The organism is Exiguobacterium sp. SH4S7 (assembly GCF_004336795.1).
Lineage (GTDB): Bacteria > Bacillota > Bacilli > Exiguobacteriales > Exiguobacteriaceae > Exiguobacterium > Exiguobacterium aurantiacum_A.
The window spans coordinates 1-55,449 of record NZ_SJUT01000006.1; the positions used below are offsets into that span (position 1 = coordinate 1).

Annotated in this window: 61 protein-coding genes (1 of these 61 only partly in view); 39 read left to right on the plus strand and 22 right to left on the minus strand. The window is 52.5% G+C overall.

Annotation, left to right across the window (positions count from 1 at the left end):
• The coding region (locus EVJ29_RS15695) for an IS3 family transposase (RefSeq protein ID WP_131440828.1) at positions 1-81 on the plus strand (81 nt) is incomplete at its 5' end.
• Positions 82-146: 65 nt separating this feature from the next.
• Here EVJ29_RS15695 and EVJ29_RS11190 read toward each other — a convergent pair.
• Positions 147-3,653 carry a chitobiase/beta-hexosaminidase C-terminal domain-containing protein gene (locus EVJ29_RS11190; protein ID WP_131465810.1) on the minus strand — a complete coding sequence of 1,169 codons (3,507 nt, stop codon included), beginning with the start codon at positions 3,651-3,653 and terminating at the stop codon, positions 147-149.
• Positions 3,654-4,040: 387 nt separating this feature from the next.
• Here EVJ29_RS11190 and EVJ29_RS11195 point away from each other — a divergent pair, with 387 nt between their 5' ends.
• From EVJ29_RS11195 to EVJ29_RS11215, 6 genes are all read left to right on the plus strand, one after another.
• Positions 4,041-4,796 carry an alpha/beta hydrolase gene (locus tag EVJ29_RS11195; protein ID WP_131465812.1) on the plus strand — a complete coding sequence of 252 codons (756 nt, stop codon included), beginning with the start codon at positions 4,041-4,043 and terminating at the stop codon, positions 4,794-4,796.
• A gap of 168 nt (positions 4,797-4,964) precedes the next feature.
• Complete coding sequence (locus tag EVJ29_RS11200; protein WP_131466020.1) at positions 4,965-6,620, plus strand: glycoside hydrolase family 13 protein; 1,656 nt, start codon at positions 4,965-4,967, stop codon at positions 6,618-6,620.
• 48 nt (positions 6,621-6,668) lie between these two features.
• On the plus strand, positions 6,669-7,001 hold the full coding sequence (locus EVJ29_RS11205) for a hypothetical protein (RefSeq protein ID WP_131465814.1): 333 nt from the start codon (positions 6,669-6,671) through the stop codon (positions 6,999-7,001).
• Between the two features lie 64 nt (positions 7,002-7,065).
• Complete coding sequence (locus EVJ29_RS11210; protein ID WP_016508010.1) at positions 7,066-7,269, plus strand: YwbE family protein; 204 nt, start codon at positions 7,066-7,068, stop codon at positions 7,267-7,269.
• Position 7,270: 1 nt separating this feature from the next.
• Complete coding sequence (locus tag EVJ29_RS15500) at positions 7,271-7,438, plus strand: hypothetical protein (RefSeq protein ID WP_016507944.1); 168 nt, start codon at positions 7,271-7,273, stop codon at positions 7,436-7,438.
• 346 nt (positions 7,439-7,784) lie between these two features.
• Positions 7,785-9,245 (plus strand): alanine/glycine:cation symporter family protein, encoded by a 1,461-nt coding sequence (locus EVJ29_RS11215; protein ID WP_070328047.1) that lies wholly within the window; start codon positions 7,785-7,787, stop codon positions 9,243-9,245.
• Between the two features lie 45 nt (positions 9,246-9,290).
• Here the strand turns inward: EVJ29_RS11215 and EVJ29_RS11220 are convergent, their stop codons facing one another.
• Positions 9,291-10,091 carry a formate/nitrite transporter family protein gene (locus EVJ29_RS11220; RefSeq protein WP_070328048.1) on the minus strand — a complete coding sequence of 267 codons (801 nt, stop codon included), beginning with the start codon at positions 10,089-10,091 and terminating at the stop codon, positions 9,291-9,293.
• Between the two features lie 96 nt (positions 10,092-10,187).
• Positions 10,188-10,574: a VOC family protein gene (locus tag EVJ29_RS11225; protein ID WP_070328049.1), complete on the minus strand. Its 387-nt coding sequence runs from the start codon at positions 10,572-10,574 to the stop codon at positions 10,188-10,190.
• An 80-nt stretch (positions 10,575-10,654) separates the two neighbouring features.
• Between EVJ29_RS11225 and EVJ29_RS11230 the strand changes: the two genes are divergently transcribed.
• Genes EVJ29_RS11230 through EVJ29_RS11240 form a run of 3 tightly spaced genes read left to right on the plus strand, consistent with a single transcriptional unit; the run spans position 10,655 to position 13,932 of the window.
• On the plus strand, positions 10,655-11,773 hold the full coding sequence (locus tag EVJ29_RS11230; protein WP_131465816.1) for a GTPase: 1,119 nt from the start codon (positions 10,655-10,657) through the stop codon (positions 11,771-11,773).
• Positions 11,774-11,785: 12 nt separating this feature from the next.
• The gene (locus EVJ29_RS11235) at positions 11,786-12,928 is read left to right on the plus strand and encodes a YcjF family protein (protein WP_070328051.1); all 1,143 of its coding nucleotides are present in this window, start codon (positions 11,786-11,788) and stop codon (positions 12,926-12,928) included.
• A 41-nt stretch (positions 12,929-12,969) separates the two neighbouring features.
• Complete coding sequence (locus EVJ29_RS11240) at positions 12,970-13,932, plus strand: 2-hydroxyacid dehydrogenase (protein WP_131465818.1); 963 nt, start codon at positions 12,970-12,972, stop codon at positions 13,930-13,932.
• 125 nt (positions 13,933-14,057) lie between these two features.
• Here EVJ29_RS11240 and EVJ29_RS11250 read toward each other — a convergent pair whose 3' ends face one another.
• The 4 genes from EVJ29_RS11250 to EVJ29_RS11265 form a co-directional block, all read right to left on the minus strand.
• Positions 14,058-14,741 (minus strand): general stress protein, encoded by a 684-nt coding sequence (locus tag EVJ29_RS11250; RefSeq protein WP_236633524.1) that lies wholly within the window; start codon positions 14,739-14,741, stop codon positions 14,058-14,060.
• Between the two features lie 13 nt (positions 14,742-14,754).
• Entirely contained in the window at positions 14,755-15,270 is a 516-nt protein-coding gene (locus EVJ29_RS11255; RefSeq protein ID WP_070328054.1) for a general stress protein, read from the minus strand.
• A gap of 114 nt (positions 15,271-15,384) precedes the next feature.
• Positions 15,385-16,206 carry a hypothetical protein gene (locus EVJ29_RS11260; protein WP_070328055.1) on the minus strand — a complete coding sequence of 274 codons (822 nt, stop codon included), beginning with the start codon at positions 16,204-16,206 and terminating at the stop codon, positions 15,385-15,387.
• A 79-nt stretch (positions 16,207-16,285) separates the two neighbouring features.
• Positions 16,286-16,699 carry a methylglyoxal synthase gene (locus tag EVJ29_RS11265; RefSeq protein WP_131465822.1) on the minus strand — a complete coding sequence of 138 codons (414 nt, stop codon included), beginning with the start codon at positions 16,697-16,699 and terminating at the stop codon, positions 16,286-16,288.
• A 224-nt stretch (positions 16,700-16,923) separates the two neighbouring features.
• Between EVJ29_RS11265 and EVJ29_RS11270 the strand changes: the two genes are divergently transcribed.
• Both EVJ29_RS11270 and EVJ29_RS11275 read left to right on the plus strand, forming a co-directional pair.
• The gene (locus EVJ29_RS11270) at positions 16,924-18,696 is read left to right on the plus strand and encodes a mechanosensitive ion channel (protein ID WP_131465824.1); all 1,773 of its coding nucleotides are present in this window, start codon (positions 16,924-16,926) and stop codon (positions 18,694-18,696) included.
• Positions 18,697-18,812: 116 nt separating this feature from the next.
• The gene (locus EVJ29_RS11275) at positions 18,813-20,291 is read left to right on the plus strand and encodes an HD domain-containing phosphohydrolase (RefSeq protein ID WP_131465826.1); all 1,479 of its coding nucleotides are present in this window, start codon (positions 18,813-18,815) and stop codon (positions 20,289-20,291) included.
• Between the two features lie 39 nt (positions 20,292-20,330).
• Here EVJ29_RS11275 and EVJ29_RS11280 read toward each other — a convergent pair whose 3' ends face one another.
• Together EVJ29_RS11280 and EVJ29_RS11285 are read right to left on the minus strand one after the other, a co-directional pair.
• On the minus strand, positions 20,331-20,633 hold the full coding sequence (locus EVJ29_RS11280) for an AzlD domain-containing protein (RefSeq protein WP_070328058.1): 303 nt from the start codon (positions 20,631-20,633) through the stop codon (positions 20,331-20,333).
• Complete coding sequence (locus EVJ29_RS11285; protein ID WP_131457852.1) at positions 20,630-21,361, minus strand: AzlC family ABC transporter permease; 732 nt, start codon at positions 21,359-21,361, stop codon at positions 20,630-20,632. The genes EVJ29_RS11280 and EVJ29_RS11285 overlap by 4 nt, the downstream gene beginning before the upstream one ends.
• Positions 21,362-21,474: 113 nt before the next feature.
• Here EVJ29_RS11285 and EVJ29_RS11290 point away from each other — a divergent pair, with 113 nt between their 5' ends.
• Entirely contained in the window at positions 21,475-22,176 is a 702-nt protein-coding gene (locus EVJ29_RS11290; protein ID WP_131457851.1) for a CBS domain-containing protein, read from the plus strand.
• On the opposite strand, the gene EVJ29_RS11295 is transcribed toward EVJ29_RS11290, so the two are convergent.
• Positions 22,159-22,494, minus strand: coding sequence for an antibiotic biosynthesis monooxygenase (locus tag EVJ29_RS11295; RefSeq protein ID WP_070328061.1), 336 nt, complete (start codon positions 22,492-22,494; stop codon positions 22,159-22,161). The two genes, EVJ29_RS11290 and EVJ29_RS11295, sit on opposite strands and share 18 nt — an antisense overlap.
• Positions 22,495-22,573: 79 nt before the next feature.
• Complete coding sequence (locus EVJ29_RS11300) at positions 22,574-23,413, minus strand: M15 family metallopeptidase (protein ID WP_131465828.1); 840 nt, start codon at positions 23,411-23,413, stop codon at positions 22,574-22,576.
• A 207-nt stretch (positions 23,414-23,620) separates the two neighbouring features.
• On the opposite strand from EVJ29_RS11300, the gene EVJ29_RS11305 reads away from it, so the two are divergent.
• A complete protein-coding gene (locus tag EVJ29_RS11305; RefSeq protein WP_016507949.1) occupies positions 23,621-23,839 on the plus strand; it encodes a hypothetical protein in 219 nt (72 codons plus the stop codon).
• 59 nt (positions 23,840-23,898) lie between these two features.
• Positions 23,899-24,366 (plus strand): hypothetical protein, encoded by a 468-nt coding sequence (locus EVJ29_RS11310; protein WP_131465830.1) that lies wholly within the window; start codon positions 23,899-23,901, stop codon positions 24,364-24,366.
• A gap of 15 nt (positions 24,367-24,381) precedes the next feature.
• On the opposite strand, the gene EVJ29_RS11315 is transcribed toward EVJ29_RS11310, so the two are convergent.
• Positions 24,382-25,488 carry a glycerol dehydrogenase gene (locus tag EVJ29_RS11315; RefSeq protein WP_070328064.1) on the minus strand — a complete coding sequence of 369 codons (1,107 nt, stop codon included), beginning with the start codon at positions 25,486-25,488 and terminating at the stop codon, positions 24,382-24,384.
• A gap of 382 nt (positions 25,489-25,870) precedes the next feature.
• Between EVJ29_RS11315 and EVJ29_RS11320 the strand changes: the two genes are divergently transcribed.
• The 5 genes from EVJ29_RS11320 to EVJ29_RS11340 all read left to right on the plus strand — a co-directional run bounded on the left by EVJ29_RS11320 (position 25,871) and on the right by EVJ29_RS11340 (position 29,653).
• Complete coding sequence (locus EVJ29_RS11320) at positions 25,871-26,530, plus strand: type 1 glutamine amidotransferase domain-containing protein (protein WP_071398770.1); 660 nt, start codon at positions 25,871-25,873, stop codon at positions 26,528-26,530.
• 110 nt (positions 26,531-26,640) lie between these two features.
• Positions 26,641-27,066, plus strand: a complete 426-nt coding sequence (locus tag EVJ29_RS11325; RefSeq protein WP_070328066.1) for a DMT family transporter — start codon at positions 26,641-26,643, stop codon at positions 27,064-27,066.
• 11 nt (positions 27,067-27,077) lie between these two features.
• Positions 27,078-27,749, plus strand: coding sequence for a Crp/Fnr family transcriptional regulator (locus EVJ29_RS11330; RefSeq protein WP_083274036.1), 672 nt, complete (start codon positions 27,078-27,080; stop codon positions 27,747-27,749).
• Between the two features lie 11 nt (positions 27,750-27,760).
• A complete protein-coding gene (locus EVJ29_RS11335) occupies positions 27,761-28,237 on the plus strand; it encodes a DMT family transporter (RefSeq protein ID WP_131465832.1) in 477 nt (158 codons plus the stop codon).
• Positions 28,238-28,363: 126 nt separating this feature from the next.
• Positions 28,364-29,653, plus strand: a complete 1,290-nt coding sequence (locus EVJ29_RS11340; protein WP_236633525.1) for a hemolysin family protein — start codon at positions 28,364-28,366, stop codon at positions 29,651-29,653.
• Positions 29,654-29,665: 12 nt separating this feature from the next.
• Here EVJ29_RS11340 and EVJ29_RS11345 read toward each other — a convergent pair whose 3' ends face one another.
• Both EVJ29_RS11345 and EVJ29_RS11350 read right to left on the minus strand, forming a co-directional pair.
• Entirely contained in the window at positions 29,666-30,850 is a 1,185-nt protein-coding gene (locus EVJ29_RS11345; RefSeq protein ID WP_131505122.1) for an amidohydrolase, read from the minus strand.
• A 14-nt stretch (positions 30,851-30,864) separates the two neighbouring features.
• Complete coding sequence (locus EVJ29_RS11350; RefSeq protein WP_131505123.1) at positions 30,865-31,293, minus strand: NUDIX hydrolase; 429 nt, start codon at positions 31,291-31,293, stop codon at positions 30,865-30,867.
• 138 nt (positions 31,294-31,431) lie between these two features.
• On the opposite strand from EVJ29_RS11350, the gene EVJ29_RS11355 reads away from it, so the two are divergent.
• Entirely contained in the window at positions 31,432-31,980 is a 549-nt protein-coding gene (locus tag EVJ29_RS11355; RefSeq protein WP_131505124.1) for a LemA family protein, read from the plus strand.
• A 21-nt stretch (positions 31,981-32,001) separates the two neighbouring features.
• Positions 32,002-32,883, plus strand: a complete 882-nt coding sequence (gene htpX / locus EVJ29_RS11360) for a zinc metalloprotease HtpX (protein WP_070328297.1) — start codon at positions 32,002-32,004, stop codon at positions 32,881-32,883.
• A gap of 36 nt (positions 32,884-32,919) precedes the next feature.
• Here the strand turns inward: htpX and nagE are convergent, their stop codons facing one another.
• From nagE to EVJ29_RS11375, 3 genes are read right to left on the minus strand one after another with little or no spacing between them, the layout of a single operon-like run.
• Positions 32,920-34,407, minus strand: a complete 1,488-nt coding sequence (gene nagE, locus EVJ29_RS11365; protein WP_071398775.1) for an N-acetylglucosamine-specific PTS transporter subunit IIBC — start codon at positions 34,405-34,407, stop codon at positions 32,920-32,922.
• A complete protein-coding gene (locus EVJ29_RS11370) occupies positions 34,404-35,252 on the minus strand; it encodes a PRD domain-containing protein (RefSeq protein ID WP_131441252.1) in 849 nt (282 codons plus the stop codon). The genes nagE and EVJ29_RS11370 overlap by 4 nt, the downstream gene beginning before the upstream one ends.
• Before the next feature lie 19 nt (positions 35,253-35,271).
• Entirely contained in the window at positions 35,272-35,742 is a 471-nt protein-coding gene (locus EVJ29_RS11375; protein WP_236633526.1) for a PTS sugar transporter subunit IIA, read from the minus strand.
• A gap of 476 nt (positions 35,743-36,218) precedes the next feature.
• On the opposite strand from EVJ29_RS11375, the gene EVJ29_RS11380 reads away from it, so the two are divergent.
• Positions 36,219-38,129 (plus strand): endonuclease MutS2, encoded by a 1,911-nt coding sequence (locus tag EVJ29_RS11380; protein WP_131505125.1) that lies wholly within the window; start codon positions 36,219-36,221, stop codon positions 38,127-38,129.
• Positions 38,130-38,223: 94 nt separating this feature from the next.
• A complete protein-coding gene (locus EVJ29_RS11385) occupies positions 38,224-38,931 on the plus strand; it encodes a hypothetical protein (protein ID WP_131465842.1) in 708 nt (235 codons plus the stop codon).
• A gap of 31 nt (positions 38,932-38,962) precedes the next feature.
• On the opposite strand, the gene EVJ29_RS11390 is transcribed toward EVJ29_RS11385, so the two are convergent.
• The gene (locus EVJ29_RS11390; protein WP_131505126.1) at positions 38,963-39,526 is read right to left on the minus strand and encodes a hypothetical protein; all 564 of its coding nucleotides are present in this window, start codon (positions 39,524-39,526) and stop codon (positions 38,963-38,965) included.
• Positions 39,527-39,669: 143 nt separating this feature from the next.
• On the opposite strand from EVJ29_RS11390, the gene EVJ29_RS11395 reads away from it, so the two are divergent.
• The 5 genes from EVJ29_RS11395 (at position 39,670) to EVJ29_RS11415 (ending at position 44,678) form a co-directional block, all read left to right on the plus strand.
• Positions 39,670-40,317: a response regulator transcription factor gene (locus tag EVJ29_RS11395; protein WP_070328077.1), complete on the plus strand. Its 648-nt coding sequence runs from the start codon at positions 39,670-39,672 to the stop codon at positions 40,315-40,317.
• Positions 40,317-41,585: a HAMP domain-containing sensor histidine kinase gene (locus tag EVJ29_RS11400; RefSeq protein ID WP_131465846.1), complete on the plus strand. Its 1,269-nt coding sequence runs from the start codon at positions 40,317-40,319 to the stop codon at positions 41,583-41,585. Before EVJ29_RS11395 ends, EVJ29_RS11400 begins: the two co-directional genes overlap by 1 nt.
• Entirely contained in the window at positions 41,576-42,316 is a 741-nt protein-coding gene (locus EVJ29_RS11405; RefSeq protein WP_131490630.1) for an AAA family ATPase, read from the plus strand. The genes EVJ29_RS11400 and EVJ29_RS11405 overlap by 10 nt, the downstream gene beginning before the upstream one ends.
• Positions 42,317-42,669: 353 nt before the next feature.
• Positions 42,670-44,187: a diguanylate cyclase gene (locus tag EVJ29_RS11410; RefSeq protein ID WP_131465848.1), complete on the plus strand. Its 1,518-nt coding sequence runs from the start codon at positions 42,670-42,672 to the stop codon at positions 44,185-44,187.
• Positions 44,184-44,678, plus strand: coding sequence for a hypothetical protein (locus tag EVJ29_RS11415; RefSeq protein ID WP_131505127.1), 495 nt, complete (start codon positions 44,184-44,186; stop codon positions 44,676-44,678). Before EVJ29_RS11410 ends, EVJ29_RS11415 begins: the two co-directional genes overlap by 4 nt.
• Before the next feature lie 42 nt (positions 44,679-44,720).
• Here the strand turns inward: EVJ29_RS11415 and EVJ29_RS11420 are convergent, their stop codons facing one another.
• On the minus strand, positions 44,721-45,593 hold the full coding sequence (locus tag EVJ29_RS11420) for an ROK family protein (protein WP_131443988.1): 873 nt from the start codon (positions 45,591-45,593) through the stop codon (positions 44,721-44,723).
• A gap of 136 nt (positions 45,594-45,729) precedes the next feature.
• On the opposite strand from EVJ29_RS11420, the gene EVJ29_RS15630 reads away from it, so the two are divergent.
• Genes EVJ29_RS15630 through EVJ29_RS11435 form a run of 4 tightly spaced genes read left to right on the plus strand, consistent with a single transcriptional unit; the run spans position 45,730 to position 47,833 of the window.
• Complete coding sequence (locus EVJ29_RS15630; protein ID WP_255417728.1) at positions 45,730-45,852, plus strand: hypothetical protein; 123 nt, start codon at positions 45,730-45,732, stop codon at positions 45,850-45,852.
• A complete protein-coding gene (locus EVJ29_RS11425; RefSeq protein ID WP_131465854.1) occupies positions 45,849-46,550 on the plus strand; it encodes an ABC transporter permease in 702 nt (233 codons plus the stop codon). The genes EVJ29_RS15630 and EVJ29_RS11425 overlap by 4 nt, the downstream gene beginning before the upstream one ends.
• Entirely contained in the window at positions 46,543-47,154 is a 612-nt protein-coding gene (locus EVJ29_RS11430; protein WP_070328084.1) for a class I SAM-dependent methyltransferase, read from the plus strand. Before EVJ29_RS11425 ends, EVJ29_RS11430 begins: the two co-directional genes overlap by 8 nt.
• Before the next feature lie 16 nt (positions 47,155-47,170).
• Entirely contained in the window at positions 47,171-47,833 is a 663-nt protein-coding gene (locus tag EVJ29_RS11435; RefSeq protein ID WP_070328085.1) for an NAD(P)H-dependent oxidoreductase, read from the plus strand.
• 38 nt (positions 47,834-47,871) lie between these two features.
• On the opposite strand, the gene EVJ29_RS11440 is transcribed toward EVJ29_RS11435, so the two are convergent.
• Both EVJ29_RS11440 and EVJ29_RS11445 read right to left on the minus strand, forming a co-directional pair.
• Complete coding sequence (locus EVJ29_RS11440) at positions 47,872-48,507, minus strand: nitroreductase family protein (protein ID WP_131441238.1); 636 nt, start codon at positions 48,505-48,507, stop codon at positions 47,872-47,874.
• The gene (locus EVJ29_RS11445; RefSeq protein ID WP_070328087.1) at positions 48,504-48,950 is read right to left on the minus strand and encodes a MarR family winged helix-turn-helix transcriptional regulator; all 447 of its coding nucleotides are present in this window, start codon (positions 48,948-48,950) and stop codon (positions 48,504-48,506) included. The genes EVJ29_RS11440 and EVJ29_RS11445 overlap by 4 nt, the downstream gene beginning before the upstream one ends.
• Before the next feature lie 180 nt (positions 48,951-49,130).
• Between EVJ29_RS11445 and EVJ29_RS11450 the strand changes: the two genes are divergently transcribed.
• The 6 genes from EVJ29_RS11450 to modB all read left to right on the plus strand — a co-directional run bounded on the left by EVJ29_RS11450 (position 49,131) and on the right by modB (position 55,305).
• Positions 49,131-51,323: a malate synthase G gene (locus EVJ29_RS11450; RefSeq protein WP_131505128.1), complete on the plus strand. Its 2,193-nt coding sequence runs from the start codon at positions 49,131-49,133 to the stop codon at positions 51,321-51,323.
• Positions 51,320-51,616, plus strand: coding sequence for a hypothetical protein (locus EVJ29_RS11455; protein ID WP_070328089.1), 297 nt, complete (start codon positions 51,320-51,322; stop codon positions 51,614-51,616). Before EVJ29_RS11450 ends, EVJ29_RS11455 begins: the two co-directional genes overlap by 4 nt.
• 66 nt (positions 51,617-51,682) lie before the next feature.
• Positions 51,683-52,963 (plus strand): isocitrate lyase, encoded by a 1,281-nt coding sequence (aceA, locus tag EVJ29_RS11460; protein WP_070328090.1) that lies wholly within the window; start codon positions 51,683-51,685, stop codon positions 52,961-52,963.
• 148 nt (positions 52,964-53,111) lie between these two features.
• Positions 53,112-53,819, plus strand: coding sequence for an iron-sulfur cluster repair di-iron protein (gene ric, locus EVJ29_RS11465; RefSeq protein WP_131505129.1), 708 nt, complete (start codon positions 53,112-53,114; stop codon positions 53,817-53,819).
• Between the two features lie 110 nt (positions 53,820-53,929).
• Entirely contained in the window at positions 53,930-54,667 is a 738-nt protein-coding gene (gene modA / locus EVJ29_RS11470; RefSeq protein ID WP_131505130.1) for a molybdate ABC transporter substrate-binding protein, read from the plus strand.
• Entirely contained in the window at positions 54,664-55,305 is a 642-nt protein-coding gene (gene modB / locus EVJ29_RS11475; protein WP_131465861.1) for a molybdate ABC transporter permease subunit, read from the plus strand. The genes modA and modB overlap by 4 nt, the downstream gene beginning before the upstream one ends.
• Here the strand turns inward: modB and EVJ29_RS11480 are convergent.
• On the minus strand, positions 55,302-55,449 hold the 3' portion of the coding sequence (locus EVJ29_RS11480; protein ID WP_131465863.1) for a DUF3221 domain-containing protein. The gene runs 224 nt beyond the window's last position; 148 of the gene's 372 nt are visible here — the last part of the coding sequence; its start codon lies off the right edge, out of view; the stop codon is at positions 55,302-55,304. The two genes, modB and EVJ29_RS11480, sit on opposite strands and share 4 nt — an antisense overlap.

Genomic DNA, 55,449 nt, shown 5'->3' on the forward strand with positions numbered 1-55,449 from the left:
ATATCGTTCTACAACCATGATCGTCTCCAGAAACGACTAAACGGCTTGAGCCCTGTCGAATACAGGGCTCAAGCCGCCTAGGCTGGTTTTCATTATTTACCCTGTCTACTTGACGGGGAGCAGTTCAATGTCTGCGGTAGCGTTCGTTATTTTTTGACGACAACTGTTTTAGCAGATGCGCCTTTCGTATACGTGATGCGTTTGACGTTCTCGGCACCACGAATTTCTGCAAGGTTTGTTCCGTCGACGATGACTTCTTTGACGGTCGCGCCTTTGAAATCGATGATGGCACCGGCTTGTTTCGGCTTCACTTGAACGACGACGTTCTTGAGCGGGTCACCCGTCAATTCCGTGTAAACGCCGCGCACGAAGATGCCGTTCTTAAAGTTCGTACCTTTACCGATTGTCACGCCGATGTAGTCGTCTTGAAGGACAAGACGGGCAGCCTTATTGTTCTCGACCGTGTAACGTTTCACATCGACAACGGGTTCTGGTGTGAGGTCGATTTGCGCGAGGACCGGATCGTGGTCACTGGCCCGGCCTGACATCTCTGTGAAGTCGGCGTTGACATGGATCATATCAATCTCGGTCGTAGCGGCCAAACGGTTCGACACGAGGATGTGGTCGAGCACTTGCGAGTTGCCTTGGTAGACGTAAGAGTAACGATCGATAGCAGGTACTTTCTCGACCATGTTCGTCATCAAGTCACCTTTGAAGATTTGAAGCGCGTCTGAGAACTCGAAGTCGTTGAAGTCACCGAGAGCGACGACGTTCGCATCCGGGTTATCGGCTTTCACGTCCGCTACGAAGTTGTGGACGAGTTGTGCGATTTTTTTCCGTTGCACTTCACTGCCGAGCACGACTGGTTGTTGTGAACCGAAGAAGCCGGTATCGCCACCTTTTGAGTTCCAATGGTTGGCGATGACGACGACGTTCTCACCTTGGAAGTCGAACTGGGCCGCGAGCGGCTTACGTGAGCTGTTGAATGCTGGGTCGAGTGGCGCGATTCGGCCCGGGTTATGTGTCAACTTGCCGTTTTCGTAACCGACGGCCGTTGTCGCGTCACCAGCAGGGATGCCTTCCGTGAGCGAGACGCGTTCCGGATTGTACAAGAAGCCGACACGAATGTTGGCGTTCGGTGCGCCGCCATCTTGATTGTTCTCCGGATCGATGTTGACGTACTTGTACGACTTGCCGCCGATTGAGACGATATCATCGATCAAGCGTTGATAGCTTTGGTCAGCTGCAGCATCTCCTGTGCTTTGACCGTTGTTGTCTTGAACTTCGGTCACGCCGATGATGTCCGGGTTGTTCAACTCTTCGACGAACGCTTTCGCCAGTTTGAGCGCCTTCTCGTCCGACGTCTCCTTCACGTTGTTCGAGAAGTTCTCGAGGTTGTAAGAAGCGATCGTCAACTTGTCTTCTTCTGCCTCGATGAATGTCGTCTCACGCTTAGCATCACCTTTGACAAAGGCAGCTTTCATCTCATCGAGACCTGCTTGAATTTTGTAGTTTCCATATGAATAACCGACGACACCGACGATTGGTCCGTTGAAACGGTCACCGGTCGCGACATCGAACTCACGCGCTTCTGCGTTCGGTTCGAGACGGAACTGGATACGTTCCGGGTTTGCGTCATCTTTCTTCAAAAGGATTCCTCCGTTGAACGTCTCGGTAGGCGTGCTTTCGAGTACGGTCACGAGGTCACCGTTTTGTTGCGGCGACACCGATTTGAGATTTCCGGTCTCGACGCGCATCCCTTCGAGGCTTTCCCAGAAATCGATGGCGTCTTTGTCTGGATTGAAGACGGCGAGGGCGTCGCTGTCGATAAACTCGGTCGGCAAGTTCGACTCGTCAATCTTCACTGGCGTCGGGAGTGTGACATCACTCTTGACGACATTGACACTACCGTTGCGTGTATCGATTTGTGTCATCAACATATCTGTCCGTTGGCGATCGCTATAGCCTTCGATGGCGTACTCGCTGACGACACCTTTCACGTTGACGAGGTCTCCGACTTGAATGCCGGCGATCGAACGTCCGCCGTACAGGATGATGCCTTCTGACGTGCGTGCGTCTTGGTCGGCTTCCATGTCCGGTGTTTGAATGTAGTAATAAGTCGTACCCATCGAGACGAACGTGTACGTGACGATTCCTTCGACGCCTTCGACCGTTTGGCCGTTCATCGGTGACGTGTGGCTCGCGCCTTGGATGTCATGGATGCGGATCTTGTCCGTGATCTTATAGTCGTACGTTGTCACGGCGCTGAACGCATCGCCTGACTTGACGGCGACTTTGAGCGTCTTCGTCTCTTCGACACGGACTGGACCTGTATAACGTGTCCCGTTCACTTTCGGGTCTGACCCGTCGAGCGTGTAATAGATTTCAGCGCCCGCAGTCGTCGTCGAGAGCGTCACGTCTTGTGGCCCGACGAACGTTCCTGCGCCTGGCTTCGCCGTTGCCGGACGGAGCACCGTCGGGTCGATGGCTGTGTCAGCCGCATCACGTGGGATGATTTGATACGTGTTGTCGAACTGTTGGACGATCCCGGTGATTGATGCGTAGTTGACGTCCGTCTGTAAATCGAGAACGCCGCGTTCGTCACGGACGACAAATTCCTTCGTTCCGTCTGTCGCCGTCAAGTTCTGACCGCTGCCTGTTAGTGTGACGTTCTTCACCGTCACGAGTTCAGACTCGACGTCCTCATTGATCTGTTCGCCTGTGAGAACTTGCGCAGCTGGGACGCTCGCCGTTTGTTTCGAGACGACGACCGCATTGTTTAATTGAAGGAGCTCACGGTATGAACCGATCGCACCTGTGACGACGACTTCATCGCCGACGTTGACCGCGAGTGATGTCGGACGGACTGAGAGGCCGCCTGTCGCGTCTTGAATCGAGATCGTGTTCGCAAGTTTGGCCGTAACGATGCCTTTGATCGTGACCGTTTCACCTTCTGCCTTCGTGCGGGCATCACTGATTGAAATCGGAGTGACCGGTGCCGGTGGTTCTACCGTTCCGCCATCGCCGTATACGACACCTTGGAACGTGTGCGACCCGAGGTTCGTGAACGTATCGATTGGTTGTGAGTTCCATTCCGCCGCTGGGTCGAACGCATCCGTACCGTTAGCATCTCCGGTCGTGACCGTATCTTTACGAATCAACGTCTGGTCAGCGGTTGCGACGCTTGTTCCCCATTTTGTGCCCGGGTCGACACCGATTTGACCGAAGACGTCGAGCACAGTGTCACCTTTTTTCAAGACGAGCGTGTCATCACCGTTAAAATTCGTCACGCCGCTCGTCGCATTTGATTTTGCCTTGAGCGCTTCACTCGCACTGCCGTTGACGATGACATACGTGCCACCCGGTTGGAGGGTCCCCGTCAAGTTGAGCGTCGTGCCAGGAGCCGTCCCGCCGTTTGAATACAGTTCGAGCTTGTAGGCAGAGAGGTCGATGGCTGAATCGGTTCCGTTGAACAATTCAATCGCTTTGTTGTTGCTTGAGCCTTCAATATACTCCGAGATGAATAAGTCTGCTGCGTTCAACGTTTCGGCTTGTACGTTTGCCGCGATTGGCGTCATGCTGCTGACGATCAGTCCGGCTGATAAAGCGAGGCCGGTCATTTGTTTGAGTGAACGTGCTTTTGGTTTCCCCATGTTGTAGTCTCCCTTTGGTATGTAGATGGCCGATACGATTTCCCAATTCGTTTGGTCACTTGTTGAGCGTTTAGCCCCCTCCTAGTCAATACAAGAAATGATAGCGCTTACATTAATCGACTGGTGTCTATGAAAATGGCTCGTTACGACTCCATCGATTGGTGTATTTGACTATCATTTACCAACTTTGCAACTACATGTTAAACATAACCAAGCAGACGTCAGAACTCAATCTCCTTTTCACGAAGTTCATATTACATTTCGATGACAAGGTAATGAGTTTTTGGATTTTTCCCTTTTAGGTTGACGACAAGGCCATGAACTCTTACAATTCATTAATACAAATTAAGTGTATCGGTTAACTGTGAATTAATAGGGAGGAAACGAATGACGACGACTACTTATCCGGTCATCCCGGGAGCGGGGACGTTTTATTATGAAGGGAATCAAACCGGGATATTATTATGTCACGGTTTTAATGGGACACCACAAAGCGTGCGCGATGTCGGGATAGACTTGATGGAAAAGGGCTTCACGGTGTATGCCCCTCGCTTGACGGGGCACGGGACCGACCCCGAGGACTTTAGATGTTCGACGAGCAAGTGCTGGTATGAGAGCATGGAAGCAGGTATCCGCTTCTTGCGCGAGCGATGTCGCCACGTCATCGTCGTCGGACAATCGATGGGCGGGACGCTCGCCTTGAAAGCCGCGCTCGCCGGCCTTGCCGACGCCGTCATCACGATCAACGCGGCGTTGTCTGTACCGGGCTACGCGTGTCATGCGGCTGACGACGTCTGTCGCTTCATCGACGAGGACGAGCCGGATATCAAGGCAAATGACGTGTATGAGATCGTCTACGACAAAGTACCGACGTCGGCCATTCGCGAATTGCTCGCTTTGATCGAGGAAGTTCGGCCTCGTGTGTCGGACGTAGTAGTTCCGACGTGCGTCATCCATTCCGCTGTCGACCACGTCGTCCCGCCGGAAGATTCGATGTGGTTGTATGACAAGATTCAGGCGCCGAAGCAGCGTATCGTTTTGGAGCAATCGTACCATGTGGCGACGATGGACCATGATCGCGGTCGATTAGCCGACGCGATCGGTACGTTCTGTGAACAAGTGACGACGGTTGAACAAATGTAGTCTCTAAGACTGCATTTTTATTTGCACTTCTTTGCAAACGCTTGCACTAATGATATTGTAAGATTAGATTTACCCAAACAGTGGTATGTACCTTCATTGATACTAATCGTAGGCTTAGGAGGAATTTGGCGTATGGAGACGGCGTTCAGACAAAGTGAGAAGCAAGGCATCGCCCGGGCATGGTGGAAAGAAGCCATCGCCTATCAAATATACCCACGCAGTTTCAAAGATTCGAACGGGGACGGCATCGGCGACCTCCGTGGCATTATCGAAAAGCTTGATTACTTGGAAGACCTCGGCATCGATGTGATCTGGCTCTGTCCGATGTACAAATCACCGAACGATGACAACGGCTATGACATCAGCGATTACGAAGACATTATGGAAGAGTTCGGGACGATGGAAGATTTCGATGCGTTGCTGAGCGCGGTCCATGCGCGAGGGATGAAGCTATTGCTAGACCTCGTCGTCAACCATACGTCAGACGAACATCCATGGTTCGTCGAATCGAAAAGTTCGAAAGACAACCCGAAGCGGGATTGGTATATATGGCGAGACGGGTCAGAAGACGAGCCACCGAACAACTGGGCCAGTATTTTCGGCGGCTCGGCCTGGGAATATGACGCGGCGACCGAGCAGCACTACCTTCACGTGTTCTCTAAAAAACAGCCTGACTTGAATTGGGAGAATGAAGAAGTGCGCGGTGCGGTCTACGATATGATCAACTGGTGGCTCGATAAAGGAATCGATGGGTTCCGGGTCGATGCGATCAGCCACATTAAAAAGATGCCGACCGAGACGATGTTGCCTTCCCCGGATGGCAAACGTCACGTCACGGCGTTCTCGATGTATTCAAATATCGAGGGGATCCACGAGTATCTCCAAGAGATGAAGCGCGAGACGTTCGCCAAGTACGATATCATGACGGTCGGCGAGACGAACGGGATCGAGCCGAAAGCGGCCGACCTGTGGATGGGACCTGGAAACGGGGCGATGAACATGGCGTTCCATTTCGACCACGTCGATATTATGCGCAAGTCCCGGCTCGCCCCGCTTGACGTCGTCGAACTGAAACTTATTTTTGACAAGTGGCAACAAGGGTTGCTTGAAACAGGGTGGAACGCCCTCTATATCGAGAACCATGACATGGTGCGTGCCGTCTCGCTCGTCGGGGACGAGAACCACTATTGGCGTGAGAGTGCGACCGCGCTCGGGATGATGTACTTCTTCATGCACGGGACGCCGTTCATCTATCAAGGGCAAGAAATCGGTATGAAGAACGTGCCGTTGCCATCGATTCACGACTACGATGACGTCGCGACAAAGAACGAGTACTTCGAACGGATCGCGAACGGGATGAGTGAAATCGACTCGATGCAACACGTGTGGGGGACGTCACGCGACAACGTCCGGACGCCGTTGCAATGGGACGCCTCGCCGCACGGCGGCTTCTCGTCAGCCACCCCGTGGATGCCGATCCATGCCGAATATGAGACGTTGAACGTGGAAGCACAGTCTAAAGACGTGAACTCGATTCTGTCGTTCTACAAGGCGATGATCCGTCTACGCCGAGCCGAGGAGACGTTCACGTATGGAAGTTACCGTGATCTCTTGCCGGAACATCTGCAAGTATTCGCGTATGAGCGCAAGTTCGAGCAACAATGCTTTTATGTGCTCGTCAACTTGACGGCGAATCCGGCCGAGACGACGCTGCCTGGTCTTGACGAGGCGACGCTCGTCTTGACGAATGAGGTGGACCCGGAACCGATCGAGCAAGACACGTTCATGCTGAAGCCGTTTGAAGCCCGGTTATATCGCTTATAATGACGAGACACCTTCCATTCGGGAGGTGTCTTTTAGGAGGGGATCAGTATGCATCAGATCGAACTCGGGAACGACGACGTCACGGTTCGATTCATCATTGCTGAGGCTAATCGTACGACGCTAAAACTCGTCCTCGCTCGCGACGCAGAAATGGTCCGGACGGCTGACTATGTCTCGTTTGGACGAGACCTTACCGAAGCGTATGAGCAATTGAGCGGTAAGGCCCACCTTCAAAATGAGAGCGGCCGGACGATTTTAACGATTGCGTTCGAAAGGGGACGGGTCGATGTCTCAATCGCGTGGGGACAAGGCGTGACGACGTTTGTGACCGATCAAAGTTATTTGACGAAAACGCTTGGTCAGATCGGACCGTTTGAATAGACTGTGACAAATGCGGGAAAAGAGCATATGATAGAGGTTGACTATACGGAAAGGGGTGTCGGGTATGGATGGTAAGAAACGCGCGGACATTCGCCCAGGACTCCACGTCCAGATCGTCCTGAAACAAGATCAGCGGAGCGGGAAGTTGACGAAAGGCGTCGTCAAAGACATTTTGACGAACTCGCCAAGTCACCCGCACGGCATTAAAGTACGCTTAAACGATGGACAGGTCGGTCGGGTAAAAGTGATCGAAGCTGGAGGTGAATAATATGAGTGAAAAGAAATTGAGTTTCCAAGAGGCGATGAAGCAAAAACTCGCCGAGAAGAAACAGAACGAAACGAAAGTGCCGACAGGACTTCGTGGGACGAAGCAAAAACCGTTGACGAACCAGTTGACGAAAAAGCCGAACAACCAGAAGAAACGGACCGGCGTATAAACCAAGCAGTTGCTCATGCGAGCGACTGTTTTTTTGTTGGGGTCAATCAGGAGACGCATCAATGAAATGGCGATCGTTGAAGTCATGCAGATGAAGCTTCTTTAAAAAAAGTGAAACCTTAAATCAAATAACGAAATAAAAATGATGATTTATTCATTCTTCCAAAATAGCATGTAAGCGCTTTAAGTGTCGGTTTTTCAGTCTTTTTGTCGTGTGTCATGTGAATTTTTTGTGAACTCACCTATAAAAAAATTGTTGCTAATTGTCAGAATCTTTGTATAATTCAGAACTAAGACATCATAAAAAATCTTCAACTTAGATTTCCACAACAGGGAGGAACTTATTCATGGAAGCTGTACAAAACTTGTTACAAGGAAGCGTCGACTTTTTAAACAACATCTTATGGTCGTACGTGCTTATCGTCGGATTGATTGGGGCCGGGATTTACTTTACGGTCAAGACAAGGTTTATGCAGTTCCGCTACTTAAAAGAGATGTTCCGTGTCGTCACAGAAAAATCGGACGCCACAGATAGTAAGAGCATCAGCTCGGCGAAGTCGTTCTTCATCGGAGCGGCAACGCGAATCGGGACTGGTAACTTGGCAGGGGTCACGGTCGCGATCACACTCGGTGGACCGGGAGCAGTGTTCTGGATGTGGATCGTCGCCCTCGTCGGTGGCGCTACCGCGATGATCGAGAGCACGCTCGCTCAAGTGTATAAAGTAAAAGACGACGTCGCATACCGCGGCGGTCCAGCTTACTACATTGAAAAAGGGCTCAACAACCGCGTCCTTGGTATCATCTTTGCAGTATTGATCGCATTCACGTTCGGTCTTATCTTCAACTCGGTACAATCGAACACGATCGCAGCAGCGTTTGATAACGCGTTCGGTCTCGAAGCTGCAGTCGGTGGCGCTATCCTCGTCGTCTTGACAGGACTCGTCATCTTCGGTGGCGTCCGACGGGTCGCGAACTTCTCGGCAATCGTCGTACCGATCATGGCTGTCCTTTACTTGATCGTCGCTCTTTATGTCGTCGTCGTGAACATCACAGAAATGCCAGCCGTCCTCGGCATGATCTTCAAGAGCGCGTTCGGAATCGAGCAAGCGTTTGGCGGTTCGGTCGGTGCGGCTATCATGATGGGTGTCCGTCGTGGTCTCTTCTCGAACGAAGCTGGTATGGGTTCGGCACCGAACGCAGCAGCGGCAGCAGAAGTGTCACACCCGGCGAAACAAGGTTTCATGCAGACGCTCGGTGTGTTCTTGGATACGTTGATCGTCTGTACGGCGACAGCGGCTATCGTCCTCCTTTCGGACAGCTACGCGGCTGGTAACGGTGAAGGGATCGCACTCCTTCAAAACGCGTTGGCTGAGCAAATCGGTGCTTGGGCACCTGGCTTCATCGCTGTCAGTGTCCTCTTGTTCGCATTCAGCTCGATCGTCGGTAGCTACTACTACGGTGAGACGAACATCGAGTTCATCAAGAAGAGCAAAGGCGCTGTCTTCGGTTTCCGCCTTCTCACAATGGGCTTTGTCTTCCTCGGTTCGGTCGCGAGCCTTGGCTTCGTTTGGAGTCTCGCCGACTTGTTCATGGCCGGTATGACACTCATCAACTTGGTCGCCATCTCGCTTCTCGGCGGTGTTGCCTTCAAAGTACTTCGTGACTACGAAGAGCAACGGGCCCAAGGTCTCAACCCACGCTTCTCGGCCCGTAAGCTCGGCATCGAGAACACGGAATGTTGGGACGTCGACGAGGACGAAGTCGCAGAAGGTGCGGTTCAAATCGCCGCTGCCGATTCGTCAAAATAATCATTTACGCAACAACAGGGGCCCTGCATCGGGGCCCCTGTCTTTTTATGCGTTCTGGCGGAGCGTTTCCACGTTCGCCGTCCCAGGTTTTGCGTTCAAATGGAGGTACGTGCCGGCGACGAACAAGGCGCCCCCGACGATATTGCCGAGTGTGGCAAACAGTAGATTATAGAGTGCGAGCCCGATGTTGATGGCTTCAGACGGCACATAATAGAGGGCCAGCCCGAAGATACCCATGTTGGCGATCGAGTGCTCGAAACCGGCGGCGAAAAAGACGACGACCGGGAGCATCGTCAACATGATTTTGGCGACGTCGTTTTGCGTCTTGAGCGGCATGAAGATGGCGATACAGACGAGTACGTTACAAAGAATTCCTTTTAAGAAAATGGCGAGTGCGTCACCGCCCATCTTTTTAGCAGCTACGACTGCGAGCAAGTGGTCACTATTCATGTCACCCATGCTGTGGGCGCCGATGACGAGGATCGTGAGCAACAGCGCGCCGACCAAGTTGCCGATCCAGCTGATGCCCCACACTTTGACAAGATCGCTCCATGCGACACGTCCACGCTTCGCACCGGTATACAAGTACATCGTGTTGCTCGTGAACAGCTCTCCGCCCATCCAGACGATGAAGACGAGTGCGACCGAGAAACTCATGCCGGCAAACAGCATCGTCCCTGGTACGTCGATGAACATGTTTCCGACCGTAAATGCGAAGACGACTCCGATTCCGATCAAAAAACCGGCGACGAGCGAGCGAAGTGCGTATTGACCGAACGAGTGATGAAGGAGCGTCGCTTTTTTATGGGCGGCTTCTTCCATATAATCGATAACTTGCTTTTCCATTTGAATAAGACCTCCTTTAGACAACTTAAGTCTAGGAGGTCTTAAAAAAGTTTGCAATTGTTTTCACAAACTTTCGATAAGGGGATTTGTATCCGTTCACATCGTCGCCACGAGTTCGACTTTGATGCGATCCGGGTCTTCGAAATAGAGCGCGACGTAGTTCGGACCGCCCGCATACGGAAAACGGTCGGCGTACAGCTCATTGAAGCCGTAACGGGACAAGCGGCTGCGAAAAGATTCGAGTTGCTCCACCGATTCAGCGTGAAAGGCGAGGTGGTTCAGTCCTGTTCGCTTCCGATGGTACGAGGGTTCGAGATATGCCGGTTCGGTTTGAACGAAGACGAGGTACGTCTCACCATGACGATAACTTTTTCCGTGTTCCCATTGTTGGTATACCGTATACCCAAGTTCTGTGAGGAGCCAGTCCCAAGCGATTAAACTTTTGTTCAGGTCAGAAACATAGAGCTCTACGTGGTGAAGCATGCGTCTCATCCTTCCGTCGGACGTTTCAAAAGCGGCCGTTTAGTATAATGGTATTATACAACGACTGCAGGGGGAACCATATGGACAACACGGGGCTTGTCTCGAACATATTGATCGCGGGAAAAACAGGCGTCGGCAAGAGCGCCTTCTTGAACTATATTTACGGACGTGACGTGGCCGAGTCACGGGCGGGCAGCCCGGTGACGGCAGAAGGCCTGCACGAATACGAGTATTACGATCTTGAACGCGGGATCTTGTTCCGCTTTTTTGATACGTGGGGACTTGAAGCCGACCGGTCTGAAGAATGGCATGAAGCGGTCATCGCCGTCGTCAATAAGCGGGAAGGGGCACTCGACATCGCTGACTGGTTCCACACGATTTATTATTTGCTGTCGATCAACTCAGGTCGTGTCGAAACGTATGAGCTCGAGTCGATTTTGAAGCCGCTTTATGCGAAAGAGAGCAACGTCACCATCATCTTGACGAACTATAATCCGGACAGCGCGATGAACGTGGAGAAAGCCGAGGCGATGGAAGACGTCTTGATGCGAGAACTTGGCATCAATCGTGACGCCATGATCCGGGTGAACAGTGTCGAGAAAAAGCTGCTGAGCGGACAAGTCGTACCGACGCTCGGTTATGAGGCGGTCTGGCAGCGGAACCGAACGAACCTCTGGCAGGATGTCGAGCGGAAATTACCGCTCAACTTGACCCGGCATTTATTGGACGAGCTCGAAGCGTGGCGCGACCGGAGTTACCGTTCGGCTGAAAAAATTCGGATGATCACCCCGCAAGCGATGATCAGCTGGAAAGCGCGTCAAATCGAAAAAGATTTGGAGAGCACGCTCGAACAGGCCGCGCTCACGACAGAAGAAGCGATGGCGCAGGGGGTCCGTCATTACATTCAACTGATGGAGCGCTATCCGCTCGTCGGCAAACAAGCGGACGTCGGCTTCAAGACGCGCCGGGTCGAACTCGGCTTTGATTATTCATTTAAGCGGACGATTCGAAAGATGGTGCTCGGGATGATTCCGGGTATTCATTTCATCTACTGGGCGTTCAAGCGCCGGACGGCGGAGCGGGGCATCAAAAAAGCCATCGACCAACAGTATGAGACGGTCAGGGAAGCGATTGTTCAGGACGTGCAACGTGGATTCGAGAACGAGATGAAGCAGCTTGGGCGTACGCTCAAGCAATGAGGAGGAAGTCATATGGAGAAAAAAGCGCCATTTAATTTAGATACGTACGATTTGAAAGAAGAGTTGGGTCGTCTGCGAGGCGAAGTCAAGAAGCCGAACATTTTAATCGCCGGTGCGACCGGTTCTGGGAAGAGCTCGGTCGTCAACCATGTGTTCGGTCGCGATTTGACGAAAGTGGCGGCCGGCGAGCCGGTGACGCGTGGAATCCACCAGTTCATGAGTGATGACATCGCGATTGTCCTCTATGATAGTGAAGGGTATGAGATCGGAAGTGAGCGCCAACAGGCGTATGCCGACGAAGTCATCGGCTTTGTCGAACGGGCACAGACAAAACCTGCGGCCGAGCAGATGCACCTCGTCTGGTACGCTATCAACGCCTCGATGAAACGGGTCACACCGCTCGATCGGACGCTGATCAAACAGTTGAACGACGTCACTTCGGTCGCAGTCTTATTGACGCAAATCGATCAAGTCGACATGGATGAATTGACGGCGCTGCGAAACGAATTGGCTGGAGTCGTACCGGAAGACGCAATTTTTCAGGTAAGTGTCGCCGGTGAGTTATTGAACGATGCTGAACTTCGGGACCACCTTGACTGGGAACGTCTCGTCACATGGTCGGTCGACCAGCTCGACCAGTCACTTCAAGAAGGATTGCTCATGGAGATTCATGCGGAGAGCGAAGCGATGCTCAAGCTGAAACGCAAGAAGGCGAACCGGATCATCTCGGGCTATGTCGCGAGTGCTGGGACTGCCGCTGCCGTGCCACTCCCGTTCGCGGATGCCATCGCGTTGACACCGATCCAAGTGACGATGAGCGTCCACTTGTTCCGTTATTGGGGCGTCAAAGCGAGCGATGACATGTTGAAAACGTTGATTGGCAGCACGATCATCCCGCAAATCGGACGGACGCTTTCGAAGACGCTGTTGTTGAACGTCATGAAGTTCTTCCCAGGTGCGAACGCGGCGGCGAGCGTGATCAATGCGACAGTGGCATCCGGGATCACCTGGGCAATCGGCCTTGCCATCAATGAAGTCGCGTATCGCAATGCGATGGACTCCTCGAAGACGATCGAGCAACTGCTCAACAGTGACTTTAGTTCATTGTTCGATCAGTTCATAAAAGAGAATCCGATGTCGAAAGACAAATCGTGATTCGAAGTTTGTTACGATGAGAGAGAACAGGGGGAATGGATATGAAGAAACGAATTTACATCACACGACGTCTGCCAGAAGAAGCAGTGGCGCCGCTGCGAGACAAGTATGACGTCCGCATGTGGGACGAAGAGGCGGTGAGCGTACCGCGTGACGTCTTGTTGAAAGAAGCAGCATCGGCTCATGCGCTATGGACGATGCTCAGCGACACGATCGACCGCGAGTTGATCGAACAGGCGCCTGACCTCGAAGTCATCTCGAACTTGGCCGTCGGTTATAACAACATCGATATCGAAGCGGCAAAACAGCACGGTATCGTCGTGACGAACACACCGGACGTCTTGACCGAGACGACAGCGGACCTCGCGTTCGGACTCATGATGATGACCGGGCGCCGGCTCGGAGAGGCAGAACGTGATTTGCGGGCGGGGGAATGGAAATCGTGGACACCGATGGGCTACGTCGGGATGGACCTGCATCAGGCGAAGCTCGGGATTATCGGGATGGGACGCATCGGCGAGGCGGTCGCACGCCGGGCCCGCGGCTTTGACATGGACGTCTTGTACCATAATCGGACGCGTCGTCATGAATCGGAGTCGATGTACGGATTCGTCTACGCCGAACTCGATGACTTACTCGAGCAGTCGGATTTCGTCGTCGTGCTCGCACCGCTCACCGAACAGACGCGCGGCATGATCGGCACCGAACAGTTCGCCAAAATGAAAGACACGGCCGTCTTCATCAACGTCGCCCGCGGCGAGATCATTGATGAGTCGGCACTGTACGAGGCATTGAAAGCAAACAAGATTTGGGCAGCGGGGCTCGACGTGTTCGCGAAAGAACCGGTGGCGATGGACCATCCGCTCTTGACGCTTCCGAACGTCACGACGCTCCCGCATATCGGCAGCGCCACGATCAAGACGCGCCTCTCGATGATGGCGCTCAACCGAGAAGCCATCGTCAACGTACTTGAAGGGAAAGAACCAAAAAATCGATTGACGTAAAAAAGAGGAACCTGACGCCATGTGTCAGGTTCCTCTTTTATGTCCATTAAAAGCGGCGAATGTTGTCTGGATCTTCAACATCGTTGCGTAGAGCACGGTCATCGAGACCACGAAGCTTCGCTTCTTTATCGTTCAGTTTGGCCTTTTCGTCCAGTTTTGTCTTGCTCTGGGTCGACGGCCCGATTCGGATTGTCTGATGAGGATTCGTTGAACGGTTTTGAGTCGATCTCTAGGCTGTCGTCATTGCGATGCTCTCGAGTAGTCGACTTGTGGCTTGGTTCGTTAAACGGCTTCGAATCGATCTCTAGGCCGTCATCATTGCGATGCTCTCGAGTAGTCGACTCGTGGCTTGGTTCGTTAAACGGCTTCGAATCGACTTCCAAACCGTCAGCAGTATGGTGTCCTTGGTGGCTTGTATCATGTTTCGTATCGTTGTAAGGCGTCGAATCGATCGTCAAACCTTCATTGTGACGTCGTTCGTAGTCTTCATCGACATAAATCAAAATCTTCCCGGCCTCGACGTCGCTGTAATGGCGGTTGACTTCTTCTTCGCTCAGCCCCATGTTGCGGAGCCCGGCGTGAACGTCTTCGTGGCCGCTCAAGAACGAACGGACTTTGTCGAACCAACCTGTATCGTGCGAGGCCTCGGTGTGCACGTCCGTTTTACGGCGCAAAATCGAGACGCTGTCCTCATGTTTGGCGACGACGTAAATGTCTGAGTCTTTGTATCCTTTGGCACGTAGCTCCTCAATCTTTCCTAGAGCCGATTCTTGCGTGTCGTACATGCTAATAAATCGTTTCTCACTCATGGTTGTCTCCTCCTTATAATCGGCGATGGTCCTCTAAGCCGGAATGTCCCCGTACAATCGGATCTTCTTTCGTACCGCGTGGTTTTTCATCATGATCATTGAACGGTTTGGCATCGAATGCAATCCCGTCTGCCTTTTCCCCTTGATCGTGGTCGAGTTCACTGTCTTTTTTATACATATTCGGATAGCGCTCGTACGAATGTTTATCGACGTAAAGCAACAGTTTACCGTCGTCGATGGCTGAATAGTATTCCTCTGCCTCGGCATCGCTAAGACCCATATTACGCAGCTCATCGCGAATCCGGTCGCTGCCGTGAAGGAATGCTTTGACGCGGTCTAACCAATTGACATCTCGAATCCCAGACTCGGCGTTCACATCGGTGTGATAGCGCAATGCGGAAATTTCCCCGTCCCGCTTGGCTACGACATGCATATTTTTCTCCGCTTCCCCGGCCTTTTTGAGTTCGTTCACTTTGTCCATCACTTCTTGCTCGCTATGAAATAACCCGATCATTTTGCGGTCTGACATGGTCTGCCCCCTTTATCATCTCGTCTTACGATTAAATTGACATCACGGTATTAGTAATTTCCGTTCTGGCGAATGTTCAAACAAAAAACGCCATCTCACCTGAGACTGGCGTCATTAATAATAAATGGTCATCGTATCGTTCCCGAGATGGCAACGCGTGCTCTTCCAGACAAACTCGGCGAGTGTCCACAGCGCCATGAAGCCGCTAATCGCTAACAACACTAACGCGTAGATGGGCGTCAATTGAATCAAAAACGACCATCCGAGCGTGAACAGGAGCGGTTGGATCAGGATCACGAAGCCGACATACACGAGAATGATGAGCAGTGCGAACAAGATGCGCCGTCCAATCGTCTGAAAGTGGTGACGGAAGCGCGTCAGTAAACCGAAGACGGCACCGGTCAGTAAGACCGGCAGCACGAAGGCGAAGTAATCGAGCGGATACGAGGTCGTCGGTGCACTGAACAGCCGTAGACTGAACAAGTCGTCCATGACGAGCAACAGGTTGGCGTAAGCGAACGCGAGCACCATGCCGAGCAGCCAGCCGAACTGGTTCCAAATGCGGCGAGACGATTTGATCGCCTCGATTTTTGTGTAGGCGAGAAACGAGACGTCACGCTTTTCGATGTCTTGGAGTTCGAGCTGCGTCTCGTTCAATCGCTCGACGGCCCAGTCGAACTCACGGTTTGCCTGTACCTTCTCATGCATTTTAAGTTCGCCCGACTGCTCGATGATGGAGCGGTAACGACGACGATACTCGTCGTTCGTTTTTGGTTTTTCGATCAAGAACATCGCATAGGCGCGTGGGTCTTGACTCGTCAGGCCGTCGAGGGATTGACCGCTTCTTTCTGCTTGTTGAATATACCCGGCCAAACTGTTGAGCAAGCGCTCCGCTGTTGAGTTATCGTCTAACAGTTCAGACAGATGTGTTCGCACTTGTTCGTAAAATTGCTGTACGGTCGGGTCGTTCGATACATGTGGGTTCAGGACAATTCCTCTCTTCTATATAAAATGGTCATACAGACGGTTCGTCGTTATGGGAAAGTTTGAGCGATTCAAAGTCGCCTTGTTCGATGCTGCGAATCAAGATTTCACTTCCACCCATGTTTGTGGCGAGCGGAATCGAGTAGACGTCACAGAGGCGCATCAATGCACTCACGTCCGGCTCGTGGGGTTGGGCCGTCAATGGGTCACGGAAGAAGATGATCATATCCATCTCTCCACGGGCGACCGAGGCGCCGATTTCTTGGTCGCCACCGAGCGGTCCCGACTTAAAACAATGGACCGGAAGTCCCGTCGCTTCGGCGACACGTGTTCCGGTCGTTCCCGTCGCAAACAAATGATGTTTCTCTAATATGTGAGAATAAGCTTTGACGAGTACGATTAAATCATCTTTTTTCTTGTCATGGGCAATCAGGGCGATGTTCATCTTGACTCCTCCTTAAAAAGACTTCTTCTTAATTCGTATCATATTTGAACTAGAAAGACACGCCTTGTTTCTTGAGGGAAAATTTTCCTAGAAAATCATTTTCCCAGTTAATATTTATTCAAGGGTGATAATTGTCTATGTTTAGGCATATGAAAATGTTGGTATTTATACAGAGAGTCAAATAAATAGTAATCATTTCAAAAGAGATTGGAGGAAGATGTCGGATGAACGATACAACGTATAATTTCAACACGTTCATGTCTTGGTTGCCAGAGCTTTTGCTTGCACTTCTTGTCCTTGTCGTCGGTTTTATTTTGGCAAAAGTTTTGGAAAACGTGACACGTAAAGCGCTGCGTAAAGCACGCCTCGACGATCGTGTTGGTGTCAAACAAGAAGGGGAGCCTGATAAACCCGGAAGAGAAGAAAAGCGGTGGACACCTGAACGAATCATCGCGAAAGTCGTCTTCTTTGGAGTATTACTTCTCGCATTCTTAATCATCTTTGAATTTATGAACGTGCCAGCGATCACGCAGCCGTTTAGTCAAATCTATGAAGGCTTCTCAGGTTTAATTACCGGAGTCGTCAAAGCAGGTCTCATTCTACTCGTCGCCTGGATTATCGCGACGCTCTTGAAAAAAGCGATTCAAATGGCGGGTCATCGCCTCAACTTGAGCAAGTTGATGGAGAAGACAGGTCAGGAGTCGACAAGTGTCAACCAGACGAAATGGGTCGACACGGTCGCAAACATCGTCTTCTACTTGGTGTTGTTGCTAGCACTTCCTGCCGTCCTTGACGCGCTCGGTCTCCGAGGCATCAGTGGACCGTTTGAAGACTTGTTGAACAGCTTCCTCGCCTTCATTCCGAAACTCGTCGCAGCGGCACTCATCTTTGCGATCGGTTATATCGTCGCGAAAATTGTCCGCGATATTTTGACGAAGTTCTTGGAAGCGGCAGGACTCAACAAGTTTGCCGAGAAACTTCACTTGGCAGATTACGTGAAAGGGTCAAGCCTGGCGAAAGCGGTCGGTACGGTCGTCTTCATCTTGATCATGATCCCGGTCACAATCTCAGCACTTGAGGCACTCGACATTCGAGGCATCTCAGACCCTGCCATCTCCATGTTGAACAATGTCTTGGCCATGATCCCGAACATCATCGTCGCAATCGTCTTGATTCTCGCTGGTGTGTTCGTTGCCAAATGGCTCAAAGGGGTGGTCGTATCACTTCTTGAGAATTTGGGCGTCAACTCGCTCGCAAGCAAGATGGGTCTCGGTGGACGTTCGACATCATCGACGTCGATTGCTCAAGTAATCGGTACGATCGTTCAAATCATCATCATCTTGTTGTTCGTGTCGGAAGCCCTGCAAGTCGCTAACCTCGACTTCATGGCCTCGCTCGCAACTGCAATCTTTGCTTACTTGCCGATGGTCATTGCAGCCATCATCGTCTTGGCGGTCGGTTTCTGGCTCGCCAATATGGCAGAGCGTCTCGTCGGCAGCGTGCTCGTCGATGCGTCAGGTCAACCGAGCGTACTACGCCACGTCGCGAAGTATGCGATTCTCGGGATCGCCTTCTTCATGGCCATCAGTCAGCTCGGCATCGCACCGATGATCGTCAATACGGCGTTCCTGCTTATCCTCGGTGCTGTCGCCCTTGCGTTCGGCCTTGCCTTCGGTCTCGGTGGACGTGAAACAGCAGCTCGCTACTTGAAAAAAGCTGAGAAGAGCATCGACGAGACGGAAGTATCAAAAGAGGGTTTCGAACAAGAGAAAGCACAAATGAATCAAGAAGCCGAAGCTGCGAAGCGACAGGCGAAGCAAGGTATCGATCAGTCGAAACGTGAAGCGGATCAAACGAACCAAGAGTTGAAACGTGAAACGAATCGGACAACGGATGTGACGAACGTGGACGGTCCAGAACCGAACCCGTTCCATGAAAACATCACGCCAGAAGATAACCGTTCACCCGACGACAACGAAGGTCCACGTCGTCCATAATCAGTGAACTGAGCGAGTCTCTCTAGTGAGAGGCTCGTTTTTTGTGTTGTGAAAAAGGGTGATTTTTGGTCGATAAACAGAATGAGAGAAGTCGGTGAAGAATAGGAGGGGTCAAAGTGTTTGAACGCTTTCAAAATACGTTAATTATGAATTATATCATCGGTTCAGGGATCGCGGTGTTCGGTGTCGGGGGTCTGTTCATCTTCCAAACGCTCGAACTGTCCCGTGCTGAAGTGATATCTTTATTTGCCATCATGGCGGTGTCAGGTGTGGTCATGATCAGTCTCGAATTACTGATATATCGGCGTCACATCCGGCCGATTCGGAATGTCTTTCGAAGTGAGGCGCCTAGTTACGAAGCGCTTCAACAGGCGTTCGATCAGACGAGTCACTTTCCGACGTTGACAGTGAAGCGCATACTAGGACCTCATTTATTTGGTCTTTCAGTGCCGGCCATGAGCTTGACCGCATTGGCGATTCAACAAGACTGGATCAATTTGCCGTACCGTTTGATTGGAATGGCGGCTTTTGGGGCGGTATTGATCGCCATTTTACATGCGCTCATCGAGTTCTTTTTGACGTATCGGTCGGTCGAGCCGTTGTTGCTTCATTTACAAGATCAAAGTGAGCAACTGTACGATACACCGCTCCAGGCGTCGTACCAGTCAATTAGCGTCCGGACGAAGCTTTTGATCAGTATGCTCGTCATCGGGGTGTTTCCGGTCATGTTGTTCATTCTCGCTTCGGGCGTCCAACTGTCGACCGTCGAGCAAGTCGACGCATATTGGCGTTGGGCCGGGTTGATCTTGGTCGTGATCGTCGGTGTCGCGACGTTCAGTAGCCTGCTCCTATACGACAACATCAAGCGTCCGCTTGCCACGTTGACACAAGGGATCGAACAGCTCGATGCCGGCGAGCTGAAACCGATCGACAACCCGTACGCTGATGAGTTTTCGCAGCTGGTGAACGGGTTCAATCAGATGGTGAAGAACGTCAATGAACGTGAGGAAGAAAACGATCAACTGCTGAACAGCTTGTTCGTCTTGTTCGCGGCTACGCTCGACGCCCGTGATTCCTACACGGCCGGCCATTCGGAACGGGTTGCCGCCTATTCTGTCGAACTGGCATGTGCGTTAGGTTGGCCGCAGGCGCAGATTGAGCTACTCCGAAAATCGGCGTTGCTTCATGATATCGGGAAGATTGGGATTCGTGACGACGTTTTGTTGAAAGAAGGAAAGCTGACAGACCACGAGTTCGCCCAAATTCAAGAGCATCCGACAATCGGGATTCATATTTTGAATCAGATCACGTTGCCGGTCTCACTTCAGCCGCTCATGGCGGGTGTACGGTCACACCATGAACGAATCGACGGGAACGGCTATCCAGACGGATTGTCCGGTGAAGCTATCCCGCTCTTCGGCCGTATCATGGCGATCGCTGACGCCTACGACGCGATGACGTCAGACCGTCCGTATCGGCAAGGGATGCAAGTCGAGAAGGCGCTGTCGATTTTAGAGAGCGGGCGTGGCACCCAATGGGACGCGGCGTTCGTCGATGTGTTCGTTCAGCTGCGCCGTGAGGCGTTGTCCGCCTAAACGATAACAGGTCTGTCTCCGCGGAGACAGACCTGTTTGTCAGATGAACGTTTCGACGACGTACACCCCGAGGATGCCGCCGAGCACGACGAGCATCAAGTTGACGCGCAGCAAGGCGAGCATCGTGGCGAAGACGCCTCCGGCCAAGGCTGACGACAGGCTGCTCGTCGAATAGAGGATACCCGGGAAAATCAAGCTCGCGAGCACGGCATACGGCGTGAACAACAAGAAGCGCTTCAAGAGCGGCGGTAACTTCAAGTCGCGCAGCCAAAGGAGCGGCACGAGCCGCGGGACGTACGTGACGAGCGCCATAGCGAGGACGAGCAGGAACAGACTGATCATGTTACGCCCTCCTGTTCATAAAGCAGGGCGCCGACCCCGGCGGCGACGATTGTCGCGATGATGATACTCAAACCCGATGATAGCGGAATGAACGGGGCGACACCCCAATAGAGCACGACTTGGGTCACGACGGCAAGCGCCGCGACGACGATGACCGGTTTTCGCGTAAGCGATGGGACGAGCAATCCGATGAACATGGCGTACAAGGCGATGCCCATGCTCGCCTGGACTGACTGGGGGAGACCGAAAGCGAGAAATACGCCGATCCATGTCCCGACGTTCCAAGCGAAAAAGGCGATCAAGTTCAAACCGAGGACAAAATGGCCACGTGTCGCTTCGTTCCGAGTCGAGGCGACACTGAACGTCTCATCGGTCACCCCGAACGCGATGGCAGCCAGGAAACGGTTCGAGGTTGTTTCGATCCGTTGCGACAGCGAGGCCGACATGAGGAAATGGCGCAAGTTCAAAATGAACGTCGTCAAGACGATCTCCCAATACATCGAACCGGCCATGATCAATTGAATACCGATGAATTGGCTCGCACCGGCAAAGATAAATAACGACATGGCCAACGTGATGACGTTTGGCATGTCGAACGATTTGGCGAGGAGACCAAACGCGATCGCGATCGGAATATAACCGACCGCGACCGGGATACCGGCGCGCATCCCGGAGCGGAACGCGTCTTGGTTGGATAAGGGAGTAGCTTGCTGGATCGGGGTCGCCATCGGCTCTCCTCCTTTCAAAATAGGTGATGTCCATTCATTCGAGACGAAGGAATGGTTTCCTGCTCAAACGATTAAAAAATAGGGTATAGATAGGCGATAAGGAGAGTGAACATATGAGTCGAGCCGAAGAATTTATCGCATCGTACCACCGAATTGAAGATTATTTGAGCCGCGAGATGGGAGACGGACAACATTTTAGCTTCAGCAACATGGTCAACCGTCTCGCCAAGCATAATCCGATCATCGAGCGGTATAAAGAAGATTTGCACCAAATGAGTCAGCTACGCAATGCGATTGTCCACGAACGACGAGAGCCTGATTTCATTATCGCCGAACCGCACGACTCGATCGTCGAGTTGATGCTCGAAGTGGAGCGGGAGCTGTTGCACCCGCGTCAAGTCATCCCGCTGTTTCGTAAACTCGTGACGACGTTTAATGCCGATGACGCGTTAGTCGAGGTGCTCGGTGAGATTCGGGATAAAAACTATTCCCAGTTCCCGGTCTATAACACTGACGGCTCGTGGCGTGGTTTATTGACAAAAAAAGGAGTGACCAGCTGGCTCGCCGAGACAATCGACGGCCCGCACGTGTCACTCGAGGGCGTTCAAGTTAAAGACGTACTTCATCACGATCCGCACCTTCGTCGTTACCGTTTCGTTGCGAAGGAGACGTCTGTCATCGAGGCGCATCAACATTTCATCAACATGAAAGACGGTGTGCGCCTCGACGCGCTCTTGATCACCGAGACCGGGGAAGAGAGTGAACCGCTTCTCGGTATCATCCGACCGCAAGATATTTTATACGTGATCGGTTGAGGCCATGTGCTCGATCGCGACCTCGTATTGGGTGACGGTATTTCCGAGGACGACGGGCTTCACTTCAGACGTGCCGTCGTCCCGTTTTTTATGGGCGTGTTTATAGGCACCGCTGTCGCGCCAGTTTTCAAAGCTCGCAGCGTCGCGCCACGTCGTCATGATCACGACTTGATCTTTCGTTTCGTCAGACGTATCGGTCAACACTTGCATGCGGATAAATCCGTCCATCGTCTCGATTCCTTTTGTCGTTTGGAACCGGGCTTTGACCGCATCGACTTTCCCTTTTTCAACATCTAGTTTGTTCATCACAATCCACATCGAGATGTCCTCCTCTGCAAATTCGTACACGTCTAGTATACATGGGGCACCTCGCTTCCTAGCGACTAGATGCTCGGACTTAGTGTTTGGCCCACCAGTCTTCGAACGTCCAGTTGTTTTGCTTCATCGTCGTCGCTTCCTTCACACCGACGTAGCGGAGATGCCACGGCTCATAGTTGTAGCCGGTGATCTTTTCTTTCCCTTTTGGATAGCGAACGATGTAACCATAGCGGTGCGCGTTCTGGATCATCCATTTGCCTTCAGGTGTCTGATCGAACGAGGCGTATAGTCCCATCCGCATCTGTTGACTCGTCATATCGACGGCAAGCCCGGTTTGGTGCTCACTGTGGCCGGGACGAGCGACATACATCGAGGCATAGGCCGTGCCGCGAGCGTTGACCCAATAATTGTAGAGTGATTTTTGCGTGGCGTAGGACCGGTACGCGCTCAATGCGTAAAGCGTGTGTCCTTGTTTTCGGCCGTCATAGTAGAGACGAGCGAGCGCGTGCGCCGCCTCGGCAGCCATGAGCGTCCGTTCGCTTCCTTTCGCATAGACGGTCGGGATGGTGAGCGTGACGAGTTGACTGGACCGATAGGACGCGGACAGGCCATGTTGCTTGTTGACGAGCCGCAACCGCTCCGTTGACGTGAGTTTCGGGATACCGGCCTTTAGATTGCTCGATGGTGTGAAGTAGCGGGTGCTCCCGATGTAGACGTTCGACCAGCTTCGATTGTACGTTGTGTAACGGACGGGTGTGTTTGTGAGGAGTGTCTTGGCGACCGGTGACGATTGCATGGCCCGCCAGTATAGTTTCGTCGTCTTGATCGTGTAGCCGGGCTGAGGTGACGGGGTGGCGGCATAAGTAGACGAGGCGGTGAAGACGAGTACGAGGATGAGCAGCAGGCGGATGAGTTTCATTAGGACGACCCCCTTATGCATGGATAGTTTCCCTTTCCCTTTTTTTGAAATGATGAAAAGACGAGTGATTAGGGAATACTCAAACGACAGTCTCCGTCTCGTGACCCGATAGATGTACTGCCCCAGCCCGATGTGCCGGGGGGCTTAAACGAAGTAAACTGATTGTATAGACAAGAACTGTGCAACAGAAGAGAGGAGTGGACGCATATGGAACTTATTTTTGGCTTACCGTTGTTATTGCTCGTCCTATTCTTTGCCTTTTTGTATTTCAATATCAAAGGGTTATCGAATATGTGGAAAGACTACAACCGGACGAAATCGATGATCCCGCTCGGTTTTTTCATCATCGCGATCCTCGGAATCTTTACCGGGGTTTGGACGTGGCTCGTCATTTTGATCTACTACGCCGTTCGTCCGAAAGAGTGACTTGACACCGTGTGCGAAAGCGCATGGTGTTTTTGGTATACTGGGGACGAGGTGTTGTCATGGAGAAGTTGATCAAGGCGTGGTTCATCATCACGCTCATCACATTTATGTTATTCAAGCTCGGTGAAACGATGACGGCCGCCTATACGGAGCCAGCGGGCGAAGGAAACCCGTACCTGCTCGTCTTGTTGGTTGGCTGGCCGTTCGTCTTGTTGTTCATTTGGATCACCGTCCGGCTCGCCAGGAGAACGGTCGCGTCGGTGAACGGTCTCGCGCGGGTCGGCCTCTTCGCCGGGAGCATATTGATGGCGGGGATCGGTCTATACGTGAACTTCGGGCAGGCAAGTTCGTTGCGGGACGGGATACGAGCTTCTGAAAATGCGGCGTACGCGTCGGGTTGGAACCAGTTCACGAACATTATTTACGCGAATCAACTGACGTTTTTCGTGCTGACAGTCAGCTGTATGGCGCTCGGCATCGTCGTCTCATTCGTAACTTCAACTAAAGACGAGGAACAGCTCAAGTAGCCGTTCCTCGTCTTTTTAGGTCAGTTTGCTTTGGTAGAGGCGGGCGTAACGGTCGGCGGCGATGATGGCGTCGGCCACATCTTCAGGCGACACGTCGAAACCGCTATGAATCGTTTCCCCTTCAGCGGTCGCTGCTTGACCGACTTTCAAGATATCTTCTCGTGACGCGTCTTTTAGTTTCACGTCTTCGAGTGTGACCGGCAAATCGAGCGCCATGTAAAGGGCGACGTACCGTTCGAACTCGGCTTGCGTCCGTCCTTCAAGCGCGAGCTGGACGAGTGTCCCGAACGCGACTTTCTCACCGTGCGTCAAATGATGGATCTCCCCGTCTAAGGCGGTGAAGCCATTATGGATGGCATGGGCTGCCGCCAATCCACCGCTCTCGAAACCGAGACCGCTCAATAGCGTGTTCGCTTCGACGACATCTTCAAGCGCCGGCGTGACGACTTTTGCTTTTACCGATTCATAGGCCGGAATCCCATAATCGAACAACACTTCTTCACAGCGCTTGGCGATCGCTTCGGCGGCGATCGTCGGGACGCCGCCTGCCATCGTCTTGCCACCGAACGCGAGGACACTCCGGACCTCGACCCACGTCGCGAGCGCGTCGGCGATCCCTGAGGCGAGGAAGCGGGCCGGGGCCTCGGCGATCAGTTTCGTGTCAACGAGGACCAAATCGGGATTCTTCTTATAAAACCGGTAACTCTCAAAATTACCTTCATCCGTATAGATGACCGAGAGGGCACTCGTCGGGGCGTCAGTCGAGGCGATGGTCGGCACGATGACGATGCGGGCATTAAGCGCATCGGCGACGGCTTTGGCCGTGTCGAGCGTTTTCCCGCCGCCCATGCCGATGACGAACGCCGTCTCGTTCGCTTCTGCCGCCTTGGCGATCCGTTCGATCTCGTGACGTGACGCCTCCCCGACAAAGTCGGCTTTCTCGGCGTTCACACCGCTCGACGTCAACGAGGCGGTCACCCGTTCCCCGATCAAGCTCCAGACGATATCGTCAGCGATGAGAAGTGCCTGTGAACCGAAATGCCCGACATACTCTCCGATCCGGTCAATCGTATTCTTGCCTTGCACATACTTTGCGGGACTGATGAAAACGCGTTCTGACATATTCAACATCCTTTCTCAAATGAATGTGGCGATAGGACAACATGTGTCTGTTCCCGATTTAAGGCGTGTTTCAAACGAACAATCATGTGACATCTCAGCGAAGCGAGGTCACATGTTCGTCCACATTCCACCGAGTACTACGAGGACGACAATCAAAGCGGCGACAGCGAGAAATCCCCATTCAAGTATCGATTTGGTCACGATGGTTCCCTCCTGATGACTGATAATCCGAGTATAACGAGTTCAGACGCCGTTCCTGTTTCAAAAAAATGACCAGGTCAAAAAAAGAGTGACGTCTCGTCGTGTCGAGCGTTCGATGGTTTGAATCGAACCACAACGGGAACATTTAATTCGTATGCTTATTTCAGAAGGAGGAAATCACATGTCTAAACACGTACTGATCGTCACGACATCTGCCAATAAATTAGAGAACGGCCACGAAACAGGGTTATGGCTCGGGGAGTTCGCTGAACCGTACCTTTTGTTCGAGAAACAAGGCTACAAAGTAACGATTGCTAGTATCGAAGGTGGAGACGTGCCAATCGATGCGAACAGTCTAGAAGACGGATTACCGGAAGAAATCTTAAATACGAAAACCTTGTTGAAAGATACGGTCCGTCTTGATCAAGTAGCGGATGAGACATATGATGCTGTCTTCCTTCCAGGCGGACACGGGACAGTCGTCGACTTCCCAGGAAGCGAGACGTTACAGCGTGTCGTTCGAGACGTATACGAGAGCGGCAATATCGTTGCAGCTGTCTGTCACGGCCCGATCGGCCTCGTCAACGTCAAGTTGAGCAACGGCGAACCACTCGTGAAAGGTAAGCGCGTGACTGGATTCACGGATGCTGAAGAAGTCGAGATGCAACTCGATTCAGCTGTACCGTTCTTGTTAGAGACGGCACTTCGTGAGAAGGGCGGAGATTTTGACAAAGCTGACAATTGGGCTGTCAACGTCGCCGTCGATGATCGCCTTGTCACGGGACAAAACCCGCAGTCTTCTGAGCAAGTCGCGGAAGAAATCGTAAAAATTCTAGGATAATGATGCGAACGACCTAGGTCTTGACCTAGGTTGTTCTTTTTTTTGGACATATGTCCTTTTCAAGCATTTTATTCTCGCGTACAGTCAGACGAGGAGAATAGGAGGTAAGTATGGGAATCATTTTTGCAGTACTCTCAGGCACGTTCATCGCGTTACAAGGCATCTTTAACGCAAAGCTTGGTTACGCAGTCGGGGCCTGGTTGTCCGTCACGATCGTCCACTTTGTCGGACTCATCCTCGCTTTGGGCATTTATGCGTTCAAACGTGATGCAGACATGACGGCGTTCCGGCGTGTGCCATGGTATTACAGTTTAGGTGGGTTGTTTGGCGTCTTCGTCGTCTTTGGAGAGCTGACGGCCATCCAGCGACTCGGTGTGACGTGGGCAATCTGCGTGTTGCTCGTCGCCCAATTGATCGGGGCGTTCCTTATCGATTTGAACGGTTGGTTCGGGGTGAAGAAGAAGCCTGTCAATCAAGGTCAGATCATGGGACTCGCCTTGATGGTTGTCGGTATCGGGATTTACACATTCACGTGAGGAGGGGTGACATGGGGGTTGAAGCTGCGTTAACACGCCTTAACTGGCACCATCTTTTTTCGACGGAGACACTCGCGGCGTCGTCGATCGTGACATTTCCAACCGGTGCGATGTTGTGTGCGAACGATCAAACGATTGAGTCGTTGTTCGTCGTTTTAGAGGGACGCGTCAAAATTTATACGTTGAGCGAGGAAGGGAAACTGAGACTCTTGCGGTTGAAGACGGCGCCGTCTTTGATTGGCGATATTGAGTACGCCAGCGGCCGGGACGTCCTGCATACGGTCGAAGCGGTCGGGGCGGTCACGTGTCTGCGCATCCCGTTTGAAGCGCTGCGGACGCATAACCGGACGATCGAGTTCACGGAACATCTGCTCCGCGGGGTGTCGGAAAAGTTATTTATTGAGGCGAACGCCTCCTCGAATCATCTGATGTCAACGCTTGAAGAGCGGTTAGCAGGCTATCTCGTCTCACTCAGTGCGTCAGGAAATGAGTTGTTCCAACAAGAGATGAGTCAGTTGAAACGGAAAGAAGTCGCCGAATGGCTCGGGACGAGCTATCGCCACTTGAATCGGACGCTGCAGGCGTTCGCGGACGAGGGACTCGTCGAACGGAGTCGGACGAAAGTGACAATTCTCGATGCGAAACGATTAAACGAACGTGCCAATGGCATGGTGTATGAATAAGGAGGCAGTTCATGTTAGTAGGAATCATTTGTTCAGCGGTGGCTGGCGCGTTCATCAGTGTACAAGCGGCGGTCAATGCCAAAATGAACGTGTATTTAGGAGCTTGGGCGACGACCGTGCTCGTCTTTATCGTCGGATTCATCGGCTCGCTCGTCCCGCTCGCACTTTTCGGCGGAAACATCCGCGGCGTGTTCGACATTTCACCGATTTATGCGCTCGGTGGTTTGCTCGGTGTCGGTGTCGTATTTTGTGTGATGCGCAGCATCCAACTGCTCGGCCCGACATTATCCGTCTCGATCATTCTCGTGTCCCAGTTGATTTGGGCACTCGGCGTCGATTTCTTCGGGGCGTTCGGTATGCCGCGGTTATCACTGTCACCAGGCCAAATCATCGGGTTGATGATCTTGCTACTAGGCGTGATTGTATTCAAACAAGCTCAGGCGGCAGCAATCGAACATCAAGCGACGGAACAGGCTACTTCACAATGAAGTGGCTTTTTTTGTGAGCAAAACGGGTACAGGTGGATAATGAATGTCTGATATGATGAGATGGAGTAGTACGAAATATACGTAGAGGTGATGAAAAAAGTGGATTCTTCCATAGTAATTGATTTAATGATCGTCATATTTTTAATCGTGTTGAACGGGGTGTTCGCGATGACTGAGATCGCGCTCATCTCGTCGAAACCGGCAAAACTTGAAGTTGAGGCGAATCGAGGTAAACGCAGCGCCAAGATCGCGCTCAAACATTCAAAAGACCCGACAGACCTGTTGTCGACCGTCCAAGTCGGGATCACATTGATCGGGATCATCAACGGGGCTTACGGGGGCGCGCGTTTTTCAACACCGCTCGCTGAACTATTTGCACAGCTCGGAATGAGCGCGCAGTACGCGCCGACGGTCGGTTATGTCGTCGTCGTCACGATCATCACGTATTTGTCGCTCATCATCGGAGAACTTGTCCCGAAACGGATTGCGCTCGTGTCACCTGAACAGGTGACGATGTCGATCATTCCGGCGCTTGATTTGTTCAGCAAAGTCATGCGACCGTTCATTTGGATCTTATCGAAATCGACACTGTTCTTGTTCAAATTGCTCGGCTTGAAAGCAGAGCAGTCGAGTGGGGAGACCGAGCTCGAAATTAAACAGCTGTTGTTCGAAGGGGCGCAGCAAGGGGCGTTCGCCCATGAAGAAGTGCAACAAGTCGAGCGCGTCTTCGCTTTCCATGACCAGTTGATCTATGAACTGATGCAGCCGCGAACGACGCTCGAATGGGTCGACCTCGAGGATGACATGGACGATATTAAAAAATCGATTTATGAGAGTAAACACAACAAGCTTCCAGTCGGACGCGATTCGCTCGACGACTTCGTCGGCTACATCGATGTCCGTGATATTTTAACGCTCGCGACGTTGCGTGAGCCGTCACAGATTTTAAAACGCATCAAGCAGCCGCTCATCGTGCCGAAGCAACGTGAGGCCAGCCAAGTGCTGCAGATGATGCAAAAGAACGGCGTCGAGATTGCGTTCGTGCTCGATGAATACGGTGGCTTCCTCGGTATGGTCACGTTGTTCGACATACTAGAAGAGATTGTCGGGGAAGTGATGATTGAAGAAGAGACGCCGGAAGTGGTCCGCCGCGCGGACGGGACGTACTTGGCGGATGGCTTGCTCGGGATTGAAGATTTGAAACGAACGTTCGGGATTCGAGATAACCGTTTCGATGAGGGCCGTAATTTGTACCACACGCTAGCAGGGCTCGTCATTTACTCGCTCGGTGACTTCCCGAAACGCGGAGACATCGTCGAGGCGTACGGGTTACGTTTCGAAGTCGTCGATATGGACGGGAAACGTGTCGACCAAGTTCTCGTGTCGATGTTGTCAGAAACGCCAAACGAAGACTGATGCCTTAGGGCGTCAGTCTTCGTTTTTTTGTGTGTTCCATGTTTCGAACGCTGCGCGCATGAGGACGCGGGCGGTGTTTAGCATGGCCCGTTCGTCCACATCAAAGCGAGGATGGTGGTGAGGGAAGACGGCGCCGACTTCAGGATTGCCGGCCCCGGCGAAAAAGAAGCTGCCGGGAACATGTTGCATGTAGTAGGCGAAATCTTCTCCGACCATGAGCGGAGACATCTCGATGACGCCGGCTTCACCGACGACGCGAGCTGCACTTTGGCGAACATGCTCCGTCTCGGCGTAATGATTGATGACGGGAGGATAGCCGCGGATATATTCGAGCTCATACGTCGCCTCGCTCGCCGCGCAGACGTGGGAAATGGTGCGCTCCATCTCTGTGATGATCCGTTCTTGTGTTTCTAGCGTGAACGTTCGGACTGTCCCCGATAACTTCGCTTCGTCAGCGATCACGTTAAACGCCTGCCCCGCGATGAACGTACCGACGCTTAAGACGGCCGGCTCGAGCGGGTCGATGCGACGGCTGATGACTTGTTGCAGCTGACCGACGACGTTCGCCCCGACCATGACGGCATCGACCGTATGTTGCGGAATCGCGCCGTGGCCGCCTTTCCCTTTGATCGTCAGCTCGAAGCGGTCGGCTGCGGCCATGATCGGACCTGCTTTTACCCCGATCGTGCCATACGGGAGCGGCGTCCAGATGTGAGCGCCGAAGATGTAGTCGACACCGTCCAAGCAGCCGTCTTCGATCATCGGTTCGGCTCCTCCGGGCGCGAGTTCTTCCGCAAACTGATGGATGAGAACGACGTCTCCCGGCAGGTCGGTCTCACTCAAGGCTTTGGCCAGCACGAGCAGTGTCGCCGTATGGGCGTCATGGCCGCACGCATGCATCGAACCGTTCACTTTGGAGCGGTACGGCACGTCTTTCAAGTCTTGGATCGGCAAAGCGTCAAAGTCGGCCCGGAAGGCGATGGTTGGTCCGTTACCGCCTCGAATGCGTCCAACGACACCGTTGCCGCCGACGCCTTCGCGGACTTCGAGGCCGAGCTTGCGCAAATAAGCGGCAATCGTTTTTGGTGTCTCCTGTTCTTCAAACGACAGTTCGGGATATTGGTGAAAATGACGTCGAAGCGTCACCATTTCGTCGTACAGATCCGTCAATCTTGAATCGAGGTCAGTCACAAGCATGATTTGCACTCCTGTCAGTTGATCATTTTTGGTTGAAGCAAGGCCCATACGTCATGTGAATCCAGATCCTCAAGAATTGGACGATGTAATAACTTTTGTGCTTCGTCAGCCGTTACCCATCTGGCGTCACTATGTTCCTCGGAGAGGGTGACGGTTGTCACGATCGGGTGAGCCAAGTACGTCATGATGACGACTTGGCGATTCGGGTCGGTCAAAAACGTCGTAGCGTACAACAATTGTTGGACCGCGACACGCAAACCGGACTCTTCGAATACTTCCCGTTCAAGGGCATGTTCGAGCGTCTCGCCAAAGTCAAGTTTACCGCCGACGAGCTCCCATGTGCCGGGATTGACCTCGTCATCGGCTGCCCGTTTGATGATGAGGAGGTGGTCGTCTTGCACAATTACCGCTTTCACGGCAACAACGATGGTAGGAACGGACATTGTGACACTCCTTTGCATGAATTCGTGAGGGAACCCACAGTAGATATGAACCATTTTCTACATATTCTCTAAGTTATGCTTATGGTATACGACAAAAGGGAATTAATACAGAAGTAAATCATGAAATGAGGTGTTGAAATGGGTTGGATTATCGCAATTGGTATCATCGCCGTCTTGGCGGTCATCTATTTTTCGATGTACAACGGACTTGTCAAATATCGAAACTGGGTCGACGAGTCGTGGGCGCAGATCGACGTTCAGCTGAAACGCCGCTACGACTTGATCCCGAACTTGGTCGAGACGGTGAAAGGGTATGCGAAGCATGAACAAGAGACGCTTGCGAAAGTCGTCGAGCTACGGAACCAGCTTGGCTCGAAGACGAGCCGTCAGGAACAGATGGAAGTGAACGATCAACTGAGCGGTGCGCTCAAAAACTTGTTTGCGCTGCGCGAGGCGTATCCGGACTTGAAAGCGAACGAGAACTTTTTGATGCTACAAGAAGAGTTGACCCAGACAGAGAATAAAGTCGCTTACTCGCGACAGCTGTATAACAATACGGTCATGAAATATAATACGAAAATCGAATCGGTCCCGACGAACATCATCGCTTCTGTCCATAAGTTCGAAAAACGCGACATGCTCGAGGCGCGCGAAGAAGAACGCGAGAACGTTCGCGTCTCATTCTAATGGATTGGAGTGGCGACGATGATTCTGTATGAACAAATCCGCAAGAATAAGATTAAAACCGTGTTCATCGTGGCTGGATTCGTCCTCCTCGTCTTAGCCGTCGGGGTCGTCATCTCGTATTTGAACTATGGCGATCCACTCCCGGGGCTCATCTTCACTCCTGTGTTCTCGTTGTTTTACATCGGGATCGTCATCATGTCGAGCACGAATATCGTCATGAAGATGAATCACGCCCAAGAGATCACATCGGTCGAACAACATCGTTTCTTATGGCACACGGTCGAGAACATGGCGATGGTCGCCCGTGTCCCGATGCCACGGATTTTCATCATCAATGACCCGTCACCGAACGCGTTCGCGACCGGGCTCAAACCCGAGAAGGCGGCGGTCGCCGTGACGACTGGTTTAATGGATCAGTTGACCCGCGAAGAACTCGAAGGTGTCATCGCCCACGAGGTCGCGCATATTAAAAACTATGACGTCCGCCTGGCGACGGTGACGCTCGCCCTCGTCTCCGTCATCGCCATCATGAGTGACATCGGCTCGCGGATGCTGTTTTTCCGAAGTATCGGTGGACGGCGGGACAACAACCAAAATCCGATCTTTATGATCGTCGGGCTCGTCCTGTTGATTTTAGCCCCGATCATCGCAACGCTCGTCAACCTGGCTATCTCGCGAAATCGTGAGTTTTTGGCTGATGCGAGCGGAGCCGAGCTGACGCGGAACCCGGACGCACTCGCTTCGGCGCTCGAGAAGATCGCTAACGTCAAAACGCCAGTGAAAGAGGCGTCACGGGCGTCGGCATCACTTTATTTTTCGGATCCTATGAAGAAAAAGCTGAGCGGGCTGTTCTCGACACACCCGAATCCGGAAGAACGCATCAAACGACTACGAGGCATGTAAAAAAAGCCACCTCCATAGCGGGGTGGCTTTCGTTCGTCATCCGGCGCGGTTGCTCCGGAGTTTTTCAATCTCTTCGAGGACGAATTGAACGTTCGTCCCGACGATGACTTGAATATGGTTCGGGCTGACGACTTTAATTCCTGGGATGCCCGCTTTCTTAATTTGCGTTTGATCGACCGTGTCCATGTCTTTGACGTCGACACGGAGACGTGTGACACACGATTCGATACCGGTGACGTTTTGGTCACCACCGAGACCGTCATAAATCATGGCTGCCATCGCAGAGTACTGACCACCTGCTGCAACTGGTGCCGTTTTCGTTTCACCTTCAGGCGCTGTTTCTGTCGCGACTGCATCAACCTCTTCGTCCGACTCGCGACCTGGCGTTGCCAAGTTAAGTTTGACAATCATGAAGCGGAAGATCGTGTAGTAGATGGCACCGAAGACGAGGCCTTGGACGAGCAACATATACGGCTGGTTCGCAAGCGGTAGCCGTGAGCTGAGGACGAAGTCGACGAGACCGGCACTGAAGCCGAACCCGGCCGTCCATTGGAATGTGGCAGCGATAAAGAGTGACACGCCTGTCAACACAGCATGGACAAGGTAAAGAACTGGTGCGAGGAACATGAACGAGAACTCGAGCGGTTCCGTGACACCTGTGAAGAATGAAGCGAACGCTGCGGCGAGAAGGAGCGAGGCCGCTTGTTTTTTACGTTTCGTTTTCGCAGTGTGATACATCGCTAGGGCTGCTGCCGGGAGACCGAACATCATGATCGGGAAGAATCCAGCTTGATAGCGTCCAGTGATCCCTTTCTCACCTTCACCGGACCAGAAGTTACCGATATCGTTGATGCCGGCAACGTCAAACCAAAATACCGAGTTGAGGGCGTGGTGAAGACCTGTCGGGATCAATAGACGGTTGAAGAATCCATAAAGTCCAGCACCGATTGCTCCCATTTTAGAGATTGTTTCACCGAATCCGACGAGTCCTGTGTAGACGACCGGCCAGACGAAGTAAAGTGCGACCGAGACGAGAATCATCGAGAACGCCGTCATGATTGGGACGAGACGCTTGCCGCTAAAGAAGGCGAGGGCGTCAGGTAACTGAACGTGACTAAAGCGGTTATACATGGACGCGGCGACGAGACCTGACAAGATCCCAACGAACGCGTTAGCGATTTTGCCGAACGCCGGGTTGACGGCTTCGACGTCTACACCTTGGAATAATGCGACTGTTGCTGCTGATAAAAGTGTCGTGACCGTGAGGAAAGCGACGAGACCACTGAGAGCGGCTGAGCCGTCACGGTTTTTCGCCATACCGAGGGCGACCCCGACAGCGAAGAGAATTGGAATGTTATCGATGATGGCTGCACCGGCTTTGATGAGGAAGGCGGCGGCGATGTTTTCAGAACCCCAGCCTACCGGGTCGATCCAGTAACCGATGCCCATGAGGATGGCCGCTGCAGGAAGTACCGCAACCGGCAACATGAGCGAACGTCCGAGACGTTGTAAAAAGTTCATCATTGTAAATGTCCTCCTTTTTGATGGTGTTGATCTTGCAGGCGTTGAATGTGGAGCGTGATGTAACCAAGCTCTGACTCGGGCAAGACGATGCCGTATAAGTTTTCCATTTCAGTTGCGACGTCAGACGCACACGCGTAAGCGGACGAGAATTTTGTTTGAATCATCTGAAGCATGTCCTCGTCGATCGTGTGATGATCGTAATGGTTGACCCGATCCATGACAAATCGTAAATGGGTTAATAAGCGTTGATAGGATAAGTCATCTTCTTCGATAGATAGGTCGAGTCGTCGTGAAATCGATTGAATCATGTCTCTTACGATCGTCGTCTGTTTGACCGTCTTGCGCAAATCACCTCCTTTCACTTTGAGTGTATGGATATGGAGCGCGATGAAGGCCGCTTCGTCTTTCGGCATCTTCAACCCGATTTTGTCCTCGATCAGTTGCAGCGCCCAGAGCCCGATCTCATATTCGTTGCGATACAAGATTTTGATCTCGTTCAACAGCTTGTTCCGAAGCGAGATCCCTTCTTCTTCACGCTCGATGGCAAACGAGATATGATCGGTCAGGACGACGTGGATGTGCTCATTGAACGTCGTCTCGAGCCGCTTCTCCGCATGCGTGATAATTTCTTCGGAAATGGTGAAGTGGTCGACCGGGATGCGGCTTAAGAGCTGTTGAAACTTATCGTTTTCCGACATGACGAATAGTTTTTCGATTTTATGCGGATTGACGATGTCGTTGCGCCCTTTTTTAAAGGCGACGCCTGGTCCGATGGCAATCTTTTCTTCACCTTCGTCTGAGACGATGACCGCGTTGTTGTTTAAGATTTTTTTGATTTTTAACATGTGTCCTCCTATCGAGGAGTCATTGTTCCGCTTGAGCGACGACAGTCTTTCCGGAAAGCGAGGGCCCGCCCGCGTGGAACGAGTAGGGGTGAGGTAAGTCGCTTCCGTTCGTGACGATCATCGGAGTGACCGTGTCCTTCCCGGCTTGATGAATCCGCTTCAAGTCCGCTGTCAACAAAGGATGTCCGACGTCAACATGGTCACCGACAGTGACGTGGACTGTGAACGGGTCTCCTGAAAGTTCGACCGTGTCGAGTCCGACGTGAATCAAAATCTCAGCTCCGTCTTCCGTCCGGATGCCGATGGCGTGCTTCGTCGGTGCGACTTGGACGATCGTTCCATTAGCCGGTGCGACGACTGTTCCGTTTGTCGGCTTAATGGCGATTCCGTCGCCCATCATCTTCTCGCTGAAGACGGGGTCGGCCACTTGCTCAAGTGGAATGATGTCTCCTTCCATGGGTGCATAAAGTGTCAGTGTATGTCTCTTCATCCACTTATTCAATAACATGTTCACTTCATCCTTTCCTTGCGAAAATGATTGTGAAAAAACAAAACAGGCATGGAGTATAGACGGGTGGCGTGAGCCTTTCGTCTTACCCCATGCCTGATCGAATCAGTCACATGTGATCAATATTTGTTTCTTCTGTCTCAACATAGCACGCTATCTAAAAGAAGACAAGACCTAATTTGTAAGCGCTGTCTAAAAAATGTACTTATTCTGAAATTTGTTGTATAGTGAAGACGAATCTTAAGTGAAAGGTGTTGCATGTTGATGAGTGAGGTCGTATCTGCCTAACGAACTGAAAAACGTAGGATGACGCGTGTTTTTGTCATGCCTTCATGTTCTGTTACGGATACCGCCCATCATAAACTGCCAGACACCGGTCTGTCTTTTTGCGTTGGTCGTCATCGACCGACGCTTTTTGTTTGCGCGGTATCTCCACCCTATTTTAAGGAGAGATCACCATGAACGAACAAACGTTAGAAAAACTACAATATACTGAACTCATCCAACGAGTCGAACGCTACTGCATCAGCGGGTTCGGTCGCAAGTTGCTCAGAAATCAACAACCGACGAGCCATCTACAGACGGTGAAGAAACGACTGCAAGAGACGTCGGAGGCACGAGCGATCCTAGACGCCTCGTCGCACGTCCCGTTCATCGGGTTGTCCGACATGGAACCGCTCATCGGGAAAATCAGTCGTGGCATCCAACTCGAAGCGGGTGAACTTGAAGCCGTCGCTGAATTTTTCCGCGGAGCCCGCAAACTGAAACGATTCATGGCCGAGCAGACGTTCTTTGCACCGTTGTTATCTCTGTACGCGGACGAGATGAGTGAAAGGCGCTCGATCGAAGAAGAAATCGTTCGGTCGATCCGGGCCGGACGCGTCGTCGATGAGGCGTCAAAAGAACTGAAACGGACTCGGAAGCAAATCGATATTCTCGAAGGGCGGATCGAGGAGCGGTTGACTAAATTTTTGAAGAGCGCGGCCAACCGTGAAGCGATTCAAGACGCGTTTGTGACGAAGAAGCAGGACCGATTCACGATCCCAATTAAGGCGTCGTACAAACATAAAGTCGCCGGGACGATCATCGATACGTCGAACCGGGGGACGACCGTGTTCATCGAGCCGGAAGCGATCAGCAAGCTGAACGCGGAACTCGCCGTCAAACGGACCGAGGAAGCGGTTGAAATCTATCAAGTGCTCGCGACGCTGACCGGTATGGTAGCCGAAGCGTTACCGGCGATTGAGACGACGCTCGACGTCATCGCCCAGTACGACATGGTATTCGCCAAAGGGAAGTATAGCCAGACGATCGAAGGAATTTCGCCACGCGTGAACGGGACCGGGAAAATTCGTTTGCGACAAGTCCGGCACCCGTTGCTTGATGGGGCGGTCCCGCTCGACTTCTCGCTCGGCGAGACGTACCGCGGACTCATCATCACCGGACCGAACGCCGGCGGGAAAACGGTCGTCTTGAAGACGATCGGCTTGCTTACTTTAATGACGATGAGCGGTTTGCACATTCCGGCTCATTCCGACACGGACATCTCGACGTTTGACGACGTGTTCGTCGATATCGGTGACAATCAAGACATGGGTTCTGCCCTCAGCACGTTCTCGGCCCACATGAACAACGTGGCGACGATCATGCAGCGGGCCGGCAAGCGATCGCTGCTCTTATTTGACGAAATTGGGAGTGGGACCGAACCGAACGAAGGCGCGGCGCTCGCCATCGCGATTTTAGAAGAGGCGTACAAGCGCGGCTGTCTCGTCGTCGCCTCGACCCATTACGGGGAAATCAAAGCGTATTCCGAGGCGCATCCGGACTTCATGAACGCGGCGATGCAGTTCGACCCGGACACGCTCGAGCCGAAGTATCGGTTGTTGATCGGTCAGTCCGGTGACAGCAACGCGTTGTTCATTGCCCGGAAAATGAAGCTACCCGAAGCGATTTTGAAACAAGCGTCACGTTATATGAAAGAAAAAGTATATGACCAGACACTCGTCGACACTTCGAAGCTGACACAAGAAGTGGTGAATGCGAAACCGGAACTGATCCAGCAATTTGAAAAAGGAGATCGCGTCCGGTTACTCGAGACGAATCAAGTCGGGCTCGTCTATGCGACGGACGATTCTGGGCGACATGTCACGGTTTATGCAGAAGGGACGTTCAGCGACCATCCGTTGCGACGCGTCCGGCTTGAAGCGCAGGCGGTTGATCTCTATCCGGCGGGTTATGACTTAGAGACGTTGTTCGTAGACTATCGAGAGCGCAAAGAGGCGCATGATTTTGAGCGTGGCTCGAAGAAAGCGTTGCGTCGTGTTGAAAAAGAGATTCGGGCACGGCAACGCGCCGAACGTGGAGACTAAAAAGTGTATGACCTTAAGCGCTCGGGTAAGGACCAAGGACCGAGAGTCATGACGAAACGTCCGGCTGTCGGGTAATGTGTCGGAGGTGGACTAGATGTTTTGGTTAAGTTTGTTGTTTGCCATCGGATTTTCCTTGATCCACTACTTTTCAGGTCAACTGATTCACGTGCGCGAGACGCCACGGAGCCGCTTCTTGTCGCTCGCCGGTGGCGTCGCTGTCGCTTACGTGTTCTTGCATCTCTTGCCTGAACTGAATGAATACCAACGCGAGCTCGAAGGACATCTCGGGAGCGGTCTGTTCGCCTCGATCGAGAATCATATCCTCATCGTTAGTATGTTCGGTTTGGCCGTTTTTTACGGATTGGAGCGATTGGCATCCCAAATGAAAAAACGAGATGAAGGAAGCGTGTTTTGGATTCATATGGCGCTGTTCATCTTTTACAATTTTAGCATCGGGTATGTGCTCGCAGAGAGTGAGTTCGACACGATATGGGCGATGACGCTCTACTTTCTCGCGTTAGGGATTCATTTCATCACGGTCGATCAAGGGTTGAGACACCACCATCAACAGTTATATGACGAGCGGGGAAGGTTGTTGCTTTCACTCGCGGTGCTCGTCGGCTGGAGTGTCGGGGCGTTTTCAGCGCTTCATGAAGTCACGCTGTCGATGATTGTCGCCTTTTTGGCCGGTGGCATCATCTTGAACGTCATGAAAGAAGAGTTGCCCGAAGAGCGTGACAGCAGTTTTCGTGCCTTTGCCGTCGGGCTCATCGGATACGCGTTACTTTTATTGGCCATATGAAAAGGCAACCGAGATTTGGTTGCCTTTTTGCTTACAGTGAATTTGTACTCTGATTTTCTACATTGTCATCTGTTGAAGGTGTATTGTCGTCTTGGTTTGGACCACCGAATTGGCCACCGTGATGCGACCCGTGACCGTGTCGACCTCTGCCTCCCGGTCCTTGCATGTCTAGGTCGTCATAGCTTGTCACGTCGGCGAATCGCTCCTCATGTTCAGCTAAAATCGCGTCGGCTTCCGCTTGCGTCAAATTACCGTTCTCGACCGCTGCATCAAGTTTCACTTCGTGTGAGGCGATGATCGCGTCAATGAATGCGTCGACCGTGATGCCTTTCTCTTCCGCGAGCTCAGGAAGCGACTGTCCTTCTTCACGTGCCGCTTCGACCTCGGCTTCGCTCAAACCGAGCGCCTCAAGCAACGCCGCTTGTCCGGCTGCCCGGTCTCCGAACATGCCGCGTTCACCGCGTTCGCATTGCGTCGAAGCTTCCGTCGATTCTGTCGTTTCAGTTGTCGTCGTCTCGTTCGTGGCTGCGTAGACGCCTGTGCCCGAGACGGCAAGCAGGCCGGCCAAAGCGAGTGCTAATTTTGATGATTTCATGTGTATCTCCTCCTTTTACTACCTCAAGTGTAGATCTTGCCCGCCGGCAAGTTGTGAGGGAGTTGCAAGGTTTTTGCAAATTGTATTTGGGAAACGATGGGATGCTTTCTTGATGCGATATAATGGGAGTGGAGGCGATACAGATGAACGTGCTCGTAGTGGAAGATGAACAGAAGCTAGCGGACGGGATGGCCCGTTTTTTGACGTACGCGGGCTTTACTGTCAGCGTGGCGAGGACACTCGCCGAGGCGAAACGACTGCTTGATCAGCCGTTCGATGCGGTACTGCTCGACGTTCGCCTGCCGGACGGGGAAGGATGGACGCTCATTCCGAGATTACAGACACTTCAGCCGCGGCCGGCCATCGTGTTGACGACGGCACGCGGGGAAGCCGATGACCGGGTGTTCGGTCTTGAGCTCGGTGCTGACGACTATTTGGTCAAACCGATCGTCTTGAAGGAGCTCGAGATTCGATTGAAGCGTCTCGTCAAGCAGACGGATGGCATCGTGTTCGGTGATCTGAAAGTGGATGAAAAATCACGGACGGTGACGGAAGACGGGAAACCGATTCGATTGGCCAATAAGGAGTACGAACTGTTGCTCTATTTCATGAAGCATATCGGGGAAGCGCTTGACCGGAACCGATTGCTCGACGACGTGTGGGACTATACGTTCGTCGGTGACACGAGGACGGTCGACACGCACGTTAAACAGCTCCGCGACAAGTCCAAGACGATCAAACGGCAGTTGAAGACGGTGCATCGGGTCGGTTATCGATTGGAGGACGTGTGATGAACCGGTTGATGAAAAAGTTGTTGTGGACCGCCATTCTCCCGCTCGTGGTCATGGCTGTGCTCACGTTCGGACTCACGTCGCTCTTGATCGGCCGCTTTGCCGAGACGGAAAGCTACGCCCAGCTCGAGCGTGAAGCGGACATCGTCTATGACGCATTAGCTGAAGGGCGAGGCATACCGGGACAGCTCAACGTCCTCGTGTTTCAAGACGGCGAACCGATCGATCTTGACCGAGGCGGACGGATGCGGCGACAGATGACACCGACGCTGAACCCGGACGCATTAGCGGCACGCGATCAAGTCAGCGTAAACGGTACGCGTCTCTTGACGTTTTTACGAGAAGAAGGAGACATTCAAATCGTGACGTATACGAATGCGCCGCTAGCGAATCCCCAGTTCCGTCAAATCTATATGATTCTCGGGAGTGGCTTCCTGCTCGCCCTCGTCGCGGCGATAGGCGTGACGTATTGGATGGGGCGGCGCTTGACGTCACCGCTCGTCCAATTGAAACAAGCGGCAACGGCGATCATGGCAGGAACACACACAATCAACTTGCCGCCGGTCACAGACGATGAAATCGGTGATTTGACGGAAGCGGTCGATCAGATGAATCGTGCGCTTCAAGAAAAAGAGACGCTGCAAAAGACGTTCATCTCTGGGGTCACACACGATGTTCGGACACCGCTCGCCATCGTTCGCAACGAGGCAGAGATGCTCGAGCTCGGCGTCGTCAAGCCAGAAGACGTCTCATCGACAGGACGGAGCATGACCGAAGAAGTTGACCGGATCGATCGTCTCGTCACGCAAATGCTCGAGTACTCGAAGTTATCGTCACGAAGTCTGCCGCTCCAAATCGAGCCGATCCGATTGGACGGACTCGTTCGTGAGACGGTGGCACGAATGGAAGACTGGTTCCGGCATAAACAAGTCACCGTCCAACTCGAACTCGAAGCAGTCACGCTACAAGCCGATCAAACGGCGATGGAACGGGTGTTGTCCAACTTTCTTCATAACGCCTACCAGGTGAGTCCCGACGGTGGCGTCATCACAATCAGAATTGTCGGAAACCGACTCGAGATCGAGGATCAAGGTCCGGGGCTCGATGATAGGATGCGTGCGAGCGTATGGGATATGTACGTCAAAGGTGACCGGTCGAACGGACACGGTCTTGGACTCGCCATCAACAAGTTGTTGCTTGAAGCGCAGCAACTCAATTACGGGGTCGAATCAAACGAGGGGGCGATTTTTTGGATCGAATGGGATTGAACTTATTTTTACGAGGTGTCCGCTTAGAACGAGATCGGATCGAAACGCCAGGGTATCCGTTTTCGCTCCCAATTTTTGAAGCGTTTGACGAATTGACGTTGACGAAGCCGGTCACGTTTTTAGTCGGGGAAAACGGCAGCGGCAAGTCGACGTTGATCGAAGGGATGGCGATTGCCGCCGGATTCAATCCGGAAGGAGGGGCGACGACGTTCCGCTTTGAGACCGAGTCGACGCATAGCCCGCTGTTCGAGGCGTTGCGCCCAATTCGTAGTGCGTATCGCCCGAAGGACGGTTTTTTCCTCCGGGCCGAGACGGCGTATCAGCTATCAAGTTACGTGGACGAAATAGCGCGATCGAGTCCAGACCCTGAACGATTTTACGAATCGTATGGCGGTCGCTCACTCCATGAGCAGTCGCACGGGGAAGCGTTCTTGTCGCTCATGCTCCACCGTTTCCGGGGCGCGGGCCTCTATATTTTAGACGAGCCGGAGGCCGCGTTGTCGCCGATGCGTCAATTGACGATGCTCGCCCGGATGCACGAGCTCGTGCAGGCTGGGAGCCAATTCATCATCGCGAGTCATTCACCGATTCTCATGTCGTATCCGGACGCGGCGATTTTGGAAGTCGAGGCGGGGCTCGCGCCGACGACGTTCGATGAACTCGAACACGTCCGGGTCATGCGCGACTTTTTAGCGGCACCGGAGCGGATGCAACGGATTTTATTTGAATAACAAAAGGCGGCCCCGGCCGCCTTTTGTTATGACTTCGTGATTTTCCGCAACAAAATGATCGCGACGCTGACACCGGCAGCGATCAGCATGTACGTCCCGATCGATGAGAGCGTGTCTATCCAAAAATCCATTAGGTTTCCACCTCACTTGATTCGGTTAATTGCTTCCATCATTTCACGTTACTGTGCTAAAGTACACGAAATAATGATGTAAAACAAACGTTGAAGTCTATTGGAAAATCTTTCAATAAACTTAAAAGTTTGGTCAGTAATTGGGCGAAAACTGTCCCACGTTTGAATAATCGCTCTATAATAGACGTGTAGAGATGATTATTGACGAAATGGGGGGTAGCGATGGTATACGGTTTATTGATTGTTGGCATCGTCCTGATCACACTCGTCATCAACGTACTGCGCTTGATGACGACCCCATCTTTGAACCGTTGGCTACTCGTTGGGGCGAGTAGCCTTGTCGTGATTTGGCATGGGATTCTGTTCGACTTTTATGATTTACATTGGTCGGTGCTGCTGCTCATCGCGACCGGCCTCATCTGTTTTCAATGGACGGGCATGGTGACCGCCATTCTTGTCGGTTGGTTGCTCGTCTATAGCCAATCAGGAGATTTATCGTTTCCGTTGTTGCTCAGTTATATCTTTTTCGGACTCGGTGCCGCGCTCTTGTTCGGTTATATTAAACAATTGAAACGGGAACGATCGGATCGGTTACGGATGTTGACGACAAGCTCTCGTCAATTGAACGTGTTTCGTGAAGTCAGCTTCACGATGCAAGATACGCTCGACCCGGACCGTCTCCTCCAGACGATTTTGACGTCGGTGACGGCAGGTCATGGGCTCGGCTTCAACCGCTCGATCATCTTTTTTGCCGACCCGGAAAAAGACAGCATTTACGGCGTCATGGGGACGGGACCGATGAATCCCGAAGAAGGGTATCAAATTTGGGAAGAAATCACACGGCAACATTATGACCTTCAACGATTGATTGACGAGAAAGAGACGGACTCGACGCAAGACGAGCAATTGAACGAGCGAATTCGCAAAATGACGTTCCCATTTAATTCCAATCATGTGTTTAAACAGACGCTCGACTCGGGCCGACCGCAACACGTCTATGCGAGCATCACCGATGATGCGGTCCTACGACTATTACATACAGAGTTACAGATGGATGAGTGCACGATCTTCCCGTTACATCATCAAGGTATCCCGTACGGATTGCTCGTCATCGATAACGTCGTCAACAAGAAGCCGATCACCCCTCAAAAAATCGATGGGGTTCGGCCCATCGCGGAACAGGCATCGCTTGCGTTGCATCAGACGACGCTTTATCAACGGATTGAGACGCTCGCGCTCCGTGACGGACTGACTCGTTTGAAGAACCATCGCTCGTTCGAGCAAGATTTGGATGTATTGTTCCGCGAATGTGATGAAGACGAACTGTCGCTCATCGTCATGGACATCGACCACTTCAAACATTATAACGATACGAACGGTCATTTGGCGGGGAACGAACTGTTGACGCGACTCGCGAGCGTCATTCGCCGAAGTGTACCCGACGAACAGATGGCGTATCGGTTCGGCGGCGAAGAGTTTGTCGTCTTGCTCCCGCGATTCGATGAGATCGGAGCGACGTATGTGGCCGAAACGATTCGTTCAGCCGTGCTCGGTACAACATTCATGCATGGGAATCAACAACCGGGTGGGCAGTTGACGCTCAGTTTTGGCGTCGCCTCGAAGCATACGCTTCGTGATCAGACGGTCGAACAGTTGATTGAATGTGCGGACCAGGCGCTTTATGCGGCCAAGTCACGCGGGAAAAATCAAGTCTGTCGCTGGGAAGGGGTGACGCTATGAGTGAGTTTAGCGTCATGATGATGGCGGTCGCCTTTGTTGGGACCATCTTGCTGTCGAGCCGGTACTGCTATCTATTCATCTTACGTCACATCGCCAAGCGTGAGGCGGCGGCATTGCACGTTTCGTTACAAGACGTCTCGTTCTCGTTTGATCAGATGGTGTACTTTATTGCCTTGCCGACGACAATTCCCGAAGTAAGGGACGCGATGAAAGACGAGCTCATCATCGAGCCGTATTACGAGTCGCACTTCTTTCCTGACGTGAACGGGATACAAGTCTCCGTTAAATCGGGACAGGAAGTGATCCCGATTACGTATTTGCCAATCGATGACTTCAGTTTACCGATCTTAGATCGCTATCTAGAGACGCGGAAAATCGATGAGCGGACGAACCGCATCATTCGCGCCCACGTGATTGTTCATGATCGGACGCTCCAAGCGATCCGGGACGAGGTGTATCACCACTTGCATGAGGACCGCATCAGACAATAGAAAACAGGGTTCCTTCACCAAGCGGTGATGGAAACCCTGTTTTTAGTTCGTTAAAAGGTGGAACCGGACAGCGCCGATCAAGTTGGCCTCATTGAAGTGGGCGCACGTCTCGACGTCGATCCGGAACGTACCGAACGAATCCGTGAGCGCATCGAGGTGACGCTTGATGCCGTCACGGACTTCAGGCCGCCGGCTGATGCCGCCACCGATCAAAATCCGTTCCGGGTCGAGCCCGAACTGGAGATTGTAGAGTCCGATTGCATTCCAACGATAGAAGTTTTCGAGTTCCTCATGGATACGTGAGTCCGATTGAAGGTCGAACACGTCTTTGCCGGTGAGGGGCAGTCCGAGGCGATCACTGCACCGCTTCACGAGAACGGCCGTCGCACCGACTTTACTCCACGTGCCGTCCGGGTGGGGGGCATTCGGGTCAAGAATCCAATAGCCGTACTCGCCGCCATGGAAGTGTGAACCGACCATGACTTCGTTCGAGTCGATAAAAGCACCACCGACACCTGTGCCGATGACGACTGTCGCATAACGTTTCAAAGAAGCGGCGGCCCCGGTCCATCCTTCGGCGAGCGCTGCCGCGTTCGCGTCGTTTAGGACGGTGACGGGTAAGTCGTACTGGTCTTGAAACGGCTCGAGGAAAGGCTGTTCGTGAATGTAGGGGAGGGCGGTAACGCCGTGAATCACCCCGGTCGACGAATCGACGGCGCCTGGAGCGCTAAAGGCGATTCCTTGGATCGGTCCCGCGGCTTGCGTGTTGTTCACGATTGCATCGATCTGTTCGAGAAATGCTTTCCACGTCTTAGGGGTCGGGACGTGGTCGTTCGACAGAAGTGTCCCATCAGTTTGGACGACTCCGTATTTGATACTCGTACCACCGATATCGATGGCTAGATAATGTTGCATAGTACTTACTCCTTTACGGGGGATTTTGTTGTCAAGGCTATGTTTGGGGCATGGTATGATAGATAGACAAGAACACATGCTTATCCACATTAGCGCACCATGCCAAATGATGCAAATCGGTCGCGAGGAGGTTCACATGGATGTTCATATCGGGAACGCCGGTTTTGAGACGGAAGCGGCGAAACGACAGCTGCGCGACTCGATTCAATCGGTAAGCAGGACGTTGTTTGAAATGGTTGAACATGTGGCCGTGCGATGACAGCTCGGTATTTATTGAAGCGACGCGTGATGGACCATGCGGCCAAGCGTTGGAACACGTGGCGGCTCAGATTGTACGTCGTGTTTCCGCTCTTTTTCTTTCTCGGTTATCAGTATATCTTGTTCTGGCAAGGTGGTCTTGATTGGGTCGGCGACGTTTCGGCGTTCGTTTGGGCGGTGCTCTTCCTGCTCCTTGTCGTCAGCGATACGTTTTTCATTTGGGTCGAACGAGCAGATGTCACGCGAAGCACCGGCGATGCGCTCATCAAGGTGTTGAAGCGCTATTCGCTGTCCTATCATATCGTTAAGCTGATCATTAAATATGGTGTGGTCGTTTCGTTGTTTAGGCCGGTGCTCGTCGATTGGGGATGGACACATGCTTCAATTTTGTCATTCTTCTTGTCGGTTCTCCTAATCGCTTGGCTCCATATGTGGACTCAGTATCAGTTACAGATTAGGAGAAGCCATTGGATGTTGCGGGTTAGCGTCACGATCATCGCCATGATTTGCCTATATGCGTTCCTTGACGGCCGTCCGCTCGCGGCAGTCGTCTTCGGCAGTGGTTTCGTCGCACTGGCACTTTATGCCGGGGAAGGTTGGATGTCGCGTCAGCCGTACCTTGATCGCGAAATCGACTTGGCCGAGGCGTTGCATGATTCATTCTTCCAAAAAATCAAGAAGGGACACTTTCATGACTGAACAACAATATGAACGACTGCTACAAATCGAGACGGTGAAGCCTCAGCAAGGCTTCCCGACCTCGGTCGAATACCATCGCTATGAGCCGACCCCATATGCTGCGCTCGACTTGTTACGCGACGCCTATCCGCTCGAGCCGACGGACACGGTCGTCGACTTTGGATCCGGGAAAGGGAGGTTGCCGTTTTATCTCGCCTACACGTTCCGTGTCCGCGCCATCGGGGTCGAGATGGATGGGGGCTATCACGAGGAGGCGCTTCAAAACTGGGTCAACTATACGAAGAAGCATCGGTCGCGTGGGAGCGTCCAGTTCGAGTGCGCGTATGCCGAACGGTTTATGATCCCACCTGAGGCGAACCGATTTTATTTCTTCAACCCGTTCTCGGTTCAAGTGTTCCGCCAAGTCGTTGCCAACATCCTCGACTCGGTCGAGCTCTCGCCGCGTCCGGTCGATATCATCCTCTACTATCCGTCCGACGATTATTTACACTTTTTGAATGATGAGACACCGTTCCGTTACGTCCAAGACGTCCGATTGCCGCTGAAGAATCTTCATGAACGGTTTCTCATTTATCGATTTGATATGATGGAGTCATCTTGGTAATGGGGAGTGGATTTGAGTGAAGAAAAAAGATATTTTAGAAGCGTACCGTTGGCGTCAAGCGACGAAAGAGTTCGACGCGGACCGCAAGATTGATGAAAGCGACTTTGAATTTATCCTGGAGACGGGACGGTTGTCACCGAGCTCATTCGGCTTCGAGCCGTGGCAGTTCGTCGTCGTCCGTCGCGAAGATTTACTTCAAAAAATTAAGGACAACACGTGGGGTGCTCAAGGACAAGCGTTGACGGCGAGCCATTTCGTCTTGATCTTGGCCCGGACGCCGCAGGAAATGCGCTATGATTCGGACTATCTGCGCCACATCATCACGGGCGTCCAAGGACGGACCGAGGATGAATATGCGCTCCGAATCAAACGAGTGCAGGAGTTCCAAGAGCAAGATTACCGTCTGCTAGACGACGAGCGAGTGTTCCAAGAGTGGATCAAGCGCCAGACGTACATCCCGCTCGGCAACATGATGACGGCAGCAGCCCAAATCGGGATCGACTCATGTCCGATCGAAGGGTTCAACCAACAACAGATTGATGAACTGTTGATTTCAGAAGGTGTCATGGAACGCGGGGCCTGGTCGCTCTCGGCCATGGTCGCGTTCGGTTACCGGGCTCGCGATTTCGCGCCGAAGACGCGTCGCGACTTCAACGAGGTCGTCAAATACATCGGATGAAAAAAAGCTCAATCGCCTCGACGCGATTGAGCTTTTGCTTATTTCCAGTCTGTGATGCGGTCGATTGGGAAACGGACCGACGGGTAACCTTCTTCCGCGGCTTTGCCGATCGAGAGGAGCATGACCGGGAGGTAGCGTTCTTTCTCGAGACCGAACGCTTCGGCGATATTCTTCTTATCGTAGCCGCCGATCGGGTTCGTGTCGTAGCCGTGGGCACGGGCGACGAGCATGAGCTGCATCGCGACGAGGCCTGAGTCGAGCAAGATGCTGTCTTTGATCATTTCGTTCGGTGCGTCTTTGAAGATGCCTTTGATCATGTCGACTTGGCGGTCGCGGACTTCAGGAGGCATCAGGCCGCGCTCGACAGCCGAATTGAAGATCTCTTCCGTGTAGTCGGCCATTTGGTAGTCGGCGAAGATGGCGATGACAGCCGATGACGTCTCGACTTGACGCTTATTGAAGCTCGCGAGCGGGAGGAGTGTCTCTTTTCCGGCGGCGCTGTCGATGACGACGAAGCGCCATGGCTGAAGGTTGAGCGAAGACGGTGCTGTCGTCGCTTCCTCGAGGATTTGTGTCATTTCGTCTTTCGAGATTTTGACGCTCTCGTCATAGACGCGAATCGAACGGCGTCCTTTTACAATCTCCATAAAGTCTTTCTGTGTTGTCGTGTTCATATTAGGGTCTTCCTTTCGTGTTGAATGTTGTGTTGTAACGTATTTAACAGGTCGAGCAAATGTTGTTGCTCCTCTACCTTCATGTTTACAAAAAGTCGGTCCGATAAGCACTTCTTTTGCTCGGTCCAATGTGCAATTTTGTCGCGACCGAGCTCGGTCAAGTCGACGTAGATGACGCGATTGTCTTGAAGACATCGTTCACGAGCGATCAGCCCTTGCGTCTCGAGTTGTTTCAAGTGACGGGTGATGGCCGCGTGATCGACATCGACGCGCTGTTGCAGCTCGCGTTGGCGAAGTGGACCGACGTGATTCAAGTTGCTCAAAATATCGTATCGGGTCAGACTCAGTCCATCCATTTCGGTATCGAACAGCTGGCTGAGTTCTTTTTGTACAGTGATGACGTTGTAGAGAATTTGGTCGCTAGGCGAACAAGATTCGCGCATCCATAACCCTCCTTAACTAATTGATGACTCAATCATTGATGGGTCATGTAATTCATCCTAACGTGTTTTTCGATTGCCGGCAAATAAAAAGTTTTAAAAAACCTGTTGCCAAACTGTTATATAATAGTCTATATTAAAGTCAACTGATATATAACAACAAATACGGGAGGATGTGAAGGCTTGGAACAGTATACACAAGTAGGAACTTATCGCGTACATCAGGAGCTCCTCGACTTCGTCTCGGCTCATGTATTGCCAGGAGCAGAGACGGGGCATCAGTTTTGGCAAGGAGTCGAGCGCATACTAGACGAGTTCATTCCTCGAAATGAGGCGTTGCTTCACGAACGGGAGTCGTTTGAGCGACTGTTACAGAAGTGGTACAGCGAACAGAAACAAGACTTTGACCTTGTCAGCTACGAACGCTTCCTCCAATCGATCGGCTACATCGAACCGGTCGTCCCTGATTTTAGTATCGACGTCTCAGGTGTCGATTCGGAGATCACACAGCAAGCCGGACCACAGCTCGTCGTCCCGCTCGACAATGCACGCTATGCACTGAACGCGGCGAACGCACGCTGGGGAAGTCTTTATGACGCGCTGTATGGAACGGACGTCATCGATGAAGCGGACGGAAAAACGAAGTCGGCCGGCTACAATCCGGTCCGGGGTAAAGCGGTCATCGCTTACGCCAAACAATACCTCGACGACACGTTCCCGCTTCTAACGGGTTCGCACCGGGACGCGGAAGGATACGCGGTTCGCGCCGATGAACCATACGTCATCATCAACGGACAAGACGTCCCGTTCAGCAATGACTGTTTCGTCGGTTACGTCGGGAATCCGGATAGTCCGACGAGCTTAGTGCTCGTCCATAACGGCCTCCATGCCGAACTGAAATTTGACCGGAACCATCCGATCGGCCGCACGGATGGGGCAGGGCTCACCGATATCGAACTCGAGTCTGCCTTATCGGCCATCGTCGACTGTGAGGACTCGGTCGCAGCCGTCAACGCTCGGGACAAGGTCCACCTGTACAAAAACTGGCTCGGGCTGATGGACGGCACGCTCGAAGCGACGTTCACGAAAGGCGGCAAGCCCCTTAAGCGCCAGCTGAATGAAGACCGCCGCTACACAGGCAGAAACGGACGAGACGTCGTGCTGCCGGGACGTTCCTTACTGTTCATTCGGAACGTCGGTCACTTGATGACGACAGATTTGATGCTCGACAATCAAGGAAGGGAAGTACCGGAAGGAATCCTCGACGGCATCTTCACGTCACTGATCGCGAGCCGTCACCTCGACTCAAAACGGAACTCGCGGGAACGGTCGATCTACATCGTCAAACCGAAAATGCACGGTTCAAAGGAAGTCACGTTCACGAACGACTTGTTCGACGCGATCGAAGACGTGCTCGACTTGCCGCGCCATACGCTCAAAGTCGGTGTGATGGACGAGGAGAGACGGACGTCGCTCAACTTGAAAAACTGCATCGAACGCGTGAAGGGGCGGATCGTCTTCATCAACACCGGTTTTCTTGACCGGACCGGTGACGAGATCCATACGTCGCTCACGTTCGGGCCGATGCGCAAGAAAGGCGAGATGAAGACGTCGGCTTGGCTCGATGCCTACGAACGCTTGAACGTCTTGACCGGACTCGCGGCCGACTTCTATCAACAAGCCCAAATCGGCAAAGGGATGTGGGCGATGCCTGATAAGATGCGCGACATGATGCGGGAGAAAGTCGCCCATGCTGAGTCCGGCGCGACGACCGCCTGGGTCCCGTCGCCGACGGCCGCGACGCTCCACGCGCTCCATTACCATCAAGTGGATGCGTTCCGTGTCCAACGGGAGTTGGTGCAACGATCATTCGATATCGACAGCGAACGGAAACGCCTGCTCGAGATTCCGCTCGCGACACGCGTCTATACAGACGATGAAGTGAGGGAGGAACTCGAGAACAACCTGCAAGGGCTGCTCGGTTATGTCGTCCGCTGGGTCGAGCAAGGTGTCGGCTGCTCGAAAGTGCCGGACATCCACCATATCGGGTTGATGGAGGACCGGGCGACGCTCCGCATCTCGAGCCAACACGTGGCCAACTGGCTCTATCACGGTGTCTGTACGAGTGAGCAAGTCGAAGCGACGATGTACCGGATGGCTGAAGTCGTCGACAAGCAGAACGCGGCCGACCCGAACTACCGGCCAATGACGCCGGACGTGACCGACTCGATCGCGTATCAAGCAGCAAAAGACTTAGTGTTCCAAGGAACGGATTCGCCAAGCGGGTACACGGAACCGATCTTGCATCGCCGCCGCCGTCAGTTTTTGACACAGTCGACACTTGAATTGAACTTAAAAGGAGGAGCATCATCATGACAACGAAAAAAATCGAAAGCGAACAGTTAATCGAACGTTGGGTCGTCCGCCGCATCGTCTCTGGAGAGTCGACAGCGACGCTCGCCAATACCGCATTCGTATATGGCAACGACTTGATGCGCCTCGTGCTCGATCGGACGGACGGTTCGCTCCAAATCATGAAAGAACCGGTCGAGGAAGTCGTCGTATTCCGCAAACCAGAAGAGCGGGACGAGGAAAACGTCTGCCGCAGTTGTGGGATGGAACATTCGACGTTCAAGTCGGCACTCGAATGCTGCGCCTACTTGGATTAAGTTTGTAACGTCTGTTATATAACAATTTAATTAAAATAAAACTAATATAATACAGGAGGAATAACAATGAATGAACAACGCATGCAACTCGAGAAGGTTTTTCAGTCGGAACGGTTTGACGGGGTCGAGCGTCCGTACGGAGTCGACGACGTCATGAAGCTTCGTGGATCGGTCTTGATCGAACATACGCTCGCGACGAAAGGGTCGGAACGTCTGTGGGACCTGCTCCACAAACGGGATTATGTCCACGCGCTCGGGGCGCTCACCGGAAATCAGGCGATCCAACAAGTGAAGGCGGGGCTTGAGGCCATCTACTTAAGCGGCTGGCAAGTCGCCGCTGATGCGAACTTATCAGGGCATATGTATCCGGACCAAAGCCTGTACCCGGCCAACTCGGTACCGAGCGTCGTCAAGCGAATCAATCAGGCGCTGCAACGGGCCGATCAGATTCAAACGGCGGAAGGGAAAGGGGATACGCACTGGTTCGCGCCGATCGTCGCCGATATGGAAGCTGGGTTCGGCGGTGTGCTCAACGTCTTCGAGCTGACGAAAGCGATGATCGAGTCTGGTGCGGCCGGTGTCCACTTAGAAGACCAGCTGTCTTCGGAGAAAAAGTGTGGTCACCTCGGCGGTAAAGTATTGCTCCCGACGCAAACGGCTGTGAAAAACTTGATCGCGGCGCGCCTAGCAGCAGACGTCATGGGCGTATCGACGATCATCGTCGCCCGGACGGACGCGCATGCGGCCAACTTGATCACAAGTGACATCGACCCGATTGACCATCCGTTCATCGTCGGCGACCGGACGCCGGAAGGCTTCTACCGGACCGAGGCCGGCATCGAGCAGGCGATCGCCCGCGGTCTCGCCTATGCGCCTTACGCCGATCTCGTCTGGTGCGAGACGTCGGAACCGGACTTGCAAGAAGCACGCCAGTTCGCGGACGCGATCCATGCGAAGTATCCTGGAAAAATGCTCGCCTACAACTGTTCGCCTTCGTTCAACTGGAAGAAGAAGCTGTCTGACGACGAGATCGCGACGTTCCAACAAGAGATTGGGGCGATGGGCTACAAGTTCCAATTCGTCACACTCGCCGGGTTCCATTCGCTCAACTTCGGCATGTTCGAGCTCGCCCGCGGCTATAAAGATCGTGGGATGGCAGCATATTCTGAGTTACAACAAGCCGAATTTGCGGCCGAACAACACGGCTACACGGCGACGCGCCATCAGCGTGAAGTCGGCACCGGCTACTTCGATGAAGTCTCACTCGTCATCTCGAGCGGACAGTCGTCGACGACCGCGCTCGCTGGATCGACCGAGGCGGAACAGTTTGAAACGCCATCACATTGACGAACGCCCCTTGAAAAAGGGGCTTTTTTTGTGTGTCTAAATATGGAACGAGGCGATTTTAGTTGCTTAAATGTGACATATTTCACATTTTTAAAGTTGAACGCTTGCTACGCTGAACATGTCAAAACGAACATGGAGGTTATGACAGATGACACAAACATTCACGAGCGACACGCACGTATCTGAAATCGTCAAGCAATGCCCGCAAGCAGCAGACATTTTTAAACGGAATCGAATCGATTTTTGTTGCGGCGGCAATCGACCGCTCGCTGAAGCGACGGACAAGTCGAAACGATCGACGGAAGATATTTTAGAAGAAGTCAACGCGCTCTATCGACGCAAACAGGAGATGAACGAAACGAGCATCGATTGGGATGCAGCTTCGTCTTCGGAATTGATTGAGCATATTATTTATAAGCATCACCAATTTTTGACGGATGAATTGCCACAGCTCACACCATATGTGACCAAAGTATTCCGCGTGCATGGACAAAACCATCCACACCTTGGACGCATCCATCAGTTGTTCAATCAATTGAAAGTGGAACTTGAACAGCATATCGTCAAAGAAGAGATGGAAGACTTCCCGATGTTGCTTCGACATGAGTCGGCACCGACGGCTGAGACGGAACGTGAGATTATGACCATTTTAGAAGCGCTCGAGTCGGAACATGCAGCGGCCGGTGACATTTTGAAAGAACTTCGTCACATTACGAACGACTATACGCCGCCTGAAGGTGCGTGTGGGACGTATCGACTCGTCTACCAACGTCTAGAGGCACTCGAATCAGATACGTTCGAACACATTCACCTTGAGAACAATATTTTGTTCCCGCGTGCACGTACGCTTGTCTGACAGATACAATTTACACCTCCATCACGTGGAGGTGTATTTTTGTGACATTTGATACAGAAGGAACGCGAGTCAATCGCTACGATAAAGGAGAAGCAAAGGAGTGATCAATCATGAAGCGGGTGAGTGGAGTCATCGTCGGGGTAGCGGTCGTCCTGTTATTGAGTCAAATCTGGTCAAGTCCTTCTGGCGCCCATGACGAGACCGTGACGATTTTAGCGGCGACGAGTTTAGGACCAGTCCTAGAGCATGTGGAACGACAACTTGAAGCCGAACTCGGCGACGTCGACATCCGCGTCGTCACGAACGGGAGTGGCGCCTTACGATCCCAAATCAATCACGGGTCTCCGGCTGACATCTTTTTAGCCGCTAGTGAGGAGGATGTCGACAAGTTGCAGGTGCCCGTGTTAGACCGGGATGCGTTCTTGAAAAACGAGTTGTGGTTTGTGACCCCAAAGGGAAAAAGTTGCACGAGTGAGTGGCAGGAATTGGAGTTGTGCGCCCGAATCGTCATTGGAGACCCGGTGAACGTTCCGGCAGGCCGTTATGCGAAAACGGCGTTGGATGAAGCGGAAGTATGGGGACAGGTGAAATCTCGGATTATCTTTGCCCAAAACGTGAGACAAGTGCTTACGCTCGTCGAGCAAGGGGATGCGAATGGGGGATTCGTGTATAAAACAGAGCTGACAGAAGGTGTCGCAGCGCTTCAAGCCGTCTCGCTTGAAGCGACCGGCATCATCTCCTATCCGGCTGTCCGTTTGACGCATGGTCCATATGTGCGTGACGTATATGAGCGTTTATTCGATGACGATATTCAAGCGATTTTTTTAGCAAAGGGGTTTTCTAAATGACGCAGTCCCCACTGCAACTTACTTTCGAAGTCGGGTTTATCGCGACGATGCTTGCCTTCGTCCTCGCGTTCTGGGCCGCCTATCTCATGCATCATCGCCAGTTTAAAGGGAAATGGTTGCTCGAGACGCTATTTTTATTGCCGCTCATCTTGCCGCCGACCGTGATTGGTTTATACGCGTTGATCGTTCTTGGCAACAACGGGATCGGGGGACTGTTGCCGGTTACCATCTTGTTCACGAAACAAGCGAACATCATCGCCTCTGCCTTGGCGGCTTTCCCGCTCGTCTACCAGACGATTCGGCTCGGGTTAAAACAGTTGGATGCGGAATGGTACGAGGCCGGTCGCGTGCTCGGTGGAACGGAACGTCAATTGTTCACGTATGTCACGATTCCGCTTCTTTTACCCGCTTTGACGAGCGGATTCGTCCTCGGATTTGCCCGTTCGATCGGGGAATTTGGTATCACGATGATGATTGCTGGGAATATTCCGGGCGAGACGATGACGCTCGCCACAGCGATTTATATGGCCACGTTAAACGGGGACATGACCCAAGCGCTCATTTGGAGCGGATGGTTGGTCGGCCTGGCGTTTTTAGTCTTGTGGCTGAGCGAACGTTACGGAAAGCGTCAATATTAGTCGAGCACGTCGACTTTTTTCACATAAGATCGGTTCGGAGTGTTGAGAATGCTCGGACCGGTCTTTTTCCAAATGTGAACGTGGTCGCCGACCTCAATCTGTTCGAACGTTGCCTTCACTTGAAATTTGAACCAGCTCACGTTT

Excerpts from the sequence above, each read along its gene's own strand:
- EVJ29_RS11385 (WP_131465842.1), top strand. The coding sequence starts at position 38,224 with ATGTTTTGGTTAAGTTTGTTGTTTGCCATCGGATTTTCCTTGATCCAC.
- EVJ29_RS11380 (WP_131505125.1), top strand. The coding sequence starts at position 36,219 with ATGAACGAACAAACGTTAGAAAAACTACAATATACTGAACTCATCCAA.
- EVJ29_RS11355 (WP_131505124.1), top strand. The coding sequence starts at position 31,432 with ATGGGTTGGATTATCGCAATTGGTATCATCGCCGTCTTGGCGGTCATC.
- EVJ29_RS11205 (WP_131465814.1), top strand. The coding sequence starts at position 6,669 with ATGCATCAGATCGAACTCGGGAACGACGACGTCACGGTTCGATTCATC.
- EVJ29_RS11340 (WP_236633525.1), top strand. The coding sequence starts at position 28,364 with ATGATCGTCATATTTTTAATCGTGTTGAACGGGGTGTTCGCGATGACT.
- EVJ29_RS11270 (WP_131465824.1), top strand. The coding sequence starts at position 16,924 with ATGAACGATACAACGTATAATTTCAACACGTTCATGTCTTGGTTGCCA.
- EVJ29_RS11190 (WP_131465810.1), bottom strand. The coding sequence starts at position 3,653 with ATGGGGAAACCAAAAGCACGTTCACTCAAACAAATGACCGGCCTCGCT.
- EVJ29_RS11400 (WP_131465846.1), top strand. The coding sequence starts at position 40,317 with ATGAACCGGTTGATGAAAAAGTTGTTGTGGACCGCCATTCTCCCGCTC.
- EVJ29_RS11285 (WP_131457852.1), bottom strand. The coding sequence starts at position 21,361 with ATGGCGACCCCGATCCAGCAAGCTACTCCCTTATCCAACCAAGACGCG.
- modA (WP_131505130.1), top strand. The coding sequence starts at position 53,930 with ATGAAGCGGGTGAGTGGAGTCATCGTCGGGGTAGCGGTCGTCCTGTTA.
- EVJ29_RS11280 (WP_070328058.1), bottom strand. The coding sequence starts at position 20,633 with ATGATCAGTCTGTTCCTGCTCGTCCTCGCTATGGCGCTCGTCACGTAC.
- EVJ29_RS11350 (WP_131505123.1), bottom strand. The coding sequence starts at position 31,293 with ATGTCCGTTCCTACCATCGTTGTTGCCGTGAAAGCGGTAATTGTGCAA.
- nagE (WP_071398775.1), bottom strand. The coding sequence starts at position 34,407 with ATGATGAACTTTTTACAACGTCTCGGACGTTCGCTCATGTTGCCGGTT.
- EVJ29_RS11335 (WP_131465832.1), top strand. The coding sequence starts at position 27,761 with ATGTTAGTAGGAATCATTTGTTCAGCGGTGGCTGGCGCGTTCATCAGT.
- EVJ29_RS11295 (WP_070328061.1), bottom strand. The coding sequence starts at position 22,494 with ATGTGGATTGTGATGAACAAACTAGATGTTGAAAAAGGGAAAGTCGAT.
- ric (WP_131505129.1), top strand. The coding sequence starts at position 53,112 with ATGACACAAACATTCACGAGCGACACGCACGTATCTGAAATCGTCAAG.
- EVJ29_RS15630 (WP_255417728.1), top strand. The coding sequence starts at position 45,730 with ATGGATGTTCATATCGGGAACGCCGGTTTTGAGACGGAAGCGGCGAAA.
- EVJ29_RS11265 (WP_131465822.1), bottom strand. The coding sequence starts at position 16,699 with ATGAACATCGCCCTGATTGCCCATGACAAGAAAAAAGATGATTTAATC.
- EVJ29_RS15500 (WP_016507944.1), top strand. The coding sequence starts at position 7,271 with ATGAGTGAAAAGAAATTGAGTTTCCAAGAGGCGATGAAGCAAAAACTC.
- EVJ29_RS11290 (WP_131457851.1), top strand. The coding sequence starts at position 21,475 with ATGAGTCGAGCCGAAGAATTTATCGCATCGTACCACCGAATTGAAGAT.
- modB (WP_131465861.1), top strand. The coding sequence starts at position 54,664 with ATGACGCAGTCCCCACTGCAACTTACTTTCGAAGTCGGGTTTATCGCG.
- EVJ29_RS11345 (WP_131505122.1), bottom strand. The coding sequence starts at position 30,850 with ATGCTTGTGACTGACCTCGATTCAAGATTGACGGATCTGTACGACGAA.
- EVJ29_RS11375 (WP_236633526.1), bottom strand. The coding sequence starts at position 35,742 with ATGAAGAGACATACACTGACACTTTATGCACCCATGGAAGGAGACATC.
- EVJ29_RS11440 (WP_131441238.1), bottom strand. The coding sequence starts at position 48,507 with ATGAACACGACAACACAGAAAGACTTTATGGAGATTGTAAAAGGACGC.
- EVJ29_RS11215 (WP_070328047.1), top strand. The coding sequence starts at position 7,785 with ATGGAAGCTGTACAAAACTTGTTACAAGGAAGCGTCGACTTTTTAAAC.
- EVJ29_RS11305 (WP_016507949.1), top strand. The coding sequence starts at position 23,621 with ATGGAACTTATTTTTGGCTTACCGTTGTTATTGCTCGTCCTATTCTTT.
- EVJ29_RS11250 (WP_236633524.1), bottom strand. The coding sequence starts at position 14,741 with ATGAGTGAGAAACGATTTATTAGCATGTACGACACGCAAGAATCGGCT.
- EVJ29_RS11395 (WP_070328077.1), top strand. The coding sequence starts at position 39,670 with ATGAACGTGCTCGTAGTGGAAGATGAACAGAAGCTAGCGGACGGGATG.
- EVJ29_RS11390 (WP_131505126.1), bottom strand. The coding sequence starts at position 39,526 with ATGAAATCATCAAAATTAGCACTCGCTTTGGCCGGCCTGCTTGCCGTC.
- EVJ29_RS11415 (WP_131505127.1), top strand. The coding sequence starts at position 44,184 with ATGAGTGAGTTTAGCGTCATGATGATGGCGGTCGCCTTTGTTGGGACC.
- EVJ29_RS11455 (WP_070328089.1), top strand. The coding sequence starts at position 51,320 with ATGACAACGAAAAAAATCGAAAGCGAACAGTTAATCGAACGTTGGGTC.
- EVJ29_RS11405 (WP_131490630.1), top strand. The coding sequence starts at position 41,576 with ATGGGATTGAACTTATTTTTACGAGGTGTCCGCTTAGAACGAGATCGG.
- EVJ29_RS11420 (WP_131443988.1), bottom strand. The coding sequence starts at position 45,593 with ATGCAACATTATCTAGCCATCGATATCGGTGGTACGAGTATCAAATAC.
- EVJ29_RS11445 (WP_070328087.1), bottom strand. The coding sequence starts at position 48,950 with ATGCGCGAATCTTGTTCGCCTAGCGACCAAATTCTCTACAACGTCATC.
- aceA (WP_070328090.1), top strand. The coding sequence starts at position 51,683 with ATGAATGAACAACGCATGCAACTCGAGAAGGTTTTTCAGTCGGAACGG.
- EVJ29_RS11230 (WP_131465816.1), top strand. The coding sequence starts at position 10,655 with ATGGACAACACGGGGCTTGTCTCGAACATATTGATCGCGGGAAAAACA.
- EVJ29_RS11195 (WP_131465812.1), top strand. The coding sequence starts at position 4,041 with ATGACGACGACTACTTATCCGGTCATCCCGGGAGCGGGGACGTTTTAT.
- EVJ29_RS11315 (WP_070328064.1), bottom strand. The coding sequence starts at position 25,488 with ATGTCAGAACGCGTTTTCATCAGTCCCGCAAAGTATGTGCAAGGCAAG.
- EVJ29_RS11300 (WP_131465828.1), bottom strand. The coding sequence starts at position 23,413 with ATGAAACTCATCCGCCTGCTGCTCATCCTCGTACTCGTCTTCACCGCC.
- EVJ29_RS11210 (WP_016508010.1), top strand. The coding sequence starts at position 7,066 with ATGGATGGTAAGAAACGCGCGGACATTCGCCCAGGACTCCACGTCCAG.
- EVJ29_RS11220 (WP_070328048.1), bottom strand. The coding sequence starts at position 10,091 with ATGGAAAAGCAAGTTATCGATTATATGGAAGAAGCCGCCCATAAAAAA.
- EVJ29_RS11370 (WP_131441252.1), bottom strand. The coding sequence starts at position 35,252 with ATGTTAAAAATCAAAAAAATCTTAAACAACAACGCGGTCATCGTCTCA.
- EVJ29_RS11430 (WP_070328084.1), top strand. The coding sequence starts at position 46,543 with ATGACTGAACAACAATATGAACGACTGCTACAAATCGAGACGGTGAAG.
- EVJ29_RS11425 (WP_131465854.1), top strand. The coding sequence starts at position 45,849 with ATGACAGCTCGGTATTTATTGAAGCGACGCGTGATGGACCATGCGGCC.
- EVJ29_RS11225 (WP_070328049.1), bottom strand. The coding sequence starts at position 10,574 with ATGCTTCACCACGTAGAGCTCTATGTTTCTGACCTGAACAAAAGTTTA.
- EVJ29_RS11410 (WP_131465848.1), top strand. The coding sequence starts at position 42,670 with ATGGTATACGGTTTATTGATTGTTGGCATCGTCCTGATCACACTCGTC.
- EVJ29_RS11325 (WP_070328066.1), top strand. The coding sequence starts at position 26,641 with ATGGGAATCATTTTTGCAGTACTCTCAGGCACGTTCATCGCGTTACAA.
- EVJ29_RS11320 (WP_071398770.1), top strand. The coding sequence starts at position 25,871 with ATGTCTAAACACGTACTGATCGTCACGACATCTGCCAATAAATTAGAG.
- EVJ29_RS11330 (WP_083274036.1), top strand. The coding sequence starts at position 27,078 with ATGGGGGTTGAAGCTGCGTTAACACGCCTTAACTGGCACCATCTTTTT.
- EVJ29_RS11310 (WP_131465830.1), top strand. The coding sequence starts at position 23,899 with ATGGAGAAGTTGATCAAGGCGTGGTTCATCATCACGCTCATCACATTT.
- EVJ29_RS11255 (WP_070328054.1), bottom strand. The coding sequence starts at position 15,270 with ATGTCAGACCGCAAAATGATCGGGTTATTTCATAGCGAGCAAGAAGTG.
- EVJ29_RS11240 (WP_131465818.1), top strand. The coding sequence starts at position 12,970 with ATGAAGAAACGAATTTACATCACACGACGTCTGCCAGAAGAAGCAGTG.
- EVJ29_RS11235 (WP_070328051.1), top strand. The coding sequence starts at position 11,786 with ATGGAGAAAAAAGCGCCATTTAATTTAGATACGTACGATTTGAAAGAA.